Raw genomic sequence first — 57,671 nt, 5'->3', positions numbered from 1 at the left:
ACTTTCTTTTTGGAGAATTGTAGAAAACAGAATCCAGTTTTATGTAGATGACCAAAACATTCTCGAAGAAGTAGAGGTCACCTTAAATAAAGATAATACCATGACTTTTTCAAGCTACAACCCTAAACCGAGTAAAATTGATGGAGATGCTCTTGCCGAAAAAATAGTAAACACAATCCACTACGAAATTCTTGAAAAAAAATACTGATTGTAAGCACGATACTTTTTGATACAAAAATGATGTACATGTAAAGGATTTCATTTACTCATTCTGTGGCTTCTTGTCCGGCATTATAAATTTTTGTCTGAAAGTCAGAAGCTCAAAAAACAGTCTGAAATCTGAAATCAGCGACCATAAAGGATATTTAAAAGTAGCTGGTTTGTTTTTTTCAATAACGGCATGGCTGAACCATGCAAATCCATATCCGAAAATTGGCACATACCATAAGAATCTTTCTTTTCCTGAGCTGATAACGTATCCTATAACAAAAAATACGAGCAGAGTGCCTATGAAATGAAAAATCCGTGTTCCTGTTTTGCTGTGTTCAGTCAGATAAAACTGATAAAACTCACTGTATGTTTTTATTCTTTCAGACATGGTGGGCTAGTTTATTGATGGCATCGATATTATAGCAATAATGCTGCCGATTTTAAAGAATAAGGCATAAACAGTGCCAGTACAGGTCATTCTGATCTTTTCAACTCAAAGATTAACTTTCATGAATTACCATCGGCAGGTGGAAAAGGAATTGATTTTATGCCCTTATTTTCAGTTTTTGGGATGAAAAATAAAAAGGCAAAACCGCAAATAAGTCTCTTTACAGATGACCTTTTTGCGGTTTTGCCTCTTTGGAATTTTGTTTATTATTTTTGACTGTTTCTTAATTCTTTTCCAAGTTTACTATTCTTATAGCCGTAGAAAAAGTAAATCACCATTCCTATCAGGAACCACATTCCGAACCAGAACCAGTTTTCATGGCTCATCCCGGTAAGAAGGTATAAACAAGAGCTTAACCCGATTAGTGGAATAAGAGAAAGGTTTTTAACAAAAGTCACGACACATAAGATTAAGTTGATCACAATGAAGAAGCAGATAGAAGCTCTGAATTCTCCTTCCTTAGGATCAGACCAGTCTGTCAAAGTACGGAAAAACTCCGGCTGCCAGTAATAGAATCCAATTAATCCTCCAATAAAAATAACAGGGAAGATCATCTTTCCATTCACATAAGGAAGGTGGAATCTGCCTTTTATTTTTTCTTTAGCCGGAAGAAGAAGTACCCCTGCACAAACCAGTACAAAAGCGAAAATCGTTCCGATACTTGTAAAGTCAAGAATGAATGTTTTATCAGTAAACAGGATAGGGATTCCTACTACAATTCCGGTAACCACTGTTGCATAAGACGGAGTCTTATATTTAGGGTGTACCTTCTGAAACCTTGCAGGCATCAGCCCGTCACGGCTCATTGCATACCAGATTCTTGGCTGCCCCATCTGGAATACCAATAATACGGTTGTAATGGCAACTATCGCTACGAAAGAAACGACCAGTTCCATCCAGGCAACATTGGCATTGGTTTTTTCAAATATAAAGGAAAGCGGGTCTCCAACACCGTCAAACTTTTTATAGTCCACCATACCTGTTAATACCAGTGTCAGTGCAATATAGATAACCGTACATAAAACAAGAGAGATAATCATCCCTTTTGGTAATGTTTTCTGTGGGTCTTTTGTTTCCTCAGAAAGTACACTTAAGGCATCAAAGCCTATATACGCGAAAAATACTCCTGATACCGCACTCATTACTCCTGCAAAACCATTAGGCATGAAGGATGGTGATCCTGTTGCAGGGCTTATTGGCGTCCAGTTTTCAGTGTTTACATATGCGCATCCCACAAGAATTACCAGTACAATTACAGCTAGTTTTAAAATTACCAGGGAGTTGTTGAAGTTTTTACTTTCTTTTACCCCTACATAACAAAGCCATGTAATAAGACCGTTGATCACCAGGGCCGGTATATCTACAATAAACTTAAGGCTTCCGATGAGCGGGGCAGTTTTCCATGCATTCAACAGCTCTTTATTTTCTGAGCCATACTGAAAGGCTTTTCTGGCTTCTGTATAGCTGCAGGTCAGGTAATCAGGAATATGCATCCCCAGACGGCCTAAAAAGCTGGTGAAATAATCTGACCAGGAGAAGGCTACATAAATATTTCCGAAAGAATATTCCATGATCAGGGCCCAGCCGATGATCCAGGCAATCAGCTCCCCGAAACTTGCATAGGCATAAGTATACGCAGAGCCTGCAGTAGGAATTCTGCTGGCAAACTCAGCATAACATAAAGCGGTGAACCCACAGGCAAAGCCGCAAATCAAATATAGAAGGATAACACCGGGGCCGCCTCTGAAAACGGCTTCTCCCAAACTGCTGAAACTCCCAGCTCCTATAATTGCCGCAATACCAAAAAACACGATGTCCCACACGCCTAAGACTCTTAAAAGTCCCGTTGAAGTATCTGTATCTGAATAGATTTTTCTTCTAAAAAGTTGATTCATTCAATAACTATATTTGATTTGAAAAAAAGCAAATGTAATGATTTTTTATTTTGATGTTAACAGTCGTTAACTACATTTGGATAAAATTCCTTAAACAAAGGCTTTTAGTCTTGATAGACAGGTATTTCAACATAGCTGTCATTATACCATTTTATCTCCAGAGGTTCCCCGGAATCCTTAATGGTTTCGTCACTTACATCTTTACCTGTTCCATAGTTGATCTGCCAGTTTTTATTTCTATTAACGCCTGCCAATAATACCAGTTTACTGCCCTTTTCTACCTTTTTGCTGATGAATGTCGAGTTTTTGATCGGGATTTGTTCCTTTTTCCCAGGCTGAAGAAGTTGACGTACAGAATTATCTTTTGCATAGCTTGCTCTTGCCATATGAGTAGATAATAAAAACGTTTTTCCATCCGGCTGGATCTGATATAACAAGGTGTTGGTGTCAAAATCTTTTTTATTAACAAAAACATTGAAGAGTCCCGATAAATTTCCACTGATAATAAGGTCTTTGTCAAGAACTTCGCTTTCGAAATAAACGGAATTCGTAACATACACACTATCCTGTTTGCTTACTTTATGATAAAGATATTTCGGGTTTCTGTCTTTAAAGTCGATGGTTTGTTTAGTGAATTCTTCTGCTTTCGGTTTTTCAAAAACAGAAGCGCCGTTTTTACGATCCCTAAGGTAAAACTTAAGAGTAGAAGAATGCATTCTTTCAAGACTTGGAACATGCTTCCATGTATTGGTGCTCATCACCTGGAAGTTTACTTTGTCTTTCAGAAGCTCCGGTTTTTTCCCATTTTTCAGAATGTAATCGAACCACGAAAAAGCAAGCTCATCAATACTTATTCTGGCAACAGGATCTATCAGTAGATTCCCATAGCCATAAACATAATTGTATCCGAAACTTTGAGCTCCTGCATGATCATAAGGACCGATCACTAAATAATGATCAGGGTTTTTATTGTATTTGTGGTGCTCTTTATAATAATATAATGCTCCAATCTGGTCAACATCATAATAACCTGTGGTTGTTAAAACAGGAATGTTGATTTTAGCAAAATCATTTTTATAAGGAATCATTCTTTGCCAGTATTTGTCATAACCGGGGTGATCCAGCCATCTTTGGAAGATTTTATTTGGCTTGCCGCTTATAGAATCCAGGGCTCTGAATGATTTTCCGCTTTTGTACCATGCTGTATTGATAGAGTCCCATTTTGTATAATTGTTAAAGTCTTTATCATCAGCCAGCTTATTATTGGTGACATAGCGGATCCACTGCATCATATAGCTCATGAATACATTGTTTTGAGCAGGATAGTCTATTCCTATTCCCACAGCTACCTGCGGTACAATAGTTTTCAGCGCAGGATGCAGCTTTTTTACAGCGGCCCACTGGCTGAAACCTAAATAACTTCCGCCGATCATTCCCACTTTTCCATTACTCCAGGGTTGTTTGCTTACCCAGTCTATTACTTCATACAGGTCCTCGGAGTCATGCTCAAATGGATTATTTATTCCGTCGCTGTCTCTTTTTCCACGGGTATTAACAATAGCTCCTACATAATTATAGATCGCTGCCCTTTTACCTAAGCCTTCATCCACCAGTTCTCCGGCATAAATATTATTGGTAAGAATAACGGGAAGGGGAGAGGTGTTTTCTTTTTTTCGGACAATGGTAACGGTAAGTGTGTTTCCGTTTTTTAAACTGAGTTTCTTTGTTTCAATGATGAATTTTTCCTGTTCTTTTACCTTCAGCAACTTTAATGTCTGAGGGATAATGCCGGAATAGGTTTTATAGTTTACATAATTTTTGCACAAAGCAAGAGCCGAGGCGTAATTTATACTATCTTTATCAGTCTGCTTGGCAAGGGATTTTTTCAGCGTATTTTTATAGTCATTTACATCACCATTAATAATGGAGCCTATTTTGGCAGTCAGTGGAACCGGGAGACTTTCATATTTTGTATTGAATGCAGACTGCAGAGCATTAGAGAAAACCATTTTTTGATCCTTTTCCAGCAATTTGGCCATACTGTAAATTTCATAAGCAAGGAATTTGTTCCCCGCCATATTATGGTCAGCATATTCTTTACGGTATTCAGACAAAGTGGTAATAGAGTTTTTGTAATCTTTTGCAGCGATCTGTAAGCGGAAAAGATTATCCAGAAAGGTAACCGTATATTTTGGCTTATTCTTAGGTGACTGATGTTGCGCAATTACCTGTAAAGCGAGTTCAGGCATCTGTTTTTCTAAAATGGCTGAGTCAGTTGCTGCTGTTTTCGGGAAGTAAAACTTCTGTGCCTGCATCAGATTTACAAAAATTAATGCTAAAAGTATCTTAAATTTCATTCGGTAGTACGTTTATGGTATGTTTTTAGCTTCTGTTGAAAAAGTATCAGATCAAAATATGTTTTTGATAATTGATGACTGAAATTGTTTATTTTTTAGCAGGCTAAAGTAAGAAATTTTATCATAAAATAGTGAATTGATTTCTGACTTGTTAAATCTATATTTTAGACATTAAATCTGTTAAAACTTGTTTAAACAATAAGTTTTTAATATTTTCGTTAACTTATTTAGACTAATTTTCTTATATCAAGAAGAATGAAATCAAAAAAAATACTTTTAGCGGCTGCTGTGATGTATTTCGGAATCTCCGAAGCTCAGCAGTCCCAATATTTTACACAGAAAGAAAATTACAGATTCAATCTAGCTGAAAATCTTTACCAGACCAAGATATACAACGCCTCCCAATACGAATACGCAAGACAATATTTCTACAATCAGAATTTGTCGCGTTCGAAAAAGGAGGCGGCGCAGTTTTTTGATAATGTGATTGGTGTTATCCTTCAGAAGAATCATGCTGAAGAAGGGTTAACGGCCTTCATGAAAGAATATCCGAATTCTGCTTATTTTGCTCAGGCCAACTTGCCTTTGGCAGATTATTATCTTGCTAAAAAAGATTTTGACAAAGCATTGGAAACTTTGAAAAAAGTAAATCAGTATCAGCTTTCAAAAGAAGAGAATACCCAGTATATCCTGAAGCTTGGTTATGCCAAGTTCATGACCGGAGATTCTAAAGGAGCTACTGATGCTTTGGAAGAAGCTTATAAATCGGCTGACCATTCTCAGAAAGGGGATATTGCCTATATGCTGGGTCACCTTTATTACAGCAACAGACAGAATGATAAAGCTTTTCAGTATTTTGATTCTATAAAAAATCAGGATAAATTCTCAAAACTGGTTCGTCCTTATTATGTACAGATGTATTATAATGATAAGAACTATGACAAGGCTATTTCTGAAGGAAATGCTTTACTGAGCGAGAATATTTCAGATTCTTACAAAGCAGAGGTTCATAAGATCATCGGAGAAAGTTATTTCATGAAAAATGATTATACTTCTGCCTATCCCCATTTGAAAGATTATCTTAGTGTCCAGCAGAACCCGTCTGAAAATGATTTGTATGAAATGGGATTCGTTGCTGCTCAGTTGAAAAAATATGATGAGGCGGTTTCTTATTACAACCAGCTTCTGAACAGTAACTCTGCATTATCACAGAATGCCTATTACCAATTGGGAAATGCTTATCTGGCAGTAGATAAAAAACAGGAGGCACTTTCAGCATTCCGTTCCTCTTATCAGATGGATTATGATGCTAAAGTGAAAAAACTGGCACATGAGCAGTATGCAAAGTTAAGCTATGATATCGGTAACCCGTTTGAGAGCCCTTCTGCGGTTATTCAAAGTTACATCAATGAAAATCAGAATGCAGCCAATGGTTCAGAAATGAGATCACTATTGGTAAAATCATATCTGTATTCCGGTAACTATAAAGAAACACTGAATGCTATTGACAGGCTGCAGAGTTCTACTCCTGATATCAATAAGGTAGATCAGGAAGTTTCTTACTTATTGGGTACAGAAGAATTTAACAAAGGAAATTATGATGAAGCTGAGAAATATTTCTTAAGAAGTCTTGGTTTCAATATCAATAAAGAATTTAACAGCAGAGCTTTATATTGGCTAGCACAGGTTTATTATCAGAAAGGGAACTATCCGTCTGCGATTGTACGTTATGAAAAACTTCTTAACGAGAATTTTCCTGAAAAGCAGCAGCTACCTTACGACTTAGGGTATGCTTACTTTAAATCTAAAAAATTCGATCAGGCAGCAACTTACTTCAAACAGTATCTGGCAAACCCGAAACCGGAATTTAAAAATGATGCGGAACTTCGTCTGGCAGATATTCATTATGCGAATAATGACCTGAATGAGGCAATAGCCATCTATGATAAAAATGCAGATGCAACAGACTATACGCTTTATCAGAAAGCAATGGCTTTAGGCTTCAAAGGAGATACACAGGCGAAGATCACTAATCTTAAAGGACTTCTTTCCAAATATCCGGACTCTGAATATTATGATGATGCACAATATGAAATAGGGACAGCCTATGCAGCTCAGGATGATTTTGCAAATTCAAATGATTATTTCGGAAAAGTGATCAAAACATCTTCAGATAAAGATCTGATTGCAAATGCATCTATCTACAGAGCGCAGAATTACATTGACCAGAACCAGAATGATAAAGCACTTTCTGAACTGAAATCTCTGGGAGATCAGTATAAAAATACTGCATATGCTCAAAAAATCGTACAGGCTGCTAAACCGCTCTTCACGAAAAACGGAGATGTTGCAGGATATGAAAATTTTGCCAGAAATATCGGGGTGAATGTTGACGCTTCAGAAATCGATGAGATCAACCTGTCTACCGGTAAGCAGTATTTTGCAAAGAAAGACTATAAAAATGCAATTTCTTACTATGAGAAATATCTGACGCAGAATCCTACCGGAGAAGGTCTTTATCAGGCTAAATATGAACTGGGAGAAAGTTATTATCAAACCAATAATTCAACTAAAGCATTGCTTGTTTTACAAGAAGTAGCAGGCGTTCAGAATGACTATCAGGATGATGCCCAAACCCGTTTGGCGCAGATTTTTGTTGCACAGGGAAATACTGCTGAAGCCAAGAAATATCTTGAAGGGATCAGAAACTCTTCAGATATTGGTATTAAAAACTACGCCAATGTTGAGCTGATGAAGCTGTATGCAGATGAAAAGAACTTCTCGGAAGCTGAAAAGCTGGCCAATGCGGTAATTGCCAATTCTAAAAACTCAGCAGCAGTTATTGAAACAGCAAAAGTGATCAAGGCAAGAAGTCTTATGAATTCAGGGAAAGATAAAGATGCGCAGGCTGCCTATACTTCTCTTGAAAAGTCTTCCAATACTTCGGTAGCTGCAGAAGCATTCTATGCAAAAGCTTACTATCAGAACAAAGGAAAGGCATTCAAGTCTTCCAATGAGACAATCTTTAAGCTGGCAAATAATTATTCATCAGAAGAATATTGGGGAGCAAAAGCCCTGGTGCTGATGGCTAAAAACTACATTGGTCTGAAAGATAATTATCAGGCAAGTTATACCTGTGATCAGATCATTGCCAACTATAAGGACTTCCCGGAAATTGTTGCAGAAGCTAAAGAAGTTAAAAAGCAGATCAAGAAATAAAAGATGAGAGCGTTTAAAATTTCTGCATATTCTTTCTTAGTCTCGGCTTCCCTTTGGAGCTGCATACCATCATACAATGCTTACCCTAAGGAATATCGCCATGCAAAGGCAGATTTTCCAAAGCAAAAGGCTTTTGTGATGAATAAAGAGCTTAAGCAAGAGTTTGATATTTTAAAACATTCTGGAATTTATGAAATTGTAGAAGACAGTACTCATGCAGCTAAAATAACCCTGCATCCGATGATGACGCGTACTCCTTCATGCGGAAATGCAATGATTGGAAGCATAATCACTGTCGGATTGCTGCCTTCAGGATTTCCATACGATATTGGTTATAGTTATGATGTAGCTGAGAACAATACAACGAAGAATTATAAATACAACTTACAAGTTTATCAAAGCCTTTGGCTGTTTAATATATTCAGACTGGGCAGAACTTTCCCAAAACAGTCGGGGAAAGCTTTATTAGGAAGTTATATGGCTTCTAATAATAAGTAAAATCCGTTATATTTTTTCAAATAAAGAAAATATGAACAAGAAAATTCAATTATTATCTATAATATTTTTAGGGGTTTCGCAGTTTGCGTTTTCCCAGATCAAGGAGGAGAAATTGGTTCTTAACAAAAAGAGAGAACCGGAGGTGAAGAAGATCGAGAAAAAGAAGACTTCTGTAGAAACCATTAAAAATTATCCGCCGGAGGAGAAATCCCAGAATCCCGTGAAATATAACATCACAGATGTCCCTGCTGTTTCAGACTTCAAAACTTCAACGATTCAGGGGGAAGATGTAGCTCCGAAATTTGATGCTACAGCCCAGAATAATTACGTTCAGTTTGGAATGGGTAATTACGGGAAGATTCTGTTTGACGGGAATGTGTCCAAGACTCTACAGAATAAACTTGAAGTAGGAGGGGATGTTCATGTACTTTCTACCAGCGGTCTTAAAAAAGACTATGACTGGAATTCCAAACAAACTTCAGCTGCTTTTGCAGCTTTCCTTAATTCTTACGGAGAGAAAGGAAAATTCAACATTAATGCAGAGTATGGATTGAATAACTATAATTATTACGGGATCTATGCCCTGGAACCTTCTGCTGATGTGGATCTGAAACAGAAAGTGAACCAGTTTAAAGTAAACGGATATTATGATTTCTATTCTAATGAGATCCTAAATGATGTAAGAGTGAAATCATCATTCCTGAAAGATCATTTTGATGCTCAGGAAAATCAGGTTTCCATTTTGGCTAATTTCTCCAAACATGCTGTTGAGCTTGGGAAGTCCGGGATTAACCTGAATGCTGATCTTGGTGTAGGATTGGAGGCTGTAAAAACAGATTTTGCGATCAGAGATAAAAACTCTGCTAATTTCTTCAATACAAGTCTTACTCCGAAGGTTACCTTCAGAAAAGGAGAATCTTATTTGATGTTAGGATCTTCATTTTCTTTCCTGAATGCCAAGAATTCAAACGACCTGATGGCCGAACGTCTGAAAAATAATAAAACATACTGGTTTCCACAGGCTGAATTTCAGTTTGCTGCTGCTAAAGAATTTAAATTCTATGGTGGGGTAGATGGAGGTCTTAAACTGAATACATATGGAGACCTTCTGCAGGTGAACCCATTCGTGCTTTCTGACCAGTATTTAAAGCCAACAGAGACTCAATATCATTTTTATGTAGGATTGAGAGGAGATATTGATGAGATGGTAAAATATGACTTCTCTGCAGGTTTCGGAAAAATGAGAGATATTATGTTCTTTAAAGCGAACGGGCTTTTTGATGATGTGTATACACTGAACCGTTCTGCCTACAATTTTGCCAATACATTCTCTGCAGTATATGATGACGGAAATGTAAGTGATATCAAAGGAAGTGTTCAGTATTTCCCATTGGAAAACTTAACTATCGACGGAGAATTGAGGTTTACAAAGTACAGTTTGAAGAATTTTGACAATATTTATAACGTTCCGCTGTTCAATGCAACCATTGGGGCAAAATATACAATGCTGGACAAAAAGTTACTGTTAGGCTTCAAAGGGATCTTTGCAAGTGACAGAACTACAAACTCTTATGCAATAGATGGCGTAGCCAATCCGGGGATGATTTTCCAGTCTACAGAGAACACCAATGATAAAGTTGGGGGGTATGCTGATTTAAATCTTTCCGCAGAGTATAAAATTCACAAAAATTTCAGTATTTTCGCACTCGGAAATAATCTTCTGAGCTCAAATTACCAGACGTACAAAGGATATAAAGTCTTAGGTGCACAGATTCTGGGAGGAGTGAAGATTACTTTCTAGGCTCAGGGGCTTAGGATTTAGGAATAGTTTTCACTACAACCTATTATCCAACCCCTAATTCCTGAAACAGGCTGCATAGTTTAATGGATAGAACTTTGGATTTCGGCTCCAACAGTGAGGGTTCGAATCCTTCTGCGGTCACAATGTTAAATAAACAACCTGCTGTTTTACAGTGGGTTGTTTTGTTTTTAAAAGCTAGTTTTGGTATTTGGTCAAGGTTTTGGTCAAGGCAAATGTGATAAATAGAATAATATGCTGTGAAACATATGACAATTAAAACTAATCTCTAAAATAATTTTCTTGTCTTTGTTTGATCACTCTCATAATTCAATAGCAATGAGGGTTATTACAGGAATCAGTAGAACGGCTACGAAAATATAGTATTCTTTTTCGGAGAAAAAATATTTTTTGGAGAATTATTTTCCAGAATCAAAATTCGTGATGCCGGTATGCCCTTAAAAAAGTCAAATTTCTTTTTGAAAAGAAGGGGGTGGTTTTATACACATACCTTAGCCGGAGTATTTTTATAAAAAATTTTTAGGTTACACTAAATCAATTCGAACGGTCTCTGAACTTATCCAAATTTTCTCACTTTAAAATTAAATCTGGTGTATTCATATTGATTTGACAGAGATATTGTCTAAAATAGTACACCGTACACCCTGAAAAATTAAAATCCTAACATTGGTTAAATTTATTAAGTATAAGTTTATATACATAAATAAAAACATTGCGTATATTTAGTTTTTGGGTAGCATTTTAAAACAATAATAATTAATGGATTTTAAGTATTTTTTTTTAGCAACTTCAAGTATTCGTGTTGAAGAAATTTTATCTGTAAATAATTCAACTAATGATGCAATGTTTTGGTCAGAAATACATGATGACAATCACCTTTCTTCATTCTATTTCTCTTCTTTGGCATTTAATAACTTAAATGACCCTGAAGAAATCATTAAAAGAGCTCATCAAATCCTATCAATTTTTGAAGGTATATTTAAACTTTGTGAGAAAAGGTCAAGAAAATATTTCACTCTCAATACTTTATATGATTATCAAACTAAAAAACCAATTGTATCTCCAATTTATGAGCCAGAGTTATATTTTATTGAGTTTGATCTCTCTACTCTCAAAAATTCGATAGCAACGAAAACTCACAATCCTGTTTATGACTTATTCTCCCAAATAATAAATGATAAATTTTTAACCAACTTATTTTTCTTGCTTTCCAGAAATACTGATTATAAATTACTATATATGATTTACGATGATATAAAGTATTTTCTTAAAGAAGAGGGTTCATTAGAGCTACTAAAAGAATTTGAAAATGAAATTAAAATATTTACTCATACAGCAAATAACTATGAAGTTTTAGGGTATTTTGCAAGACATGGCAGAACAAATTATGAAGCTCCAAAAAAAATAATGAGCTTAGAAGAGAGTACAGAATTAATATATAAAATTATATATAAGGTTTTATATGAAAAATTCAACATAATATTGTATAGATTATAAAAGCAAGCCTAAAAACAACTAATTTTAATTGGTCATTTTTAACTATAATTTCGAAAGCCTATATTCATTAATACTTATATATAATATTATCGTGTTAAAACAATACAAAATTTTTTTTAATATTTCCCCTCCTCCAAAAGAATTAGCGACGGAAGAATGTATTTGGTGTAAAGAAAAATCAAATAAGAATATAGCTCATATAATTTCGAAAGGTCTTTTAAGGACTGACCATTTCTCCAATAAACTATATCAATCAGTCTGTGAAAAATGCAACACTTTCTTTGGACAAAATATTGAAGATTGGATATTTAAATATTCACCAATAAGCTTTTGGATAAATAGGGACATCAAAAATACTATGAAAATAAATGATGATAAAACTATTAAATATAAAAAAATTTTTGTTTGGTTTCACAAGTTAAATGAGTGGTTTATTGCTTTAAATGAAAAATCCAATCCATTTCCCTCTCAATTAATTTGCAATAACAAGTTTGAGATTACATTTTTCTATCATTCAGGTATTGAGGATTTAAATGAAGAATTAAATTATACGTTATTAGAAAAACTTATTAATAATGTAAAACGTAATAATTATTCCTACTACATATCAGACCTATTACCAACAAACTTAAACTCACGAATTTTTGAATATAATAATAGTACTATCATAATTTCAAAAACTAAAGATTCAGCTGATTTCTTTTTAAATATTATTAAAAATTTAAAAAACATAAATACTATTAAGTTTAGAAACTTCTATTCTGACCAGAAAGAATACAAGTATTTAATCATAAACTACAAATGGTCAATTAAGAAACATTATAAACTATGTTCAAAAATTGCTTTTGAATTTTTATCATTAATTCAAGGTAGTAATTTTGTCAATAATTCAGAGTTTAATGGTTTTAAAAAATTTATGTTCGAAAAGGTAAAAAACGAATTTTCAGAAGTTTTATACATTAATGGAAAAGGAATAAATGAGAAAAGACTATCACTAAACGGATGGGTTGATGTTTCTAATGAAGCAAAAATTTCAAAAAAAACCATTATTCCAACTTTTAATTTAAATGGATTAGAAAATTTTAGCTTTTCAATAATCATTTATAAATATCATTCATATATATGCGCTTCTATTAAATTATTTGAATTTGAACCTTGTAATATTATACTTTCAAAAAGTACACAAGATTTTGAGACTATACATCTTATAACATATTCCGCAAAAGAAGATAAATTACTTTTTTATGAGACAACAACAGATTTAGAAAGTTTTGACCAAGATATAGTATTTGTTTCTGATGAAAAAAGTCTTTATCATTTAGGAAAATGACTTCAGTTTGGTGATGTTTAGATTTATTAAAATTCTATTACTTAAAAGCCCATTAATTAGGACGTTTTCCGAACTTACCCCTATTTTTCCGCTTTAAAATAAATTCTGGTATATTCAATCACTTTTATAGAGATAAGGCTTAAAATGGCACAACGTATAGTGTAAAAAATAAAATGCAAATCTTGCTCAATAGACAATTTGCCAAGCAAAACAAAAACCTCAAAAATAGCCTGTCAGTAGCGGTTTTAAACTATTTACAAGGTCTTAATATTGTGTAGATATGAATGTTTTCTATAGATTATGAGATATAGTGAATATATACCATTATCTCGCTCGTTGAGTAAAAATAAATTTTAATTTACTAATGTTTAAATATTTAATTATTAACATAATGCTTATATTAGACGTTAATTGATATTTTAAATAAAGATACTTAATGAAATCAAACAAAGTAATAGAAAAGATAATTGCTGGAATAAATAAAAATGTAAAAAATAAAAAATGGAATTGTTTGTACAATGGATGTAGCGAAAATGCTATAAATTCTCATATTTTGCAAAAAAACGGAATTCTTAATCAAATTGCACCTAATGGATTTATATATGAGATAAAGCCAAAGGATGTTTTTAAATGGGAAAATTTAGGGTTTAACGAACTAACATATTTCAAACATATAGGTACAAGCCAAGCCCATTCTTTTCCTACATTTTGTAATTACCATGATACAGAAATATTTAAAGTAATCGAAACTCATCCTATCGATTTTACAAATTATAAAAACAACTTATTATTTGCTTTTAGAACACTTGCTTCTTTTATGAGAAGAGAGGAAATAATTTTAGAGAAACATAAAAGGCTTTACAATTCAAATACAATACAAGCTATTCCATATAATCAAGGAAGTCAAAGAATTACAAAAGAGTTCATTGATTTGCATGAAATGCTAATTCATATTCGCAATAAAGAACATGAATTATTTATAAATGATATTGAAAATTCTGAAGAAAATTTCACTTTTATTGAGTTCAATTATCCATTAAAAGAAGTATATTCAAGTACAATTTTAAGTAGCCCTAATTTAAATTCAATTTATGTAAATGTATTCCCTTATAATTCTCATACAAAAATTTTGATATTTTATCTCACAAAGTCAGAAGATAAATGGACGACTGAGTTCGTTGATGGTTGGAAAAACTTGAATGAAACTGAACTTGAATTCAAACTAACAACTTACCTACTTACGAAATGTGAAAATTGGGGCATTTCTGAAACATTATATGAAAGTATAGATAGTGAAACTGAAAATAAGATTATTGAAAGCACTCAAAGTGTCTTAAAAAAACAAAAAATAATGTTGGATAATTCATTTTCACTTGATTTCAATATTTTTTAAATAAAACATCAGGCAACATTGTATTGGCAAAATGAGTGTAAATACAAAGTTGAAACATTTATTTGCCGTTGCTTTTCATATTGTTTTTTATTAATTTGGATAATCTGAAAAAGAGTAGGCTCTGTTAGTTTGAAATGAACTTTCAGTTAATCCATCCCACACTTCGCTAGTAATTTTTCGAGAGAAAACATACTGATAAAATACCTTATTAATGATAAAGTTTAGTCTTTTAGAAAATGCTATTGATTCTATCGAATATGGATTAGAATACTTTGAAAAAGCAGAGAAAGAGAAAGTTACCAAATATTATAAATATGCTATTCTTAGTTTATTTCAAGGAACGGAATTACTATTAAAAGAGTTGATTTCCCATGAAAATATTATTTATATTTTTGATAAAAATTCTTTATTCAGAAATTGTAACGATCCATTTTCTCCCAAATTAGATGAATTATATAATTGTAAATCAATAGATATAAAGGAGATTTGCATAACTATTAAGAAATTTTATCCAAATTATTTTGATAACAACTCCATAAAAATAATTGAAAAGATTGCAAAAGAAAGAAATAAGATTCAACATTTTGCGATTGATATTAATACAAATGAAATTAAAGAAAATTTGACTCTTTTATATGGAAAAGTTATAAAACCAAGTTTTGAATATCTTAACGACAATAATAAAAGTATCAAAAATATCAAAAATATTTTTGATGATAAAATTGAGGAGATATTTGGCTATCACAAGAACGCTGATTTAGAAGAAAAAATTTTAAGAACAAAAAACATTAATTACGGACGAGGATGTTGTTATAATTGTTCAAATTATTCATTGTTTGTTATTAATGAAGCCCAAAATTTATATAAAGAATTTTATTGTACTTCGTGTCCTATTAATTTAAAAGAAATTGATGAAACAAAAATTAGAGAATGTCCAGAATGTTATTGCAATTCCTTATTATATTATGATGAAACATTTCAAGGTATTTGCCTAAATACACATTGCGCAAATAATAGAGATGGTGGGGTTCTAATAGAAATGTATCCGTGTGAAGTTTGCAATGATTATGTAATTGAAGGAAAATGTTTATGTACAGAATAGCTTAACATTGTATTGATAAAGTACAAAGCGAAGCAACTTCGATTGAACATTAATTTTTTGTTCAAGTCAATAATAAAAAATGAATACGTTCTCCTAACATATCCAGATTTTAGCCCCTCAAATTTATTTTTAATACTGATATACCAAAAACAAAAGAAACGGGCTAAAATCCTGATACGCCTATGTAAAAATCAATTAATTCTTACCTCCTGTCCAAGTCCCATTCATATTTGCTGAAGTATTAATCCAAGTCCCATTTGCATTATTCCCACTCATTTGCCCTGTGAATGTTGCTCCTGAACTTGCACTACCAGCAATTGCAGAGAAATTTCCGGATTCTGAAACATTCCCGTTAACATCAAAGTCCTCATTAAATACGGCTGATGTCGTTATTCCTGTAACTTTTCCTGTTGAACTTACATTAATCTTAAATGTTCCGTGGTCTTTTGTTCCGGAATAACTTCCAGACCATTTACCCTCAAAAGGAAATGTTTGGTTATTATCATCATCGTTGCTTGAACAGGACAAAATGATGACACTGAAAATGATTGTTAATGTTGTAAAAATTAGTTTTCTCATGATGTTAAAGTTTTTGTTTGTTAATGATTAAATTTTGATTTTTAGTGATAAAAGTATTATGAATCTATGAGTGTTTCTTACAGATAACCGTAAATAGTAAGAGTCGGTTAATATTGGCCTTTTTCTTGTTCTTTGTTTTTGCTCAAACGCTTTTTGTTAAATGTAAATACATTGACGAGCAAAAGCACATCAATAATTATTATTACTAACCTTACAAACCAATCTTTTAAAATCAATGCACCTAGATCCAGATTCAAAGATTCTTTGTAAAAGAATGGGATATAGAATAGAATAAAAATGAATGTTCCTGATAAACTAACTACAACTAATAAAATTGGTATAACGGCAAATACATAACCCACTTTATATCTTTGGAAAATCTGGAATAACCCTAAACAGGCTACAACCAAACCAAATGTCAGTTCTACGTCATTATCATGGTTATAACCATATATAATTAAAGAAATACCGCCTACAACAAAGCCTAAGAATATTAGGAAGATGAAGAGAGGTTCTAAAATTTCTTTTGGTCTAATTTTCATAATAGTATTTTTATTATTGGACTTAATAGTAAATAAGTAAGGCTAACGTAGCTATATACGTGCCCTAGATTTTTCGCTTATCTTTTAAATTTGATAGGGAAGTACCAGAATTTTAAAAGACGAGGAAAATTATAGATACGTTCAGGGCTATTTACAAACAAAATTAAACACAGCCTCAGACATTGTTTCTGGAATGACCTCGTCAATCTCACCACTTAATTTACCAGATGAAGCTACTTGGCCTTTTGAATTGTAGTTAACATACGACAACAAAGCGTATTTCTTGGAATTACAATAAATTTTCCATCTCTCTATAGAGTAATCAGACTGCTTTGTTATCCAGTTTCCTTTCTTATCCTTGTAACTCTTTGGAGCATTAACCGTTTTAACCCAACAAACATAATTCTTTGAATAGCTATCGTTTGATTCTATGTCTTTAACGTAATATTTAATTTTTGTCACGGATTCACCAAGGTACGTCCAGCCGTTAGCAATGTTTGCAAATACATGGTTGGGGACTTCTTCAATAGTTTCTGAATTTTGACAATGATAGAACGTGAATGTAAAAATGAGAGTGATAGTTAATAGGGTTTTCATAAGATAATTTATCACCCAGTTCCAAAGTATTTTGTGATTATATAAATAGAAAGGCGTGGAACTGTAGCCTATTGTTACTGAGGTACTGGTATACCTGATACACAAATAAACCACGTCCACGCCAAGCGTGAACATTAGGTCTATTTATCTCGTGTATCTTTAAATTACCAGTTTTCAGTAACAAGAATAAATAGCTAACGCAATCTATATTTTCAAATAATTATTTTTTTGCTTATGTATAAATATTTTTAGTTTCCACAAATCTATAAAATGTAATTGTACTAATCAAATTTAGTTTTCAGTTAGGTTGCTAATTGTTTACCATTTCCGTATTCTTATAGGGCTTAATTAGCTTTTTTATTATCATAATGATGAAGTGAAAATAGATAAATTATTTTAAATTTATCTATTATTAAAATTTCACAGAATGCCACCAAAACTACACAATGATGAAATTGAGCGTCAAGCGAACAATTTATTAAATGACACCTTGTCTGAATTGTTTAGAAATAAAAATTATAAACTAGTTGATAATGAATCTGGTAAAAGAGAGATTGGGACAGATTTTTACTATCAAGTCGTTGATAGAGAAACTTTGATTGATGAAATATCTTTTCTTAATCAAAACAAAGGAAAAAATGCTATTGTAAAACCTAATAAAGACACAGATTTTATTTCTTATCCTCTAAAAAGTCTAAGACATCCGTTTTCATGGTATCATAAAGTATCTGAACCATTTGTATTTACACTTTGTGATATTGTATCAAATAAGATTTATTATTATTTTATTCAAAATGATGATACTATTCCCAATAGAATAAATGAGCAGAAAAATAAAAATGTAAAAAACTTTCAAGTCTATATTCCGAAAGATAATGTTCTTAATGAGGAAAACTTTGATAAGTTTCTTGAAGAAATAAGAACAGCAAGAGTTAAACAAGTAGAAAAATTGCATGGAAATTTATTTGAGTCTCATAAATCAGACTATTCTGTTTTTAGAAAAGAAACTGAAGGGTTACATATCATAGATAAACTCTATTACATTATAGAAAAATTTGAATGTATAAAAGTTATCCCGAAAAATATTTTGAGTGAGATATTGTATTATACTTTTGGTGAAAGCACTTATGTTGGTGACATGAGCATATCTACCGATAATGAGGATTTGTATAATCTTACTAAAAGTATTTATGTTGATAGAAGAAAAAAATCTTATAGCCTTTCAAGCAATCTTATACTTGTTGAAAATCAAAAAGAAAAATTAAAATCGATAATTAGTTTCTTTATTTCTAATGCAATTAAGCACATATTTTTTCGAGGTCGGAGATTAGAAGAAGGAAATAGATTTTGTCTTCATAACCTGTTTCTTTCCGGTACATGCAATTGTGAAAGATGTACTTTTGAAAGGCTGGATATTAAAAAAACAGAATTTCTCTTAAAACAGAACAAGCCTAATTATTCAGGATATGAAAAACTAAGAAAAAGTTATGCATCATTCTTGTTTGGAGATGTGGAAAAGTCAATAGATATACTTTTGGATATTTACAATAATGAAGATAAGAATAAAAACCCTATAACCTATCTAACAGCAAAATTGAATCTATTGGAGTTAAAACAATTGTGTGAAAATAGTTTTTATTTCGATGATGAAATAAAAAAGAAGTTTGTTCATATCGAAGATAAGTCCGAAGAAAAATTTATTCTTGACAATGCTCAACACTTCTTAGACATATACAAAACAGTAAGAGACTTTCGATTTGTGTACAGAAATATTGTTTACATAGATAATTTGCTGTTCGAACTACAAAAAACAAGATTAAATGATAAACAAGGCGGTTGGACTTCTGATAACCAACTTTTTGATTTAGAAAGCAATTTTGTTAGAGTTCATAATTTTTTTGAATTCAATTTTATTATACTGAACCAGTATCAAGAATATGAACAATTATGTAGAAAAATATTAGAAGGTTTTTTGATTATTTACACATTAAAAAATCCTGATTATGAAAAGTACAAGTTTGATTTTAAGACTATCGAAATGTGGCTTTTTTATGTCAAAAATAAAGATGCTATTTTTTTATTGAATAAGTATAATATCAAAATAATTACAATACATAACACAGATTTAGTCTTGCAACAATTTAATGTTTATATTGATAACTTAACAAAATCAAGCACAAGTATAGAAAAAAATAAAGATAATTATAGAATTGTTCAGCGGCTAAGCAATACTATTCAAAACTTTTGTTTAATAATTTCCAAAATTGAAATTGATAATATTAGTCTAAATATCTTATTCTCAAAAGTTTTGAACTTTATCCGAATTAATAAAACTGAAAGACTTTCACTTGTAGCTGATCTGATGAAAATTGTAACAGAAAAAGAATATTCAATTTCTAAAGAGAATCTGTTAGATTTTATAAAGTTAGGTATTGATAGTAGTTTGAGAATAACCAATTCTTCGTTACTTGCAAAATATTACTTTGAAAAAGCAACCCCAGAAGAAATAATTGATATAATTAAGCAGATTAATGGCATTTCAAACATTGAGGATATTGATTTTTCTAAAAAGGATAATTATTATAAATATTGGTATGGGTTAAGTTTCTTAGACGATGAGTTACAGGCTGTAATCAAACAAAAGGTTATCAAAGAATTAGAAGATAATTTTAATACTGAATTATTTAATACGGCTGTTATCTTTAATACTATTACACCTCAATTAGATGATAAATTTTTAGAAAAATTCATTGAAGAAATTCCTGATTTATCACAAAATGAGGGAAGAGACGCATTTGGTTCACCTGAGAATTTTAGACTTGACCAAGTGATTAATATTTTCTATAAGTTAGAATTCCCATTTGAAAAATTGGAAAAGTACATTGATTATAATGTTTCTTCCAAAAAGGACTATTATAATTGGCTTTTGCACTTGGATACATTTGATTATTCAAAATTCAATCCTTATTGGTTAATCGGAAACAATCTGAAATATTATGTCAAAGCATTTAAAAAGTCAAAGCCACTTCTTGATTATCTAAAAAAATACCTAGAAAAGAACTATGATAGTGAGATTGCAAAATTTTACTTTGAAAATTTCACTTGATGAAATATTTTTACACTAAAATAATTTAACTATGAAAACAAAAAAAGATTTTGAAATTGAAATTGAGAAAGCCTATGAAAAATGCAGAATGAATATAATCAATGCTTCAAAAAATATTAAAAAAGAAGATGATTTGATCATTTTTTATAACAACTCAATGCAAGAGCTTTATTCATTTATGCCTTACTACAGTTTCTATATCTATTTAAGTGAACTTTCTTACGAGGACTCTTTAGAAGTGAACGGCTATGGTTTGCTGAAATCTAAAGAATTACATGATTTATATACTGAACTGTTTCTTACAAGAAGACGGGTTTTTGATAATTTATAGTAACAAAAAAGGATGCTTGATCATTTGTAATAATCTCAAGCATCCTTAATTAAGAGCTTTTCAACAATTGTAATAAAAAACCTATAACATTAGGGTATATTTCTATATTGTTTGTTTAGTAGTGTTCTCTAATTAGAGTTGTTTTTAATGTTGTTATGTTGGTGAGTTGTATTTCTACATTATTCTTTAATTTTGTTAGATGCTTTTGAGTTGTCACAAGTGAATCGTGAATACTGAACAATGGTATATCTGGATATTCTTCACTAAACTCCTTTGCTACACAATCGAGTAAACAATACGATTCTACATTAGTCAATAAACCATCAAAGCTTACTCCTATGTCTTTAATATGACTCATCACTTTAAATACACTTGGAAATTCTTGTTTAAAATTTTTTGCTTCCGGAATAGTTGTTTTGGGTTTACTAAAGAATATCTCCATAACAACATTCTTTGCTAAATCTCGTTTACTTTTAAATATAATTGTTCTGGTCGGTTGAGCAAACCATTTATTCTTTGATGAAAAATTAGAAACAACCCTATATGGTTCATCCTCTTCATTATATTTAATCTGCAATATGCTACTGAAGTATTCATAAAAATCTCCATTGATTACTAGATTGATAAAATTATCAATCTCTTCTTTATCAAGAGTAAGATTAAATAAACGTTGAATGTGCTTATTGTTCAATAGTTTTGTTGCCCCTATCTGCTTAAGCAAATCTTTGTCTTGATTCATGATTGCTTTAAGGATTACACAAAAGAAATACGGTTGGGAGGACTTAATGTCAATACTTCCTAATCTTTCACCATTATAAGTAATACAAGGTCTTAAAATCTTGTTTAATCTTGTCATTGATGAATGAAGTCTATTATCTGTATCTGGTTTAACTGAATACTGCCAATCCTTATATTTAAACTCATTAATCAAATGTCTTGCAGATGTATATTTTCTCACTTCACCTTGTTTCAGAAGTGGGTTTATGATCTCCAGTGCTTTTACCTCATCGATTTCCAATTCATCATCAAAGAACTTAATAAGATGGGGTCTTTTTTGCATGCAATATTCCCTCTTATTAAAACTTTTTTCATTTTCTTTATAATCTGTACGCTTAATAGCTTTTAGCAAGGTTTTATCTGTGATTGTGTAATTTATTACTTCACTGTTGTAGTACTCAGCAGCAATGTGATAATGATTGCATGCTCCAATATCAACTCCATAGTTACTGACCTTAATTATAAAACCTTGTTCAATCAAAAAATTAATATATTCACTGTATCTCCAATTGTAGGACAGTAATTTCTTTGAATATAGTGCAATACTACAGTCTCTCTCACAATTACCTTCTCTATAAAAGCTTGGAATACTGTTTAATAAACTCAGATAAAATACAGCCACATCTAACTTGAGTTTGATATGGCTGATTTTATTGTTTTGTTCAACGGATTTTTTTAAATCCCGCAATAGCTGTTCTTGAATAATGACTGTCTGATTCATAGAGATGCCTTATTAATAAATTCTTCAATTTCTGTTTCTTTGTAAAGTACCTTTCTGTCAATTTTGTGGGAAGGTAATTTTCCACTTTTTGTCCAGTTGTCTAAGGTTCCTATCGAAATCTTCAATTTTTTTGCGGCTTCTTTTCTAGTTAAATACTCTTCTTGTTTTGATGGCTTGCTAAATATATTTCTGGCTTGCTCAACCCCTTTTTTAATTGCTATTTCTATTATAGATTCTAGCTTTTCAGGAGTTATTTGGATTATTTCGATTTGCTGTATATTTGTCATTTTTCCTTTGTTTTAAAATTACAATACAAAGGTAGGGAGCTTATTAAACGTCCTGAAAATGGGGGGGTACAAAAAATGCAAACACTGATTGTGTCTGCATTTTTAATTTTTTAAGGGGAATAAAAAGGGAATGAAAAAGGATTATAAATTTAAAAACTCATAGTCTGATTTAATCTCTTCATTGCTTCCATTGAATTTGCTTTCTTTTCTCTGATCTCCTACACCAAAATCATATCTGTTTTCTAAATATTGGATGAGTATAGAAAGCTTTTTGTGCGGTTTTAAAAATCCTTCTAATTCAAGGAACCTACAGAAGTTGACTAATTCATTTTTCTTTCGAATCCATTTAAGGTTAATTTCATTCTTAATTAAGTATTTATGCTCGATTAGTAGGTCTTCAAATTCTAAGAAGCGATTTATTTTCTCGTGAGGTAAAAATTGTATTAGCTGGGAAATTGTTTTGTCTTTAATAATGAATGGGAATTTTTTTTCAAGATTCTTTTCAAGATTATCAAGCAGCTCAAAATGATTGGTATAAAAGCTTTGCTCAATTTTATATTCTAAAAGATTTTCTCCTAAGATTTCTTTGTACGTATAGTTATGGTAATCTGTTGGATAGTCAATATCTGAATTTAGTTCTATTGTAGTATTTTTAATCTCATTATAAATTCTATTGAGCTCGTTAGTAAGCCTTCTTTTAACATCTTTTATTTTGGTGTGTATTTGGCCAACTCTATATTTTAAATCGAGATAACTACTGTCATTACTCAACTGTGTGAGGTATCTTAAAATTTGAGTTTTAGATACGTTTAAATTATATGATTCAAATGAATCTGCATCGTAATCGAGCTTTTTAAATATAAGATTCATTAAATCTTTTTCTCTATCTAATAGATTGTCCTGATATTGAATGTATTCCTTTTCTTCCTTCAGGAAATGTTTGTAACTTTCAAAGATTGATTCTATCAACGGTTTGATTTGCTGATGTTGCTGAGCAATTTTTCGTTTGCTCCGTGATGAAAATTGTTGTAATGGTTCAATTTCTGAGAACCTAGAATACAAGGGCTTGATAACATAATTTATCAGAATAGTTTGGAATTGTCTTTCTTCTGAATTTAAAAATATCTTCTCTATGAGAGTGATAATTTCCTCTTTAGTTTGAATTGCTTCGTCATCAATCGTTACTGGGAAAGTTATTTTTGCGATGAGATTTTTCAGTGTATTTACAAGCTTTTCCATTATGATACATTTTGAGTGATGCTAATGATTTTTGCTAACTCCTCTTTTTTCTCTTCACTGACTAACTTTGATAATTCGTTAAGCTGTTTTTGAAGGTCTTCTATTTGCTTAGTTTGTAAATCTACTTTCTGAAGTCTTTCATTTCTATTGACTATATTTTGTCGTCTTATTTTTTCATGTTGTCGAGTTGGTTTGAAATAGCCATAAAATGTTGATTCATTGGTATGTCCTGTATATGACCAAATTTCGAGTAAATCCCATCCTTCGATATATCTATTTGTACAAAAACTCCTTCTTGAGTCATGAAATACAATTTTTTCAGTAAAAGGGAAGTGTTTAAACAACATCTTTTTGTCATTAAAAACTTCTAATTGAATGGTTTTGTCTTTAAAATAGGGGATTTCTTTAAATAAGTTTTTCAGATATTTGTTTGTCTTTTGGTTGCTGATTGCAATATTCTTGATGTTGTATTGATATTTTAATAATATGTTCTCTGTATAACCAAAAAACTTAAAATCAAGATTTACGGGTCTTGCATCTTCTGAAACTTTTTGACTTAATATTTTGATAGTTTTATTTTCAGTATTTATATGAGATGGCTCTAATCTGGTTACATCACCATATCGTAGGGAGGTATGACAAGAAAGTACAAAAATATCTCTTACTCTTTCTAAGCTTGGTTTATTGCTAAAATCATATTCATACAATATTTTTATTTCTTCCTCAGTTAATGTGACAGCTACTGTTGGTGGAACCTGTACTTTAAAATCGGATAGGAGATAAGAACGATTATGTGTGTAACCTCTTTCAAAGGCTCTTTTTAGTATCTTACTGATATTTTGTACTCTGGATTTTACGGTAGAGGGCTTTAATCCGATGCCTATTAACCATCCTTGAAATTCTAGACACATTCTTTCATCAAAAGAGTCCAAATCTAAAAAATATTTTTTCTCTTTAATGAAATCTTTCAGATTGTTATATGAGAGAGTGAGTCTGGAAATTGATTCTTTTCTTAATGGTTTTCGACCTGAATTAAGGGCATTTTCCCTTTTTTGATTTAATAAACCTAATGTTTCTTGGTAAACATCATCAAATGTTTTCTTTTTTCTGTTTACTATTGTTACACTGTCATTGCTCTTGGCTTTAGCAATGATTGTTTTTAACTCTTCTTTAGAAGGTAAACGATTAAATTGCTCGTTAAAGCTTTGATGTTCTTTTGTAATAGTGGTTCGGAATCTGTTTAACTTATCATTTTCTTCTTTCTTTTGTTTTCCTGAAATGACTTTCTTGCTGATATTATCCCATTGTTCTTGTTGTATTTTAATTTCAGTTGAAAACCCAATTTGATATTCCTTGAATAAATATGTACCTAAAATCGAGCATAAACCAGTAGAATCTGCTTTCTTTAACCTAAAGGTTACACTACCAATATCACTATTATATCTCTCTTGAGTTTTCATAATAAGTTATTTTTAATTACTCAAAAGTAGAAATAAATTTTGAATTGGTCAAGGTAAAGGTCAAGGTTTATTTTGTTTTTTATTGTTTCTTAATGTTTTTTAGTATTACATAAATGCTTTATATGTAGTGTTTTTGCAGGTTTTAAAGAATGTTGAAAAATAATAAAATATAAAGGTTCGAATCCTTCTGCGGTCACAAAAGCCCCTTTTTTAAGGGGCTTTTTTTATGAATACCCCCGAAAATAGCTCTGGCTAAAGATTATGTGGAGGATTTTCAAAGACTTTCTCAAACGCATTTATATTTATAAAATCATAATTGATGAGTGTGTATTACAAATTCTGCAATCCTTAAGGATTATATTTCATAAGTTTCATTGTTGTTGGCAGCTTGAATATTTTTAAAGGAGTTTTTAATCATATTCTTGTTTTTGGAATATTTGACTTATACTATTAAACCACACGAAAGGATTCGTGTGGCAGCAGGGCTTCGCAACGAACGTGAAGAAACAAAACTCGATATAACCTTTATTATATACTAATGTTCGCCACTGTTGGAATTTAAATTTGTGGATATCTTTCCACAATACCATAAATGTATTTCCACAATAATAGAAGAATCCCACGATAGATATTAAAATACCTTTGCTGGTGTGTTAATAATATCAATTAGTATAATAAATAGGAATAAATGATTAAAATTTATGCAAAATTATGTTTGGCAGTGTTAGCTTTAAGTCCAGCTATTATCTTTGCTCAGGCAGGAAATGTTGGTGTTAATACAGCAAATCCAGGTTCTACAATGGATATTAACGGATCACTGGCCGCAAATTATAAAGCAGTGACAACTTCTTATAATTTAACATCGTCAGATTTCCATATTTCATATGGTGGTACCGCTGATACAGTATTCAGCTTACCTGTTTCCATTAGTGGAGATGGGAACTTCAAAGGGAGAATTTACAGAATTAAAAACAACTCAAACTTTAAAATCACTGTAAATGCTGCTGCTCCGGAAACAATTAACGGCAACATCAGTATTTCGGTACCAGCCAATCAAAGTGTTGAGCTTGTCAGTACAGGACTTTCCGGAGCAAATTCTACCTGGGAAATTCTTTCAATGGGAACAATTGTTAATAACAATATGACGGCAAGTAACGGCCTCACTGTATCCGGTACAGATGTAAAACTGGGTGGAACCCTTTCACAAGCTTCTGATATCGCAACAGCAGGCAATAATCTAAGTATCAGTGGTACAGGAAAAGTGCTTGTAGGAACCAATGCCGTACCGGCGGGAGCAGCAAGTGCAAAAATTGTGATTGATAACGGAACTACCAATGGTGCTCTTCAGATTAAGGACGGAACCCAGCAATTGGGATATGTACTGACAAGTGACGCAAATGGTTTGGCAACATGGTCATCCACCGTTACTACAGCATTTGCCAATAACTGGACACCATACGCCGGAACATTGGTAAATCCTTATACTGGAGGGATAGGAGCTGCCGGATTGAATACAGGAGTTCAGGTGACTATCCCCGCAAAGGGCTGGTACTTTTTCCGATGTGGAATTGCCATCAATTCTGACTGCAATGATTACTTTTTCTATATCAATGGAATTGGTGACGTGTGGAGAAGCTATTGTGGATCAAACACTGCGGCATTCATATTTCCGAGAGATCAAAATAGGGTGTTATATTTCGCTGTACCGGGCACCTATAATGTCTTAGCTGGTAAAACAAATGGAATTGTACCGGTATCCTTCAACGCAGGAAATCCTTCTTTTTATCTGGATTTTGTAAAGTTTCAAAATTAATTTTTTATCGCTATAATAAGTTCAGTGATTCTAAAAACACATAATAGAGTAGTAGTGCAAGGAGTAAAACCTTGCACTGTTTTATTAGTATAAATATTATCTGCAGCACGCCAGTATGCAGCTTCAGCTGTTCTTAGTTTTGAATTCTGTAGAATACCCCGCGCGATTGTATTGTGTGGTTTTTATTTTCAAAGACTTTCTCAAAAGCTTTTATCTGTATAAAATCATAATTGATGAGTGGGTATTACAAACTACACAATCTTTAAGGATTTTATTTCATAAGTTTTATTGTTGTTGGCTGGTTGAATATTTTTAAAGGAGTTGTAATCATATTCTTGTTTTTAGAATATTTGATTTATAATATTATACCACAAGAAAGGATTCGTGCGGCAGCGGGGTGTAATTATTTTCCCTGAATCTTTTAAAAGTTTTTAATTCCAAGTATGCTGATAATTGAATTGCTGCATTTTCTACGTAAAGAAATTTTTAATTACGGATTTTTCAACTTTCTCAATAAAAAAAGGTTTTTTTCAAATATTCATTTTGAATCAAAGTGTTCTTTTAATTTATTTTTTCACACAAACTTTTCGGTTATTGATGCCTATCTCATCCATTTTACTTTTTCGTAAGAGATACAAATAATGCGCTAAGAGAAAATGATGGAATATTTATTGCACAATTGAAGGTGTGTTTGTCGAATTATTTATTTAACTAAAAACCATCATTATGCGAGCAATTTGGAACGGCGCTATAGGGTTCGGACTAGTCAATATTCCCATCAAATTATATTCAGCAACGGATTCAAGCACGCTTGATCTGGATATGTTGGACAGCAAGGATTTAAGTAACATTAGATTCAAACGTGTTAATGAAAAGACAGGAAAAGAAGTAGTTTGGGAAAATATTGTAAAAGGGTATAAAATCGAAGATAAATACATCGTCCTGAATGATGAAGATTTTGAAGCCGCAAGTCCTGAGAAATCTAAAGTTCTAAGTATTTCTCAATTTGTAAAAGAAGCAGAAATTGATCCTGCACTTTTTGAAACACCTTATTTTCTGGAACCTCAGAAGAATGGAGAAGGCGCTTATAAATTATTACTAAAGGCTTTAACCAAAACTAAAATGGCCGGCATTGGTTCATTTGTATTGAGAGAACGGGAGATTCTCTGTCTCATTCGTCCTTATGAAGATAAAATATTAATGGTCAATAGAATGCGTTATCCTGAAGAGATGAGGGACTTTGGAGATTTGAAAATTCCTTCTGGCAGTGCTCCAAAACTCGCTGAATTGAAAATGGCGGAACAGCTGATCAAATCTTTGGCAACAACTTTTGAACCTGCAAAATATAAAGATACTTATCATGCAGACCTTTTGAAAATTATCAAACAAAAAGCAAAAGGTAAAAAGATAAAAATAGCTGCAGTTAAAGAACCTGAAGGTAAAGCAATTGACCTTATGGCAATGCTTAAGGCAAGTCTGGAAAAAGGAAAGAAGAAAGCAGGATAATATTTAAAAATTTAAAGATGGCTTTAGAAGATTATAATAAAAAACGAAATTTCAAAGAAACTTCTGAACCGGAAGGTAAAGAAAAAGCGAGCGCAAAGAAGTTGAAGTTTGTCATTCAAAGACATGCTGCTTCGAGGCTTCATTATGACTTTCGTCTTGAGATGGAAGGCGTTTTAAAAAGCTGGGCAGTTCCAAAAGGTCCGTCGCTGAATCCTTCTGATAAACGATTGGCAATGATGGTAGAAGATCATCCATATTCCTACAGAACATTTGAAGGCTCTATTCCAAAAGGAAATTATGGCGCAGGTGAAGTCGAGATCTGGGATGAGGGAACTTATGAGCCTATCGAAAAAGTGAACGGTAAGACGGACGATCTGATAATGAGAGCGGAACTTCATAAACAATCCCTGAAATTCATTCTTCACGGTAAAAAACTAAAGGGAGAATTCGCATTGGTGAAAATAAAAAATTCTAAAGACGAAAATGCTTGGCTGCTTATCAAACATAAAGATAAATTTGCTGTTGATGAAAACTATGATGCCGAAGACCATACTTTAAAAACATCCAAAGTAACTGCTTATCTCGAAGAGAAAGAGAGTAAAAAAAAAATAACTCATCCGAAAGTCTAAAGCATTATAAAAACTACGCACCCGCACTTTCCAGTGAAAAAAAGTGGTCAGAATTTATCAAACCTATGCTTTGCAAAGTCTCTGATAAAGCATTTAATAGCAAAGATTGGGCATTTGAAATTAAATGGGACGGCTATCGTGCCATTGCAGATCTAACCAAAGACGAACTCCGGTTATATTCTCGAAATGGTATCGATTTTTCTCAGAAATTCAAAAAAATAACGAATTCACTTAATTTGCAGGAACATCCAATGATTCTTGATGGTGAGATTGTCGCTTATGACGATAAAGGAAGGCCTAATTTCCAATGGCTCCAAAGAATTGGTGATAATCCTAATCTTGTATTGACCTTTCAGGTTTTTGATCTGTTGTGGCTGAACGGTCATTCGACAGAAAATTTATCGTACCTGCAAAGAAAGGAATTGTTAAAAGATGCTCTGATGGAAAATGAGATTATCAAATACAGTGATCACATTTTAGAAAATGGCAGAGATTTTTTTCAAGCGGCGAAAGATATGGGATTGGAGGGAATTGTAGCAAAAAAAACGGATAGCCTTTACAAAGAGAATCTCCGAAGTTCCGAATGGCTGAAAATCAAAATCCATAAGAGCGATGAAGCCGTCATCTGCGGTTTTACAGAACCAAAAGGCTCAAGGAAAAAATTGGGGGCATTGATACTGGGGAAATATCTGAATGGAGAAATGGTTTTCTGTGGTCATACCGGAGGTGGTTTTAATGACAAATCACTTTCTGATATCTACGATGAAATGCAGCCTTTAATTGAGAAAAATTCAGTGTTCAAAATAACTCCCAAAACGAATACTAAAGCCACTTGGATAAAACCCAAACTGGTTGCTGAAATCAAATTTTCAGAACTAACGAAAGACAGTATTTACAGGCATCCGATTTTTTTGAGACTTCGGGATGACATCAATCCTAAGGATGTAAAATTTAATTCTGAAAATCCATCAAAAAATGAGAATATGAAAAAGACTGAACCTAAAAAGAGAACCGGAAAAGAAGATGTGATAAAAAAAATTGGAAAGCAGGAACTGAAATTGACCAATCAAAACAAAATCTATTTTCCGGAAGACGACATTACGAAAAGTGATGTGATTGACTTCTACCAAAGTATTTCAAAATATATTCTGCCTCATCTTAAAGACAGACCACAATCTATGAACCGTTATCCTAACGGTATAAAAGGCTTAAGTTTCTTTCAAAAAGATGCTGCGGAAGAGACACCGGAATGGATAGAAACACAAAAAGTTTTTTCTGAAAGCTCTGATAAGTATATCAATTATATCATTTGCAATGATAAAGAAACTTTGGCTTATCTCAATAATCTCGGCTGCATTGAACTTAATATCTGGACAAGTAAAATCAAAAAAGCAGACAATCCGGATTATCTCGTTCTTGATCTTGATCCGTCAGAAAAAAATTCTTTTGAGGATGTCATTGAAACTGCTCATGCGGTGAAAGAAGTTCTGGATCTTGCGGGAGTTGACGGTTATCCTAAAACGTCAGGCAGTTCAGGGATTCATGTTTATATCCCGATGAATGCAAAATACTCGTATGATCAAGTTAAAGATTTTGGACATCTGCTGATGCAGATCGTTCAGAAAAAATTACCGGATTTAACCACTTTGGAAAGGAGCCTGCAGAAAAGAGATAAGAATAAAATTTATCTTGATTATCTTCAAAATAGGAGAGGACAGACTCTGGCAAGTGTTTACAGTCTCCGTCCGAAAGATGGGGCGCCAGTCAGTATGCCGTTACAATGGGAAGAAGTTAAAAATGGACTGAAACCCACAGATTTTAACATTCATAATGCTTTAGAAAGATTGAAAGATAAAGGCGATATTTTTAAACCTGTTTTGGGTAAAGGAATCGATATGTTGAAAGCTATTAGAACATTAGAAGGTTTATTTAAGTAAATCGCCACCTATTGTCTCTTGAAATTATTTCAAATTTTACGAAACTAAATTATGAACCGGTTTAAACTTTTTAAAGAAAGAGTTTAGCAATTTTATTTAAATCTTCAATAGAAGTGTTCGGAAAATTAACCGCTGCGGCCACACAAAGGAAAAAGCATTCCTAAAAATACTTTTTCCTTTTTTTATTTTATAATCTGTTGTTAATCAGTATTGTCTGAGCGAGGGCTGAGTTTAAGTTAATAATTTTACCTTATGGTCTTTCAGCTAAGGCTTTACTAATCAGAACTATTTAAAAATCATTTTGGATATAGTCCAATGAAAATTTTGTAGCATATATAAAACTTCCTCTATCTTCATTGAACGTTTTAATCTTTATTTTTGTAACCAGTAAATAAGGCATTATATTTATATGCTATAATTTAAAAATCTTGAAAAATAAAAACCATATTATTAAACAATATGAACTTTCGGCTCAGGCAAAGGCGGGCGTTATTATTGTAAATATGGAAGATAAAGACGCTGGTGAACACGACATCTCTAAACCTCACCGGGACAATCATTGCCAATTAATGTTAGCCATTGATGGTCAATTCAAATTAAATATTGATTTTGAAAATGTTGAATTTACCAAACCTGCAATACTTTTTGTATTTCCGGAAGAGGTTCATCATATTATAGAAGTAAAAGATCCAAAGGGATGGATGATGAGTTTTGATCCGTCATTAATTAATACAGAAGTTCTACAGCTTTTAGAAAATAAAATTGATAATCCGCTTTTGCTTGAACAAGGATCGGATTTCTATCAGAAGCTTATCATATTAATGGATTTAATTGAAAAAGTACAATCACAAGAAACCAATCACTATATTCAAAAAAGTATTCATGCCTTGCTAAATAGTTTTTTAAGTCTTATTGCCGGTCAACTTGTTTCCGATTTTCCGATTAATAAAGAGAAAGAAAATCGCAGTATTATCATTAAGGAAACTTTCATAAAGCTTACAAAAGAACATTTCAAAACCTGGAAGCATCCTGCGCAGTATGCTTCGGCACTTTCTATTTCAACTGCCCATTTAAATGATACTGTAAAATTGCTAACAGGAAGCCCTGTATCGGCTCATATTCAGGAAGCTTCTATTCAGGAAGCAAAAAGGTTACTATACTTTACAGATAATACGGTTAAAGAAATTGCTTACGAGGTGGGTTACGACGAACCTGTTTATTTTGGAAAGCTCTTTAAGAAAATAACTCATCTTACCCCTATTGAATTTCGGAAAAAATTCCGTGATTAGAACTGTCTTTTCCTTTATTAAAACTATCATTAAAGGTAATTCTGCAGGTAATTTTGTATAGTAATTAATACAACAATTGACATGCAAAACGAAATTAATATCCCAATCATACTCAATGCAGTAAGAAAAGTAGGTGAGGTCTTTTTAAAAGACTATAAGCAAAATTCCATACCACAGAATATGGACGAACTTTTAAAACAATTAGAGGACATAGATATAGTTTGTCTTACTTCTTTAAAAGAAGATCTGTCTCTGGAGTTTCCCACTATACCCTGGCATGTTGGAGATGAATTTGATACCGACTCACAAAGAAATCCCGCCGCACAAAAAGAATACTGGCTTTGTGATGCCATGGATGGTGCTATACAGTATCTTCAGCATATGGCAGGATGGACAATTAATCTAGCTCTTATCCGTGATGGAAAACCTTTATTTTCTGTCATTTATGACCCATTAGCCAATGAAATGTTTTGGGCAAAAGACGGAGAGGGTGCTTTTATGAATGACAAACCACTCAAGCTTAGCCATAAAACTGATTTGGCAGTAATGCTAGCTGTTTTTGAATATGGCCATCAGGACAAATCAATGAATGATTTGAATAAAAAAATAGGTTCTACAGTTACTAAACTGCTTGATCATTTCGGAATTGTCAGAAACTACGGCCCACACGGTTTACAATTAGCTTACGTAGGTGCAGGAAGAATTGATTTGTTCATTCAGGAAGATATCGATACTTATAATTGGATTGCGGGATTGCTTATTGCCAAAGAATCTGGTGCAGAAATACTGACTTCAGCAGGAGAACCATGGAAATGGGGAAATGAAAGCTTGCTTGTTGCCCCAAAGAATATTACTGAGAAATATCTGCAAATTAAATCATCAAATTAAAATGAATATAGCAATCATAGGAGCAGGAGCCGGAATTGGGTTTGAATCTGTAATGCAGGCGCTCAAAAAAGGACATACCGTTACAGCATTATCAACAAATACAGACCAGCTTCCGGATCATCCTCAACTGATTAAAATAAATGGAAGTGCAACATCAGTCATTGACTTAAAAAAAGCTATTAAATGTTCTGATGCTGTCCTGATAACCGTTGGAACCAAAAATAAAAAAGCAACAACTCTTTTTTCCGATATAGCCAATACACTTATCAAAGTGGGCAATGAATTAAATTTCTCTTCACCAGTTTTGATCATCACTGGATTTGGAGCAGGGGAAAGTAAAGGCTATTTAAGTTTTTTTATGCGGACGGTCATTTCATTATTCCTGAAAGAGCAATATGTGAATAAAACAGTAATGGAAGAATTAATCACAAAAAGTAATTTGAAATGGGAGATCATAAGACCAGGAATGCTTACAGAAGGAGAACAAACCTCGTTCTATAAAGTATTACCTGATCTTAAAAAAGGAATGAAGGTCGGAAAAATTTCAAGAGCCAATGTTGCCCACTTCCTTATTACTGAAGCCGAAAATCCTAAAATGCTTTATCAATATGTAGCATTAACAAATTAATTACATATTTTTTATCCTTATGATAAAGGAAAAATTAATGTTAGCTTATTTTGATTATGACAGGAAGGTTCTCAACCTTGTATTTTCCCAGATTGTTTATTTGCATATCCAGTGAGCAGGTTTATATGCTTAAAAAGGCAGATTATGATTCTGCGCAACAAATTAAAATGTTTATAAAGCCTTGTCGGAAAATTAATTATAATATTATACCACACGAAAGGATTCGCACGGTAGCGGGGAGAATAAACCAAGTGTAGATTTGAAAAAGTAAGCCTTATTTCTTTGAGGAAAATAAAAAGTTTGTGAAGTAATTATTATCTTTGCTGCAGAACAGTGGCGGAAGATAGACGCTAAAGAGATTAGAATAAGCTACCCGGGTTAGGGTGGGTAAGTATAAAGTCTTAAGGGTGCACACTTAGCAGTAACCTTATGGTGTGTGAAGCAGTAACGTGCAGGATCCCTGATAAAACTTATTCGTACAGGTATCAAATCCTGTCTGTTCTATTTCAAATTTGACACCAGCAAAACATACTGAATACGACCGCCTCACCCATGAAGTGGGGCTACATTTTATAGCTTTTACACCCTTGTTTATGGAATACTTTGAGAGTGTTATTTTTGGTGAAGAAATCCAGGATTTCCGGCATTACTGTTTTCACTTCCACAATCATAACTAGCTTTCTCATCTATACCGGAAACTATCTCATAGGATAGAGAGATTGTACAAGCAAGTAGACTCAAAACAATACCTAGATATTTCTAATGGTTTTGCTAACCCCTTATTTACATAAAAAGAACCGATAGTCGGGAAAATGGAACTTTAGAGAGAATACTTTATTTTTAGTAAAAAAATAATAAAATGTAAGTTATATGTTGTAATTAGTTTTATTTGTCTATATTTAGTGGATAAACTAAATAACCATGAAAAAACTATTGCTGATAGCAGGTAGTGTATTACTGCTATCGTGTACAACCAGTGAAGAACTAGAAACTTCACTAAATCCAGAATCAAATTCAAAAGAAATTACTTCACAGAATGCTAAACCAACTGGAGCCTATCTTTTTGGAGTTGATAATGTTACATTGAAATGTAATGGGTCATCAAGTCAGTATAATCCAATTAGTGTAAATCCAAATTATCCTTATGTAAGCTCTTATGAAGTGCTTTATGGTGATCTTACTCCAATGTATGGGAGAAATCAAATCAGACTGTCAGAGTTTGTTGCCAAAAATATTTGGGGATATGGAGGTATCTTTACTAGTACCACTGAAGTTTATATTGGAAACAATGCAATGAATGATTTTAATAACTCAAATGTAATGTATAGCTATAAACAAGATTTTACAGTAAGTCAGGACGCAGATAATGCGGCTATATATGGAAGTCTGTTTGGAACTAATGGTGCTTCTATGACAAATGATGCAGCCAATACAGTTTATCATCGTTTTAAATTTGAAATAGACAATTTAATAGCTCAAAACAAAGAAATTGTAGCTGTTCATCTCTACACTGATGGTCTGCTGTGTATACCAAGTGTGAGGTTTATTAAAATGACTGTGAAAGTAAAATCATTATAAGATTCTTATAAAAGTAAAGCCCCTTAATTGGGGCTTTTTTATGTTAAATATATCTCCGGCTTTGATACCAAAGCCCATATTCTTTTGATCCGTAGAAAAGGTTTTAAAAATTAGCGCAGAAGAAGCCAGATTGAAACTCCAATGGCAGTGTAAGCAGTAACTGTAAGAATGTCAGCTATGGGCTGTGAAAAGCGCTTTTCTGCAATTCTATCGGGATTGATCTGGTTCTTATGGAATTTCAGAATCTTTTTAGGATTACGAACCGGATGGGCCACCAGACTGTCGCTTTCCCACTTGTCAACTATTATTTTATAGCTCTTGCCATCTACATCTATTCTGAAATTTTTATTAGGGGCAAGTTTCTCCTGAATATTAACTGGCGCAGGCGGTGCTTGTTGTACATTCAGGCTTGTAGCAGCTGTTGCATTTTTCATTTGTACACTAGAATTGTTTGCAAGAGCAGTACTTTTTTTAGGGTCCTGTTTACTGTCAGCCGCTGGGTCCGGTTGCTTTTTTACCTGATAAGTATAGCAGCTGGTAAGAGAAAATAATATAATGATGAGATAAAGATTCTTTTGCATTAGCCAAATTTAAGAATTAAACGGAATATTTGGTGTTTTCTTTTGAGAGATCCGTAATTTTTTGTTTTGATAATATTGTTTGGGTTTCTACTGAGCACGGTCTCTTTACTTTGAACCGATAAAAGAAAAACAAACTTTTATAGGAAGTAAGAAAAATTCAAAATCTTATCAAGATTTTTTAGATTTATCTTTTGGAACAGCAATAAGTATATTGTTATTTTTTCTATACTGATCAAAATCAAAATCCATATTAGTTATATTTAATTCAAGGCCAGCTGCTAGCGCTATTTTCACAACAGTTGACAATAAAGGAACATTTTCTTTGTTTATTAATCTGTATACCTGTTTCCTATCAACATTTGCGGCAGCAGCAAGATCGGCTAAGTCGATTTCGTTATCACTTATATATTTTTTTATATAATCTGCTACAGCAGCACAATAACTATCCTGAATATCTTTCATTAAATAAATGTGACATATTTGTCAAAAATATCATTGACAAATATGTCACAAGTCAGATATTTTTCCTACATTTGTTATAATAAGCTACAATAAATGTAGCTTTGCGATACTTCAAAGAATATTAGAAGCTATTGCTTAGAATCTCGTATCAGAAAACTGGTAATTTTTAGCACACGAGAAAATAAGCAGGAAGCTCACGACCTAGGCGTGGGTTCTCTCTTATCTGTGTGCACGGTATACCAGTACCTCTGATTCAGATATTGTAGAGTCCCATGCCGTTTTTATTTTCATGCTGTTCTGCTTTTCTACAATGCTCTTTTTCTAAGCCCGCTTTACCGTATAAAGTATCATGACGCGTTACAATGGGGTGTACAATCCGTTACGGCCTTCGGGCTTTCTGAAAAACACAAATTTTATCATAAGTTTTATTTTTTGTCTTGTATGGGTGGGAAGTCCGGCATTACAGGGCTTCCTCCCATTTTACAACCGGTAAAACGTGTAACAGAAAACAAATAGTATTAAACAAAAGTTCAGCTGCTGATATCATGAAATGTTCATGATACAGGAAGAGCTGTGTTCAATCCCTGGAATTAATGAATGATGAAAATAAATAATTACTTAATTACAAAAAACAACCGCATGAAAAATAGAAGAACAGACTTTGAAGCCCATTTTTTGGAAGATCCTAAAAAACATTCCGGAGTAGAGCTTATGGAGAATTTTTTTAAGTTCAATGAGCTGGCTGCCTCTAAAGAAAAGCTGAACAACATTACAAACTGTGCAGTAAAAGGAAATACGTGGCTAAAAGGAGATCCCTCTGCTATTTTTCACTTTCGCCAGTCGATGCAGTCGTTTATTCGTGCTGGCTATCTTATTACGCTGAAGAAAAAGAAAAGGCACGCCAGTACTCCCTTAGAAAATGTTTCTCCCTGGCTTCCCGGCCTGCTTTCTGAGAAAGAATACCGAAATCCTTTACGGGTCTTCAAAAAAGCATTTGAAGAATACAGCATCAAAGAGTTTGACTATTTTATATCCGGCATGGTCTACTTTTCACTGGGAGCCTACGGCAATATACCGGAAAGTAATATCGTCAGTCCGTACATTCATCTGACGAAAATGCTGGATGCTGCGCACCTCATTCTTGAAAGGAGAGGGAAGAGATAGATAGCTATTCTGCTGCCGAATGAAGACTTGAAAAGGGTACATGGCCTTCCAGAGGCCTGTAGGCTTGGTGGAAGAGCCTCGAGGTACTTGGTGAACGGCCTTTAGGTACTCCCGAAGGGGCTTTACCCTCTTGCATAAAGGGCTGGAGGTACTTGTTGAACGGTCTTTAGGTACTTCGGAAGGGGCTTTACCCCCTTACCCAAGGGGGGTATAGGTACTTGTATAACCAGGTATAGGCACTTCAGGAATGGGTAAGGGAAAGAGGGCTTACTATACCAAAAGCTAGAGTAATTTTACTATGTTTTTATTTAACCAAAAACCGAAGATTCCACGAAGTTAAAAGGCACAAAAGATTTTTAACACTTCAGTTATTTTAAGTTTAAAGTTTTGTGGATATGAAGTACACATAAGTTTTTGAAAATCTTTGATTTTCATCTAAAGTGGATTTTCTTATGCAGAAAGATATAAAACTTTTAAAGTGTACTCAAGTGTTTTAGAATTATACGATATTGAGATTCCTACGGAACGACAATGTTTGCGGATCGGCTAAACGTCCTGTTTGTCATTCCGAAGGAATCCAGCCTCATCTAGTGGGTTTTCATTTACCTACAAAATTAACTGATAATAATTAAATACTAAACACGTATTGACTTTGAAATTTTACTACCTTTAAGTGGTTGAAGAATGATGATACAGCAGGCAGACTAATACTGTCGGTAAAATTGCAATGTCAAAACAAAAGAAAGATTCAAAGATTCTCAATTTTTTCAAAAAACTAGGGCCCGGTTTGATTACGGGAGCCAGTGATGACGACCCGTCGGGTATTGCAACATACTCTCAGGCGGGAGCGCAATTTGGTCTTTCCACACTTTGGACAGCTTTGCTTACATTTCCTCTTATGGCAGCCATACAGGGGATGTGCGCAAGGATTGGGCTGGTGACTTCACAGGGACTTACGGTAACGCTTAAGCAGTATTATTCCAAACCGATCCTTTATGGGATGCTTATTTTTAGTTTTCCTGCAATAACTTTAAACATTGGTGCTGATATCCAGGGGATGGGAGCTGTTGCACATATGATCTGTCCTGTGGTGCCTGTATCTGTTTTTTGTGTTATTATAACGGCCTTGCTGCTTTTTATTATCATAAAGTATTCTTATCAGAAAATTGCTATGATCTTAAAATGGCTGTGTCTCAGCCTGCTGCTTTACATCATTGTGCCATTTATGGTGGGGCAGGACTGGCTGATGGTAGTAAAGAAAACTTTTATACCTACTATCAAGTTTGATAAGGAATTTCTTTCTATTATAGTGGCTATTCTGGGAACCACCATTTCGCCCTATCTTTTTTTCTGGCAGACTACCATGGAAGCCGAAGATCAGGCCCACAAAGGTGTTGTGCTGGTAGACAAGAGGGTTCTGAGTGAAATGAAAACTGACGTCAATCTTGGTATGCTGCTTTCTAATCTGGTTATGTTTTTTATGATTCTGACCACGGGTACCGTACTTTTTAATGGCGGAATCCATCAGATCAATACAGTAGATGAAGCTGCTAAGGCACTGGAACCACTTGCCGGAAAACTCACTTATTTCATTTTTGCAACAGGCGTGCTGGGAACAGGGCTGCTGGCTATTCCCGTACTGGCCGGATCACAGTCTTATATGCTTGCAGAGACATTTGGATGGAAAGCGGGTCTTGATAAGAAATTTGCCCAGGCAAAGCCATTCTATGCTTCTATCATCGTTTCCCTGCTTGTTGGTTTGTCTCTTGATTTTTTTGATGTCAGCCCTATCAAAGCCCTTTTGTATACAGCAATTGTCTATGGACTCACAGCGCCTGTTATGATTGCTGTTATTATGCATATCGGCAACAATAAAAAAATAATGAAGGATCATACCAATTCAAAGTTCTCAAATATCTTAGGCGCAATTACCCTGATCCTGATGACTGCCGCTGCCATAGGATTAGTTTATTTCCTTTTTTAAGATCTTACCAAATAGCTTACAAATATGAATTCCGATTTGGATTTTTCACTTCTCTGTCGGGCTTCTGGCAAGGCTTGAAGGTTCTGTATTCTAATGATGACAATCCATATCTTAAAATAAACCTCATTATTATTGAATGTTTTCGTATTTTTATTTATATATTTATAATGTAAACATTCTAATATATGGCCACGAAAGAGGTTTTAAAGGAACTTATCGAATATTTATTTGAATTCGAAAATCAATATGAGGGTGATAATGACTATAGTATCACTGATTTTTTAGGGTTTTTAAATGCAAACAAGCCTCATCAGCTTCATGGGACCAGGCAACTGGCAGGAGGTGAAGAAGATTGGGTTCGGGAGAATCAGGATCAGAATACGGAAATTGCGAGAATGCTGGTTTTCAATTATCGCTATGCATCCATGTATTTTAAGAAGGCCTTAAAGGAAAGTAATATCAATACATTAGATGAATTTTCTTTTTTAATCGTCCTGATGACCTATCCATTTCTTACCAAAACCGAACTTATCAGTAAGCTGATTATGGAAAAAACCTCAGGCGTTGAAGTGATTAAGCGTCTGCTGAAGCAAGATCTGATTCGGGAATTTGATAATCCAAACGATAAAAGAAGTATCATGGTCGCCATTACAGATAAAGGCAGAGAAGAATTGTCCGGGTTATTACCTAAGATGGGCATGGTAGGGAATGTAGTAGTGGGGAATTTAAGACCAGCTGAGGCAAGTTCACTGTCATTCCTTTTAAATAAACTGGATTATCACCACAATGATCTATTTATGAACTACAGAAATATGAGTCTGGAAGAGCTTTCCAAAAAATCGGAAGCTGTAAAAAAAAGTATATAAATGCCTTTTAAAAATGTTTTACCAGTTTAAAATTTTAGAATAAAAATGAATAGTAAAAAGAAAGTGCTTATATCCGGTGCAAGCATTGCGGGCCCAACTTTGGGATTTTGGCTGGCTAAATACGGTTTTGAAGTAACGATAGTGGAGCGGGCAAAATCGTTGAGATTAGGCGGGCAAAATCTTGATGTAAGAGGAGCCGGGCGTGCTGTTGTAAGAATGATGGGGATAGAGCAGGAAATACTTGCTGCCAATACAGGTGAGATTGGTTTACAGTTTGTTAACCGGAATAACGGGGTTGAAGCAGAATTTCCGATAGAAGGCAGTAACAGTTTTACGAGTGAAGCCGAAATACTACGGGGAGATCTGGTAAATATCTTATATAAACATACTAAAGATGATGTACAATATATCTTTGGCAAATACATTACAGCCATAGATCAAGGGATTGATAATGTAGAGGTTACATTTAGTGATAACGAAAGCAGAGTGTTCGATTTGTTGATCGCCGCTGATGGAGTGAGGTCTACAACCAGGCAATTGATTTTTGGAGATGAACCGGAATTGAAATTTACAGGGCTATATAATGCCTGGTATACAATACCGAGGATAGAAAGGGATACTCAATGGGCGCGCTGGTATACAGCACCGGGATCCCGGGTTATGGTGCTTCGTCCTGACAATCATGGGACCATAAGGGCTTCTTTCAGCTTTTTATCGGATGATAAAAGCTATCTGACCCAATCTGACAGCGGGCAAAAGAAAGTGTTAAAAGCTAAACTTTCGGGTGCCGGATGGGAAGAGAAGCGCTTAATGGAAGCAATTGATAATAACAGCGATGTGTATTTTGATGGTATCAGCCAGGTTCATGCATCACGATGGTTTGACGGCAGAGCAGGTATGATTGGAGATGCAGCTTATTGTCCGACTCCTTTAACCGGTATGGGAACTACGCTGGCTATAGTAGGCGCTTATTTACTGGCTGGTGAACTGTCCCGCCATGATCATCATGAAGATGCATTCTCAGCGTATGAAAAACGGATGCGTCCATTCGTAGAAAAAGTTCAGAAATTACCTCCGGGAGTTCCATGGCTTGCTCATCCTAAATCAAAACTGGGGGTTAGTGTGGTGAATACTGCGGCTTCCATTGTAGCAAGCCGTCCTTTCAAGATGATTGGCAGACTGTTTAGCAGTAAAGAAAAAGAGGTTACTAAAGATGAAATCGAACTTCCTGTATTTTAAAGCTAAAAGGCTTTAATAAATTTTAGATGCGACAATTGGCAGTATATGTATATCAACCACTATGTTTAGACAGTTTTTTTTACTGTAAATACATAAAAAAACCTTCAAAGCTTGAAGGTTTTTTTGCTTTCTTGAAATCAATTATTCAATTTCCAGAGGTTCATATTGAATATTTTGCTGCTTTAATACTATTGGAGATCCATCCTCATTATAAGCTTTACCACTGTAAAAAGCACCGGGATTTTCTTTATAGGTCTTCTGTACATTTCTAAATTTTTCCCTGGTAGTCTTTAATATGTTTTTCTCATTTCTCAGATATATCGGTTTGGGAGTTTTTGTTATTCCCACCGCTTCAAAAGAATACTTTTTATCAACATCCTCAATTTCTAAAATTAAACCAGGAAGGCCTCCAAAAATATATGGTCCATTATTAATGGGAATTTCACTGGTATACCAGGCAATGTAATCTCTTCCTCTGTAATGTACTCTTGCTCTGCTGCATTTATGTCCCAATACTATTTTTTCACCTTTTTCCAGATTCCAATTCAATTTGGGTTGCTCTTCGTCATATTGATATACATTTTTGAATCTATCCTGAACCGTCATTAAATTATGATTTTTGAATATTACATTATTCCACAAAACTCTTATTTTAAGATATTGACCTGCTTCCTCAGAACCAATACTATTTTGGCTGCTGTATTTTTTGTCCAAAGAATCTATTCTCACCTGATTATAATCCAGAAATTTAGAAATATTGCCATCGCCTAATTCAAGGATACACATTACTTCCCTTTTACTATTGGGAGAGCGGGCATTATCCAAAAAATTTACTTTATAATATATATTGTATGAACTAACCCCATAATCTGTGATGTCAAAAGGAGAAGTTTTAATGGAGAAGTTTGGAGAAATAATACTCTGTCCGTTAGTTAGTATGATAAAGAATGAAAATATAAATAGATAGAATTTCATATTTGATGTAAATAAAGAATCAGTAACATTGAGGTTACTGATTCGAAATTAAAATAATTTTATGTGTACTGACCAGTAAATGTAGATGCACCGGCACATTGCTGATTAGTAAATTGAGTAGCGGCATCATTTAATTCTCCCATACTTGAATAATCACTTGCGTCTAAGTAAAAAACTTTTCCACACCAGGTTGAAACTCCCACCCAGTTATAAAAAGCAGCTTTTGCTTTGGCAGAAAGCTTATTATTAACCGCTTTTTTCTCAGTAGTTTCTGCTTTTTTGTTTACTTTTTTATAAGAAATGCCTTTAGCACTCATAAGTCCTGCCACACCAATTGCAGCAATTAAAAAAAATTTTTTCATGATTAAAAGATTTTAATTTTAATAAATAATAAATGTTTTAGATTGCAATCTGGAAACAATTTTACAAAATATTTTTTTATCTGCAACAAAAAGACTCATCTTTTTTATTATGTTAAAAAGTATTTATCAGTAGATAAATATTGTATTAAAGATGAAAATATAAAACTAATTTGAATTAGGTTAAACAAAGTTTGAAAATAATTGACGGTCGATTTATCCAAAGAAGGATAGACTTGAATTTACTGAAAATACATTTCCGTATCGGAGATGCAGCATATTGTCCGACTCCTTTAACCGGTATGGGAACTACGCTGGCTATGGTAGGCGCTTATTTACTGGCTGGTGAACTGTCCCGCCATGATCATCATGAAGATGCATTCTCAGCGTATGAAAAACGGATGCGTCCATTCGTAGAAAAAGTTCAGAAATTACCTCCGGGAGTTCCATGGCTTGCTCATCCTAAATCAAAACTGGGGGTTAGTGTGGTGAATACTGCGGCTTCCATTGTAGCAAGCCGTCCTTTCAAGATGATTGGCAGACTGTTTAGCCGTAAAGAAAAAGAGGTTACTAAAGATGAAATCGAACTTCCTGCATTTTAAAGCTAAAAGGCTTTAATAAATTTTAGATGCGACAATTGGCAGTATATGTATATCAACCACTATGTTTAGACGGTTTTTTTTTACTGTAAATCCATAAAAAGAAGTGGATTGCCCCCAAAAAGGTAGACCCTTTTTAGGGGCATTTTTTATGTATAGAAAAGTAAAATTTAGCGTTGGCTTCAAATTAGAATGTATTGAACTCTACAAAAATTCTCATCGTTCTATGAGATCTATAGCAACAGAGAAAGGATTCAAATTTCTGCTAACTCTTTCCAAAATATTATTTTAAGATTTCTGTATCATAAAGAAGATTGTCATCTTCATCAAAACTTATTATCAGTACTTTATATTGTTTTGCAGTGTCATTATTGAAAAATTTAATTCTTGGGGGAACATAATCACTGTCAAATAAATTAGTGTTCCAATACAGTGTTTCGCGGGTGTCATTTTCAATTTTTGCCGGAGAAGTATCATCTATCATTTCAATAGGGAATTCTGAAGGTTTATCATAGCCTTTTAGTATCGCTGAGTTATTACTTTGGGTTTCTTTTCCGCTGGTCTTAGATTTCATATCACCTCTCATGGTATAGATGGCTACTGCATTGCCTATTAATCCTGATTCTTTAATAATTTTTACCATCGCAATATTGTTTACAGGAATACTTGTAATCATAGAAGGGTCAGTAGGTACTTCATCCAGGTATAATTTAGCCTGACTGCCCCGAATGTAAGGAACATTCACTCCTGAATTGTTTCTCTGAAAGGTTAATCCGGCAGCTCTTCCCTGCAGCCAGTCTAATATATTGCTTGATCCGGAGGCATGCTGGTCCTCATTTACAAAATCAAATATAGTAGTATTCATAGAATTAAACATTCCGGTAGACAGTTGTTTGTTTAACTCTTCTTTGGGATCTTGTTTTTTTCCGACCAATTTTACTTCTTCAATCTGAACATCAGCATTTTCCATTTTTTTTATGTTTTTCTGAGTGTTGAGCGCTCTGGAAATGGCTGTAGAAGGCTTTTTATTTTCAGCAGTTTTCACCAATTTGTATTTTGTAGCAGGGAAATTACCTTTAAACTGGGTGGGATTTACCAGAGGTTCTGCTGATACAAATAGATTGTTCGTATTTGATTCTTTACCTTTTTCTGCATTTACAAATAATGAAACACTCAAAGGGTCATCAAAGTTAAGATTGTCTAAGTAAACATATCCATTTTGATCGGTTTTAAAGAGATTAATGATCGGTTCTTGCTTGCCTAATCTCAATGCCAGAGTTACATTAGTATCCCTAAGCATCGCATTATCTTTAATTGGTTTTACTTTATAAGAAAGAAAATTCAGAGAATTGGTTTTAATGGGAGGGAAAGCGCCACTCAGTACAGAATTCCAGTCAAATCTTTTCCAGTTTTCAGAAATAAGCAGAGCGTCTAAAGCTTCACTATTGGCATTTTTAGAAAAATATTGTGCGGGTGTATCTATTCTTGTAGTGAGATCTCCTGTTAACCAGAGACTGCTCAGTATATTTTCTTCTTCAGAATTGTTTGTACCATAGTCCTCACTTACGACAACTGTATAATTTTTAAAATATGACTCTGGAGAAAGATCAATGCTGTTGAATGATCTTGGAGTTGGTTTTAAACTCTGAGCTACAATTTCTGCTTTCTCAATCTTTAAATTATTAGGTCTTATAAAGCAAAGTCTTTGTGCAACAAGATTGTCCTGCTCATCAAAAATGGCTAACTGCAAAATACCATTGGCCCCGTTGCTTACTTTTGGGGGAATAAGGCTTGAAGCCTCATTAGTCAACTGATTAATGTTTGCCCGATACGCAAGATGATTATTGATGGTTCCTACAATTTTATAATTTTGGAGCTGTTGTTTTAAGTTGATTCCTTTTAAGCTGTATTTAATCCCTTCTTTAGAGCTGTAAACTTCCAGATTGATGCCGCTGTCTGCTGCTTCCGGTAAATCTATTGTTTGTTTTCGTCCTGCATTATCCTGAATAATAGCCTGGTATTTTTTTCCTGAAGCAGGAGTTATTTTAAAAGAGGCAACATTTTTATCAAATGAGGTAAACGTTGTGATAGACACATTTGGATTCTTTGTATCTACTATTTTTCCGCTAAAGTTGTCCGGTAAAGAAGTATTACTTGATAGTCTTACAGCAAATTTTGTCGGCACACCATTAATAAAAGTTCCACCTTCAGGAAAAGCTTTGGCAGACCAGTCCGAACTTTTAGATATTTCTAATGTTTCGGCAGAACCTGGATTGTAAATAGGAATAGTTTTAACAATCTGAAAATCTTCATTAAAATTAGTCATGTAGGGAGTATAGGCCCTTACAAAATAAACTTGCTCGGGAAGATCTTCCTTCAGTTTGAAATCCCCGCTGCCTTCACCATTGGCCAGAACTATCATTTTCCAGTCTATTAACTTTTTATCGGAATTGTACAATTCAACAAATAGAGTAGTAGAAAGGGCAGAACGATTATAACCATCAAATACAAAGCTTTTGAACCAGATCTGGTCACCTGCTGCATATTGAGATTTGTCGGTCAATAAGTACACTTTTTCCTGTTCGTAATTATTCTCAAGATTGGTAATTGCTTTTTCCAGTTTAGTTTGGGACAATACGGGTTGTATACTTGAAACAAGCAATAAAAAGAATATATTTTTCATAAAGATCCGTCGCATTTTTAATGCAGCGCTAAATTACTCATTTAAAGATTTCAAAAATCCATATCTACCTTCTATTATGAATAAATTAAGGATATTTTAACTATTTATGGATGCTTCTGCCCTGTCTGTAGCAGGTTTTGCATTATAAATACGGGTAATTTAATGATAAATGCAATTAGTATTCTTGTAAATAAAAAGAAAAGAGTTTAAAAAAATCTCCAAAGTTATGAGACTTTGGAGACTAAGATATAAAGCCTGATAACAGCTGGTCATAAGCCCGAAGGTATCGAACTGTTTTATGGGGAATCAGAGGCTATCCCTGATATATTAATTGTAAATGATTATTTTTTAGGCTTTAAAGAAAGATTGTCTACATAAACTGCCTGATGTACGCTATTCAGTAACACTTTCAGCCCCAGATAGGTGTCTTTTTTCAAAGAAAGGTTAAATACTTTTTTATCCCCTGTTATCTTTGAAGGCTTGGCTATTGAAACATATGATTTGGGGTCTGCTGCATTGTTTATTGAGAAAAGTTCCAGTGTTGTATCTCCTCCGTTGTCAGAAATATCAAAGGTAAGGGTATAGCTTCCTGCTTTAATTTTTGGGGTCACCAGATACATATTCTCTCCAGGATTGTTCATGGAGTAAAATATAATTCTTTTATCATTGGCATAAAGCATTGCTTTTCCTGACTGTACACTCCAGCATTTGTTAATATCTTTCCAGGTATCAAAATTTTCAACAATTGTGGATACAGCTGTACACTGTGCATTTGCTGTTAGAAATCCTCCAAAAGCGAGTATTCCTGCAAAAATGAATTTTCTCATATATTAGTTATGTATTATCAGGTAAAAATAATCAAAAAAGGTCGTTTTAGAAAGGTGTTAAGGTCAGTATTTTATTTTTCATTACAAAATAGAGATGTCCTACATTCTAATGCTTTGATGATGGCTTACGAAAGATGGATGATCTTTATGATAGAATAGTGGATGCTTTTTGGATGTTATGAATAATCCGGCTCCGGAAGTTTATTTAAATGTTCTAAAAAACGATTCTAAAAACGGTATCTCTCTGATCGTATATTGTTTTTCCGCAAAGCCGGGAGACAATCTGGGGCCTTATTTCAGGAAAACGACAAAATTTATAGTAAAAAAAGCAGTAAATCAGAGATGGTACCAGAAGCATAAATTCTGTAGGTCAAGATGTGTTGTTGGCTTTATTTTTCAGATCACATCATAATCATTTAATCCTGCCACAAAGTAATGTTCAATTGTCTTCTGTGCTCTTTTACACATTAATATAAGATCATTAACCGAGGTGCCTTCAAAGGTAAAGTCATCATGAGTTTTAACGATGTATTCTGTTACTATTTCAATGTCTATTAAATCGAACGCAGCCAAATCAGTTTTCAGCCTTCGTTCTTCTTTAAAAAATGAAATGTTTCGGGAAAAGGAATTTTTAAACTGAAAAAGATGTATTGTTTTCACGGCACAATTATTTAAAAGGTTTGTGGAATTAAGGTAATAATCATGTATTAAGGTTATCTTTCATTTTTCCATTGATCCATTTTTTAAGCATGAAGTGTTCTGATGGAAGATGGTACATACCTCCTGAAAGTATATTTAGAATATTGCCCCAAAGACTCTTTTTTTTATTGAATTCATGACTGTAGTCTGTTATTGTTTTCAAATATTCCTGCTCATATTCTCTTGCTTCCTTTAAGGTGTACTCTTTTGGAATATTTTTAATAATATCCATGGTAATACTATTGAAAGTTTTAGGAGTATACTTTTCAATAAAGTCTGATTCCAGTCTGCATATATTGGTAAGCGGAACGAGTAAAGAGAAAATTTCATCATAGAAACTGCATATATTTGTTTCCCATGATAATTTTTCTTCTTGTGGTAAGATCTGAGAAGCCCGCAGGATTAGTTTTTCATTGTTTTCTTTTAGGTCTTCCATATACGTTTTGTTTTGCTGCCAGAATACATATGAATTGATTTTATTTTTTTTAACAATATTTTCCAGTATATATTCAAATTGGACTTTGATATATTGTATGCTGTCATTCCCATCCTGCAAAACGGTTTGCCAAAGATTATGCTTGCTTAAACTGCAATGACTGCTGAATACTAATCTTGAGTTATTATTAAGACTATTTAATTCTCTGAGCATTCGAAGAATTTCTGTTGCGTCTCTTTCTAAAGTGATATTGGTATTTCTGATGTAGAAAAGAGAAACAAACTGAGAGTAATACGCTTTTCTTGAAATGTTTTTTTTGTTTCGGAGTCCAAATCTGTTCTTTGGATGCTTATTCAGCTTTTTCATTAGAATTTTTATTATCTTTCTTTTTTATTGATCTCTTTTTCAAGGACTGTCAGCTATTTTATTCATAACCGCTTTTTATGATGGTCAGAATCATTTTAAAGCGTTTATTTCCTTTTACTGAATTGGGTTTGTGCGCTGGAATAATAATGGATTCCCCTTCTTCAAGAAAATAGGATCCGCCATCTATAATAATTTCTGCTTTCCCATCAATAATCTGCGCTACAGCATCAAAAGGAGATGTTTTTTCTGGTAACCCCTCTCCATCATCAAACGAAAGAGCGCTGATAGTACCGGTTAATTTTTCAATTATCGTCCTGCTGACAACAGAATTTGAAATATATTCTACAATTTGGGTGGTAGTATATACTTTTGATTTGTCAAGTTCTTTATGATTCATCACCGTTTGTTTAAAAGTGAAAAAGCGGGGGTATGATATATAAAAGGGATAGAATCGCCTGATTTCTATCCCTTTTTTTCAGCTGAAACCCTTTAAAAGTAATTTCTTCGTGATTTTAACTGTATCTTTAAACACTTTACGAAAGATTAATCTCTTTTATGATATTGAGAACCTCTTCACGGTTTTTTCTCAGCCTGTTTCCGATTCTTTCGAGCATTTCCTTTTCTTTACCTACCTCTAACTTTAAATCGTAGTCTGTCAATGTTGAAAATTTTTCTTTCAGCTGCTTAGACTGCACATTCCAGTCTCCCGGAATTTTAGAAGATTTGTTGTCTTTGTTGTGGTTTGTGTCCATGATGTGGATTTTGGTATAACTTAATTGTTACTATACAAAGGTGGACCTTTTACAACAGGATGTATTATAGATTGTTATTTTAATATTGCACATATCACACCTTTTCCGTTTTTCCGATATTACTTGTTGTCACCGGTAGAAACTAATTGATACGGAGAGAAAAATATTTTCTATATCCTTCTAATAAGTTATTGATATTTTGTATCTTAGCGGTTTACTACGCTAAATGAAGGTTTCATAGTGACAGTTTGGTGTATTTACTTCCTTCCTTACCCTATTTGATATTTCCGGTTTGATATTTCTGAACTGCTTCAAAATATTAATAGAAGCTCTTTTCTAAAAGGGAATATAAACCAGTTAATTTTCTCTGAAAGAGGATTCAACTGTACAAAATTTATTACGGTTTTTATGAATACAAAAAAATATTTAGGGATGTGGACCCTTTTTGTTCCCATTCTGGCATGGCTCTTCTATTTTGGAAATGCTGTTTTTTCTTCAGGTTTTTATTCTGTGATTCTTGCTTTATTCCTGATGGGAAGTGTCCTTGCGGCAGTTTATCATTCCGAAGTTATTGCCCATCGTTTGGGTGAACCTTTTGGCACTTTACTTCTTGCGTTTGCCATTACAGTAATAGAGGTAGGATTGATTATTTCCATAATGATGGGCGCCAAAGGTTTGGAAACCATTACGCTTGCCCGAGATACGGTTTTTGCAGCAGTGATGATTATCCTTAACGGGATCATTGGTAGCTGTATTGTGATAGGTTCTTTAAGATACAGGGAACAAAGTTTTACCTTGCAGGGGGTAAGCACAGCGTTGATCACTCTTACCTCCGTCATTATTTTTGTGCTTATCCTGCCTAATTATACTGTAAGCCACCGCGGAGGCGAATATACCTCATTTCAACTGCTCTTTATAGCTTTGATCTCATTGGGGCTTTATTTAGGCTTTACAATGATTCAGACGCTCAGGCACCGGAGCTTTTTCATTTCTCCGCAAAACAAACTGGCCGGAAACCTGTCTGAACAAACTGATCATGGGAAATCTTCCGGTAAGAATCTATACATCAGTTGTGTATTGCTGATTCTTTGCCTTGGAGTAGTTGTTTTATTGGCAAAACTCCTATCAAAAGATGTTGAACATATCGTGGTATCAGCAGGAGCTCCAAGATCTTTGGTGGGTATAATTATTGCCGGTATTGTTCTTCTTCCGGAGGGAGTGGCTGCATTCAGAGCCGCTAAAAGTGATCAGATCCAGACCTCATTGAATCTTGCATTTGGTTCTGCTCTCGCAAGTATTGGACTGAGTATTCCTGCCATTGCAATTATATCTGTAATAACCGACATAAGAATGTCATTAGGCATAGATATCAAGTCAACAATACTTCTTGGGTTGTCCCTTTTTATTATTACCGTTTCACTGGCGACCGGCCGAACGAATATTATGCAGGGATTTGTACTGATCGCTATATTTTTAATTTACCTGTTTATTACGATTGTTCCATAATTATTATTTCTGCAAAATTCAAGTTAAATGATCCGCATTTAGCAATGATTTAACAGGTACTTTGGAGAAACACAGTCTTGCCATAAGATAGCTGACTGTGGATTCCGCACCCTGATTAAGATTTACATTTTTTTCCTCCAGGCCGTCATAGCAGCCTCCCGTTGCAGGATTATAGATAATTTGATTTAAATGGTTCTTTCCCAAAAACCAAATAAAAGCATTTTTCATCAGTTGTAAATATTTTTCATCCTTAAAAACCCTGTAGAATGCAGATAGTGCAAGGATGGTATAAGCAACGTCAATAGGCTGTTCCCCTCCAATGGTTTCAGGTATTTTAACGGTGTCTTTTTGCAGCCATCCTTTGTTGGAGATCACTCTGATGTCTCCTTTGATAAATATTTTAGAAAGCAGAAACTGAAAAGATTCACTGGCAATTTGTTGATAAACTTCTTCTTTAGTGGAGATCCATGCACATAACAAAGCTTCAGGTAATAAACTGTTGCCATAGGTCAGATAGCTTTCAAACCAATGCCAGTCATTGTGTTTTTCATGCTGGTACATTTTTACGAGCCGGTTAGCCAGTTTTTTTAATAGTGGAATATTTTTTTCGGAATTTTGATAATATAATCCCTTTATAATAAAAGCCATGGCTCTGGTAGAATAAATGTTTTCCAGAGAGAAAATACTTTTTTTTAAGATTAGTTCTGCTTCTTCAGAATACTGATGAGGTAAAATTTCTTTTATTGAAAGTAAATAACCCAGTGCCCAGATGGCTCTTCCATTGGAATCTTCCAGATTGGTCTCGTAGTTTTGCTGTGTAAATTTTCTGTGCTGGTCTACATAATTGAGAAAATTACCATGGGGCTGTTGACAAAACTTAATTACATTCAGATAAGTTGAAATTAAGGCAAGGTCTGATTCATCTCTGTATAATTCATAATGCCTGCATACTGCAATCAGCGCACGGGCATTATCATCTAAAGTATAACCCGAGTCTATATCCGGTTTATTGATTTTAGAAAACTGGATCATTCCAAAATCTGTTGTCATATTTTTGAGGTGGCTGAGATTGATGGCAGGGAATGTATAGTTTAGTTTTATTGTATCTTTACCATGTTGCTGAAATAGCAGGGCATGTAAAATAGAAGAGTTTTCCCAAGCTGTCGGAGCCATTTTTTCCAGACTTTTTAAACGTAGCTTTTCCTGTATATTTTCATTTTTCAGCAAGAGGTTCACAGCAGCAGCAAGCTGATCCGGAGCCTCAAAATCAATAATAATACCCGTATCTTCTTTTAACACTTCCAAAGCATGTGGAATAGGAGTTGAAACAATGGGACATCCACAGCTGATGGCATAAGAAAAGGTGCCGCTTACAGCCTGATTTCTATCCTTTGAAGTAAAAAGATAGATATTCGTGAGCTGAAGATAATCTAATAACTCATCCAAAGGCAGGTACTGATTAATGAAGAAGGTATGCTTTTCTAAATTAAGTCTTTGAATGGTTTCCTTCAAAAAAATCCGATACTTTTCACCCTCACTTTTGATGATGGTAGGATGGGTTTTTCCAATAATCAGAAACATCACATCCGGATTCTGAGAAATGATTTCGGGCAGTGCTTCCAGAGTTGTTTCAATATTTTTTCCGGAACCCAATAAACCGAATGTGGAAAGAATTTTTTGTCTTTAAATCCGTACTTCGTTCTGAGGGAAGTTTTATCAATAAATGGCAGTAAATGGGTACCATGTGGTATCACTGTAATTTTATCATTGGGAATGTCATAGTCATTTGAAAGGATATCTGCTGAAATACCTGTCATTACAATAATAGATTTGGATAAATTGCTGATTTTTTGCACTTTTTCTTTTAATTCCTGATCCGGTTTAGGCAGAACAGTATGAAAAGTAATGATGATCTCTTTTTCTAAATGCTGAAGGAAAAGGGATAATCCATTTTTTGTTTCATTAAAAAAACCGAACTCATGCTGGAGCATTACAAGTTGAATATTGTCATTTTTATTGATCCGGTCAGCAAGCTCCAAATAAGAAACGGCATCTGAAGTATTTAACCTATATTCCACCTTTTCTGTATACTGATAACTTTCATCCCCGGTTTCCATTGGACAAATAATTATTTTAAATGATTCTTTAAACTTTAATTGTAGAGATCTTATAAGGTCTTCACAGTAAGTTGCAATACCGCACACCTTAGGAGGAAAAGTACTGATGAATACAATTTCAGGTTTATAATAAATTGTGTTTTTTTTATTTTGAGACCGTCTTTTTATCTTTTCCTCCACGTCTGGATGTATATTCTTATTCATGTTAATTTCTATTTTAAAGTGTGAGATTTCTTATTGAATGATCAGTTATGATGTGTAGTGCAGCAATTCCTTTAATAGCTCTTTGATGCTTAAAGATGCTACAGCAATTCTTTTGTCTGCAGCACCGTAATAAATATAGAGAGTATCATCCTCTACAATGGCTCCGGTTGGAAAACAGACATTGTTGACTTCTCCTTTCACCTCCCATTTTTCTTCAGGTTTGAAAAGGGGATAAGGAAGTCTTGATATTTCTCTTTCAGGATGGTCAAGTTCAAGTAAAGCTGCACATGCGCTGTACACATAACCTTCAACGGTATCATGAACGCCATGATAGATCATCAGCCATCCGTGTTCAGTTTCTATAGGGGGGCATCCGCCACCGATGTAGCTTAATTCATGGTCATATTTTGGCGATAAAACAATATGATCTCTGAACTGTAGAAAATAGACTTTCCAAAAATCAGGGGTTAGATCTTCAATGCTGTCTATATCCACAATCTGAATATCGGGTCTTATACGATGAAGAAAATATAACTTTCCGTTTATTCTTCTTGGAAAGAAAATTACATTTTTATCCCAAAGAAATATATCCTTATTTTTTTCGTGACCTGGTGGAAACTCATTAAATCGTTTGTATTTCTCAGCTATTGCTCCCTCCGTTTCTGATAAAAGTTTAAACTTTGTATAGGAAATTGTCGGAACAATTATGCCTTTTTTTTTCCATGATGTAAGGTCTTTGGAAGTCGCCAATGTTCCCAATGCATTTATGCCGTCATAGCTGGTATAAGTAAGGTAAAACAGATCGTCAATTTTTACAATTCTAGGATCCTCCGTTCCGTGTTTATCATAGTCAAACTCAGGGATTATTATTGGGTGCTCAGACCTCATTTCTACAGTCTTGTAATCTGAGAGCATACAATATCCGATGCTGGAGAAATTATTCCCCGCCACGGCTCTGTAAAACAAATGGATCTTTCCATTATTATAGATAACAGCAGGGTTTAAAACACCTTCACTTTCAAAGTCTAATGCCGTTTTCCGGAGTATAATTCCTTCTTTTTTTATGGTTACCATTCAATTAGAGGCTTCCCGGCCTTCATTTTCTTTATCTATTCTTTTATTTATTTTATCCTCCCGTTTTTCTTTTACAGATTTTGAGGGTGGTGTTTTGTCCGACTTCTTTTTTCCATCTTTTTTCTTTGACATTGTAAAATATTTTTGTTCACTGTAAATCTAGATCCTTAAAAAGGGAAAGCTTTGTAATAGTCTTTTAATTTGTTATATAAATCATAGATATTTATAAATTAATGAAGTAACTTTGAATAAATGACTGTTAATGAAATAATTGGCAGTATATAAAATGTAAGGACGATGAAGTTGTATATAAAATATATGGTAAGCTTGCGCTGCAAAATGGTGGTCTCTCAGGAATTGGAAAGATTGGGCATTAAAAATGCAGTTGTAGATCTGGGTACGGTTGAATTATTGGATGATATCTGTCCTGAACAAAGGCGTATATTAAAAGAGAACCTCCTTAAAACCGGCCTTGAAATATTGGATGATAAAAAAAGTATTCTGATAGAGAAAATAAAAAATGTAGTCATAGAGATGATCCATTATTCTGATGCCCTTCCAAAGGAAAATTTTTCAGATTATGTAAGTGAGAAACTTGGTTATGATTATACTTATCTGGCCAATACGTTTTCTGAGGTTAAAGGGATGACTCTGCAGCATTTTATCATTATTAATAAAGTGGAGAAAGTAAAAGAACTATTACTATATGACGAGCTTAATCTTACAGAGATCTCTTATAAGCTAAACTATAGCAGTGTGGCTCATTTATCCAATCAATTTAAAAAAATAACAGGGCTTTCACCATCATTTTACAAACAGCTGAAACAAAAACGCTTTGGAAACTTAGAAGACTTGTAAAAAGGTGTGATATGTGTAAGATTAATATAAATAGATATAGCATATTGTATCCGGAAACAGCCACCTTTGTATTGAAGTAACCGTGTAAGATGAAGACCTGAAAATAAAATACAAAGGATACAGAATTACCAGACATAAACCATGGAAAGGTGATTAAATCCCTTAAAACCACTCAATTTTCATAAGGAGCTTATTAAAATCAGAAAAATAGGATACCCTATTGATAAGAAGATTTTAATTAACTAAGGGATAGAAACCAATGGTTTTCTGTCCTTTTTATCCATATTGTATCTGCGTGGATTGATTAGAGCAGATTTTTGGCAGAAAAAAGTATCGCTCCTGAAAGATGAATCTTTCTTTTAAGGATCATTTTTCGAACAATACAAAAGTATCTTGTAAAACAAAAGGCCTCACTGAGCACAGAATATCCGAAGTCATGAAAACAATACACCTTTTTCAGTTTAAAAATTCCTTTTCCCGCAATATTCCTTTTTTTAAAGAAGAATGCAGGTTAGACAATTTGAATGATTTAATGACCTATGACCTTATGAATACTGAAAAAGTAACCGAGTTTATTATTGATATTCATGATGATTTTATTTTTGAAGATACATCCAGACAAGATCTTTTAAAGATGTGCAAAAATGCTAAGGAAACGATTGAACATTATTTTGTAACGGATCTGAATGACTATGATGTTATTTGAAAACAAATTTTAAGAATGAAAAAAAGATTTTATAAAGTTGAATTCAGATAAAAAGTAAATGCCATGAAATTCCAGCAAAATTTACTTGAGTATATAAGTACTTCCCTTATTACAGTAAACGAAACGGTCTCTATAGCAGAAGGGGTAACTTCAGGATTAGTGCAGCTAGCTTTTTCTCAAATGCCTAATGCTGGTTTATTTTACAAAGGAGGGCTCACAACTTATACCCTACGTGAAAGAGTAAAATTCCTGAATGTTGATCGGATTGAAGCCTATGAAAATGATTGTGTCACACAGAATATATCAAATATAATGGCTGTAAATGTTGCTAAATCATTTGATACCGACTGGGGGATTGCATCTACAGGATATGCTATACCTGTTAGAAATTCAGGATTTAAAATTTTTTCTTTCTTTTCATTTAGCTACAAAGGAGAAGTTATACTTTCCAAACGTATTGATCTTCATCAGAAAACCCAGGCTTTGGATGCACAGCTGTATTATACGGAATTTATTTTAGGATGTTTTAAAAGTACCTTAAATCAGATATTAATCTAATAATAAATTTTGGCTGGTAATATATAGGATTAAACAATCTTAGTTGTGAACAATAATAAAAAAGTCTAGTAATTCTACTTTTCGTCTAAGTGTTTTTTAATTAAAACCTCTGTATTGGCTTATAAATTGATATTGTAAAGTCTATTGAAATTTTGATGACTAATGACTAGACCGATTGTAATTCTAATTTTCCTTTTAAGTAGTTTTTCCTCTATACATGCTCAGGAGAAAAAAGATTCACTTTATTATAAAATAGAAGAATTTTCGGATCAACGGAAAGTTACTAAGTTCATTCACCGTCTTATATTCCGTAGAGAGGCAGATTCGGCTACAGTTAAATCCAGAACTGAAAAATTACTGCAACAGACTTACAACAAAAAATACATCAGAAATATCAGGGTAGAGGCCATTGACCCCTTTGGATATGGTTCTAAAGATAGTAAAGAGAGATTGAAATGGTATGATTGGTTTACTGATCATCTTCATTCTACTACAAGAGTTTCTACGGTAAATAATTATTTACTTTTTAAGGAAGGGGAGGAATATAATGCTCAGAAACTTTACGAATCTGAACGTTTGCTTAGAACAATGCCATTTGTCAACAGAGTTAACATCAGTGTTGTTGACAGCCCTTCCGGTAAAGATTCTATTGATGTAGTAGTAAAAGTTCTTGACTCCTGGAGTCTAAAACCGAGGCTCAGTTATTCCGGAAGTAAAATTGGTCTTGGAGTTACCGAGGAAAATGTATTGGGGTTAGGCCATACATTAGATTTCCTTTATAGAAATGATTCTAAAGAAAAGCAGGATTATCTTTTAGGAAGCTATACCACATATAATCTTTTTGGATCGTATATCACGGCTCAGATTCTTGGGGAAAGAGATTTTTTTAAAAATGAAAGAATTAATTTCAATATGAGAAGAGACTTTTTCTCACCCTTGACGAAATGGGCAGGTGGTTTTACTTTCGAATATTTTAAACGC

General features: G+C 33.5%; 52 protein-coding genes and 1 tRNA gene (2 of these 53 only partly in view). 29 read left to right on the top strand and 24 right to left on the bottom strand.

What is annotated here, in order from left to right; translation table 11 throughout:
• Positions 1-208: the 3' end of a lipocalin family protein gene (locus LF887_RS13970; RefSeq protein ID WP_236854858.1), read on the top strand. 251 nt of this gene lie to the left of the window's left edge; only the last 208 of its 459 coding nucleotides appear in the window; its start codon lies beyond the left edge, outside the window; its stop codon occupies positions 206-208.
• A 54-nt stretch (positions 209-262) separates the two neighbouring features.
• On the opposite strand, the gene LF887_RS13965 is transcribed toward LF887_RS13970, so the two are convergent.
• The 3 genes from LF887_RS13965 to LF887_RS13955 all read right to left on the bottom strand — a co-directional run bounded on the left by LF887_RS13965 (position 263) and on the right by LF887_RS13955 (position 4,910).
• Positions 263-598: a DUF962 domain-containing protein gene (locus LF887_RS13965; RefSeq protein ID WP_236854857.1), complete on the bottom strand. Its 336-nt coding sequence runs from the start codon at positions 596-598 to the stop codon at positions 263-265.
• Between the two features lie 266 nt (positions 599-864).
• On the bottom strand, positions 865-2,553 hold the full coding sequence (locus tag LF887_RS13960) for an APC family permease (RefSeq protein ID WP_236854856.1): 1,689 nt from the start codon (positions 2,551-2,553) through the stop codon (positions 865-867).
• 104 nt (positions 2,554-2,657) lie between these two features.
• Positions 2,658-4,910, bottom strand: coding sequence for a CocE/NonD family hydrolase (locus tag LF887_RS13955; RefSeq protein WP_236854855.1), 2,253 nt, complete (start codon positions 4,908-4,910; stop codon positions 2,658-2,660).
• A gap of 255 nt (positions 4,911-5,165) precedes the next feature.
• Between LF887_RS13955 and LF887_RS13950 the strand changes: the two genes are divergently transcribed.
• The 8 genes from LF887_RS13950 (at position 5,166) to LF887_RS13915 (ending at position 15,768) form a co-directional block, all read left to right on the top strand.
• Entirely contained in the window at positions 5,166-8,129 is a 2,964-nt protein-coding gene (locus LF887_RS13950; protein WP_236854854.1) for a tetratricopeptide repeat protein, read from the top strand.
• Positions 8,130-8,132: 3 nt separating this feature from the next.
• The gene (locus tag LF887_RS13945; protein WP_236854853.1) at positions 8,133-8,627 is read left to right on the top strand and encodes a hypothetical protein; all 495 of its coding nucleotides are present in this window, start codon (positions 8,133-8,135) and stop codon (positions 8,625-8,627) included.
• 31 nt (positions 8,628-8,658) lie between these two features.
• Entirely contained in the window at positions 8,659-10,428 is a 1,770-nt protein-coding gene (locus LF887_RS13940; RefSeq protein WP_236854852.1) for a TonB-dependent receptor, read from the top strand.
• A 69-nt stretch (positions 10,429-10,497) separates the two neighbouring features.
• A tRNA-Arg gene (locus LF887_RS13935) sits at positions 10,498-10,569 on the top strand.
• A 636-nt stretch (positions 10,570-11,205) separates the two neighbouring features.
• Positions 11,206-11,943: a hypothetical protein gene (locus tag LF887_RS13930; RefSeq protein WP_236854851.1), complete on the top strand. Its 738-nt coding sequence runs from the start codon at positions 11,206-11,208 to the stop codon at positions 11,941-11,943.
• A 91-nt stretch (positions 11,944-12,034) separates the two neighbouring features.
• Complete coding sequence (locus LF887_RS13925) at positions 12,035-13,273, top strand: HNH endonuclease (protein WP_236854850.1); 1,239 nt, start codon at positions 12,035-12,037, stop codon at positions 13,271-13,273.
• 436 nt (positions 13,274-13,709) lie between these two features.
• Positions 13,710-14,666, top strand: coding sequence for a hypothetical protein (locus LF887_RS13920; protein ID WP_236854849.1), 957 nt, complete (start codon positions 13,710-13,712; stop codon positions 14,664-14,666).
• A gap of 211 nt (positions 14,667-14,877) precedes the next feature.
• Positions 14,878-15,768 carry a hypothetical protein gene (locus tag LF887_RS13915; protein WP_236854847.1) on the top strand — a complete coding sequence of 297 codons (891 nt, stop codon included), beginning with the start codon at positions 14,878-14,880 and terminating at the stop codon, positions 15,766-15,768.
• Positions 15,769-15,963: 195 nt separating this feature from the next.
• Here the strand turns inward: LF887_RS13915 and LF887_RS13910 are convergent, their stop codons facing one another.
• The 3 genes from LF887_RS13910 to LF887_RS13900 all read right to left on the bottom strand — a co-directional run bounded on the left by LF887_RS13910 (position 15,964) and on the right by LF887_RS13900 (position 17,486).
• Entirely contained in the window at positions 15,964-16,347 is a 384-nt protein-coding gene (locus LF887_RS13910) for a hypothetical protein (RefSeq protein WP_236854845.1), read from the bottom strand.
• Positions 16,348-16,454: 107 nt separating this feature from the next.
• Entirely contained in the window at positions 16,455-16,889 is a 435-nt protein-coding gene (locus LF887_RS13905) for a hypothetical protein (protein WP_236854843.1), read from the bottom strand.
• Between the two features lie 147 nt (positions 16,890-17,036).
• Positions 17,037-17,486, bottom strand: a complete 450-nt coding sequence (locus LF887_RS13900; protein ID WP_236854842.1) for a surface-adhesin E family protein — start codon at positions 17,484-17,486, stop codon at positions 17,037-17,039.
• A 427-nt stretch (positions 17,487-17,913) separates the two neighbouring features.
• On the opposite strand from LF887_RS13900, the gene LF887_RS13895 reads away from it, so the two are divergent.
• Positions 17,914-20,592: a hypothetical protein gene (locus LF887_RS13895; protein WP_236854840.1), complete on the top strand. Its 2,679-nt coding sequence runs from the start codon at positions 17,914-17,916 to the stop codon at positions 20,590-20,592.
• 31 nt (positions 20,593-20,623) lie between these two features.
• A complete protein-coding gene (locus tag LF887_RS13890) occupies positions 20,624-20,923 on the top strand; it encodes a hypothetical protein (protein ID WP_236854838.1) in 300 nt (99 codons plus the stop codon).
• A 115-nt stretch (positions 20,924-21,038) separates the two neighbouring features.
• Here the strand turns inward: LF887_RS13890 and LF887_RS13885 are convergent, their stop codons facing one another.
• The 4 genes from LF887_RS13885 to LF887_RS13870 all read right to left on the bottom strand — a co-directional run bounded on the left by LF887_RS13885 (position 21,039) and on the right by LF887_RS13870 (position 25,407).
• A complete protein-coding gene (locus LF887_RS13885) occupies positions 21,039-22,421 on the bottom strand; it encodes a hypothetical protein (protein WP_236854837.1) in 1,383 nt (460 codons plus the stop codon).
• On the bottom strand, positions 22,418-22,708 hold the full coding sequence (locus LF887_RS13880; RefSeq protein WP_236854835.1) for a helix-turn-helix domain-containing protein: 291 nt from the start codon (positions 22,706-22,708) through the stop codon (positions 22,418-22,420). The genes LF887_RS13885 and LF887_RS13880 overlap by 4 nt, the downstream gene beginning before the upstream one ends.
• 141 nt (positions 22,709-22,849) lie before the next feature.
• The gene (locus tag LF887_RS13875; RefSeq protein ID WP_236854834.1) at positions 22,850-23,947 is read right to left on the bottom strand and encodes a hypothetical protein; all 1,098 of its coding nucleotides are present in this window, start codon (positions 23,945-23,947) and stop codon (positions 22,850-22,852) included.
• Positions 23,947-25,407 carry a tyrosine-type recombinase/integrase gene (locus LF887_RS13870; RefSeq protein ID WP_236854832.1) on the bottom strand — a complete coding sequence of 487 codons (1,461 nt, stop codon included), beginning with the start codon at positions 25,405-25,407 and terminating at the stop codon, positions 23,947-23,949. The genes LF887_RS13875 and LF887_RS13870 overlap by 1 nt, the downstream gene beginning before the upstream one ends.
• A gap of 688 nt (positions 25,408-26,095) precedes the next feature.
• On the opposite strand from LF887_RS13870, the gene LF887_RS13865 reads away from it, so the two are divergent.
• From LF887_RS13865 to LF887_RS13830, 8 genes are all read left to right on the top strand, one after another.
• On the top strand, positions 26,096-27,220 hold the full coding sequence (locus LF887_RS13865; RefSeq protein WP_236854830.1) for a hypothetical protein: 1,125 nt from the start codon (positions 26,096-26,098) through the stop codon (positions 27,218-27,220).
• 726 nt (positions 27,221-27,946) lie between these two features.
• Positions 27,947-28,726, top strand: a complete 780-nt coding sequence (locus tag LF887_RS13860) for a Ku protein (RefSeq protein WP_236854828.1) — start codon at positions 27,947-27,949, stop codon at positions 28,724-28,726.
• 17 nt (positions 28,727-28,743) lie between these two features.
• Positions 28,744-29,355: a DNA polymerase ligase N-terminal domain-containing protein gene (locus LF887_RS13855; RefSeq protein ID WP_236854827.1), complete on the top strand. Its 612-nt coding sequence runs from the start codon at positions 28,744-28,746 to the stop codon at positions 29,353-29,355.
• A 65-nt stretch (positions 29,356-29,420) separates the two neighbouring features.
• On the top strand, positions 29,421-31,292 hold the full coding sequence (ligD, locus tag LF887_RS13850) for a DNA ligase D (RefSeq protein WP_236854825.1): 1,872 nt from the start codon (positions 29,421-29,423) through the stop codon (positions 31,290-31,292).
• A 428-nt stretch (positions 31,293-31,720) separates the two neighbouring features.
• Positions 31,721-32,581: an AraC family transcriptional regulator gene (locus LF887_RS13845; RefSeq protein WP_236854823.1), complete on the top strand. Its 861-nt coding sequence runs from the start codon at positions 31,721-31,723 to the stop codon at positions 32,579-32,581.
• An 81-nt stretch (positions 32,582-32,662) separates the two neighbouring features.
• On the top strand, positions 32,663-33,469 hold the full coding sequence (locus tag LF887_RS13840; RefSeq protein WP_236854821.1) for an inositol monophosphatase family protein: 807 nt from the start codon (positions 32,663-32,665) through the stop codon (positions 33,467-33,469).
• Position 33,470: 1 nt separating this feature from the next.
• Positions 33,471-34,097 (top strand): NAD(P)-dependent oxidoreductase, encoded by a 627-nt coding sequence (locus tag LF887_RS13835; RefSeq protein WP_236854820.1) that lies wholly within the window; start codon positions 33,471-33,473, stop codon positions 34,095-34,097.
• 921 nt (positions 34,098-35,018) lie between these two features.
• Positions 35,019-35,675, top strand: a complete 657-nt coding sequence (locus LF887_RS13830; RefSeq protein ID WP_236854818.1) for a hypothetical protein — start codon at positions 35,019-35,021, stop codon at positions 35,673-35,675.
• A 110-nt stretch (positions 35,676-35,785) separates the two neighbouring features.
• On the opposite strand, the gene LF887_RS13825 is transcribed toward LF887_RS13830, so the two are convergent.
• Together LF887_RS13825 and LF887_RS13820 are read right to left on the bottom strand one after the other, a co-directional pair.
• Complete coding sequence (locus LF887_RS13825; RefSeq protein ID WP_236854816.1) at positions 35,786-36,256, bottom strand: hypothetical protein; 471 nt, start codon at positions 36,254-36,256, stop codon at positions 35,786-35,788.
• 168 nt (positions 36,257-36,424) lie between these two features.
• On the bottom strand, positions 36,425-36,718 hold the full coding sequence (locus tag LF887_RS13820) for a helix-turn-helix domain-containing protein (RefSeq protein WP_236854815.1): 294 nt from the start codon (positions 36,716-36,718) through the stop codon (positions 36,425-36,427).
• 639 nt (positions 36,719-37,357) lie between these two features.
• Here LF887_RS13820 and LF887_RS13815 point away from each other — a divergent pair.
• The 4 genes from LF887_RS13815 to LF887_RS13800 all read left to right on the top strand — a co-directional run bounded on the left by LF887_RS13815 (position 37,358) and on the right by LF887_RS13800 (position 41,971).
• Positions 37,358-37,882 carry a hypothetical protein gene (locus LF887_RS13815; protein ID WP_236854813.1) on the top strand — a complete coding sequence of 175 codons (525 nt, stop codon included), beginning with the start codon at positions 37,358-37,360 and terminating at the stop codon, positions 37,880-37,882.
• Between the two features lie 727 nt (positions 37,883-38,609).
• A complete protein-coding gene (locus LF887_RS13810) occupies positions 38,610-39,866 on the top strand; it encodes an NRAMP family divalent metal transporter (RefSeq protein WP_236854811.1) in 1,257 nt (418 codons plus the stop codon).
• A 185-nt stretch (positions 39,867-40,051) separates the two neighbouring features.
• The gene (locus LF887_RS13805) at positions 40,052-40,732 is read left to right on the top strand and encodes a MarR family winged helix-turn-helix transcriptional regulator (RefSeq protein ID WP_236854809.1); all 681 of its coding nucleotides are present in this window, start codon (positions 40,052-40,054) and stop codon (positions 40,730-40,732) included.
• 45 nt (positions 40,733-40,777) lie between these two features.
• Entirely contained in the window at positions 40,778-41,971 is a 1,194-nt protein-coding gene (locus LF887_RS13800; RefSeq protein ID WP_236854807.1) for an FAD-dependent monooxygenase, read from the top strand.
• A gap of 141 nt (positions 41,972-42,112) precedes the next feature.
• On the opposite strand, the gene LF887_RS13795 is transcribed toward LF887_RS13800, so the two are convergent.
• The gene (locus LF887_RS13795) at positions 42,113-42,946 is read right to left on the bottom strand and encodes a GLPGLI family protein (protein WP_236854805.1); all 834 of its coding nucleotides are present in this window, start codon (positions 42,944-42,946) and stop codon (positions 42,113-42,115) included.
• A 59-nt stretch (positions 42,947-43,005) separates the two neighbouring features.
• The gene (locus tag LF887_RS13790) at positions 43,006-43,308 is read right to left on the bottom strand and encodes a hypothetical protein (RefSeq protein ID WP_236854803.1); all 303 of its coding nucleotides are present in this window, start codon (positions 43,306-43,308) and stop codon (positions 43,006-43,008) included.
• Between the two features lie 233 nt (positions 43,309-43,541).
• Here LF887_RS13790 and LF887_RS13785 point away from each other — a divergent pair, with 233 nt between their 5' ends.
• A complete protein-coding gene (locus LF887_RS13785) occupies positions 43,542-43,907 on the top strand; it encodes a hypothetical protein (RefSeq protein ID WP_236854802.1) in 366 nt (121 codons plus the stop codon).
• A gap of 280 nt (positions 43,908-44,187) precedes the next feature.
• On the opposite strand, the gene LF887_RS13780 is transcribed toward LF887_RS13785, so the two are convergent.
• The 6 genes from LF887_RS13780 to LF887_RS13755 form a co-directional block, all read right to left on the bottom strand.
• The gene (locus LF887_RS13780) at positions 44,188-46,587 is read right to left on the bottom strand and encodes a hypothetical protein (RefSeq protein ID WP_236854800.1); all 2,400 of its coding nucleotides are present in this window, start codon (positions 46,585-46,587) and stop codon (positions 44,188-44,190) included.
• Positions 46,588-46,928: 341 nt separating this feature from the next.
• A complete protein-coding gene (locus tag LF887_RS13775) occupies positions 46,929-47,414 on the bottom strand; it encodes a hypothetical protein (protein WP_236854798.1) in 486 nt (161 codons plus the stop codon).
• A gap of 396 nt (positions 47,415-47,810) precedes the next feature.
• Positions 47,811-48,074: a heme oxygenase gene (locus tag LF887_RS13770; RefSeq protein WP_236854796.1), complete on the bottom strand. Its 264-nt coding sequence runs from the start codon at positions 48,072-48,074 to the stop codon at positions 47,811-47,813.
• 40 nt (positions 48,075-48,114) lie between these two features.
• Positions 48,115-48,915, bottom strand: a complete 801-nt coding sequence (locus tag LF887_RS13765; RefSeq protein WP_236854794.1) for a hypothetical protein — start codon at positions 48,913-48,915, stop codon at positions 48,115-48,117.
• Between the two features lie 58 nt (positions 48,916-48,973).
• Complete coding sequence (locus LF887_RS13760; protein WP_236854792.1) at positions 48,974-49,312, bottom strand: cupin domain-containing protein; 339 nt, start codon at positions 49,310-49,312, stop codon at positions 48,974-48,976.
• 136 nt (positions 49,313-49,448) lie between these two features.
• Positions 49,449-49,667: a hypothetical protein gene (locus LF887_RS13755; protein WP_236854791.1), complete on the bottom strand. Its 219-nt coding sequence runs from the start codon at positions 49,665-49,667 to the stop codon at positions 49,449-49,451.
• Between the two features lie 408 nt (positions 49,668-50,075).
• Between LF887_RS13755 and LF887_RS13750 the strand changes: the two genes are divergently transcribed.
• On the top strand, positions 50,076-51,173 hold the full coding sequence (locus LF887_RS13750; protein ID WP_236854789.1) for a calcium:proton antiporter: 1,098 nt from the start codon (positions 50,076-50,078) through the stop codon (positions 51,171-51,173).
• Between the two features lie 18 nt (positions 51,174-51,191).
• On the opposite strand, the gene LF887_RS13745 is transcribed toward LF887_RS13750, so the two are convergent.
• From LF887_RS13745 to LF887_RS24240, 4 genes are read right to left on the bottom strand one after another with little or no spacing between them, the layout of a single operon-like run.
• Entirely contained in the window at positions 51,192-52,826 is a 1,635-nt protein-coding gene (locus LF887_RS13745; protein ID WP_236854787.1) for a glycosyltransferase, read from the bottom strand.
• Positions 52,754-53,494, bottom strand: a complete 741-nt coding sequence (locus LF887_RS13740) for a glycosyltransferase (RefSeq protein WP_236854785.1) — start codon at positions 53,492-53,494, stop codon at positions 52,754-52,756. The genes LF887_RS13745 and LF887_RS13740 overlap by 73 nt, the downstream gene beginning before the upstream one ends.
• A gap of 45 nt (positions 53,495-53,539) precedes the next feature.
• The gene (locus tag LF887_RS13735; protein WP_236854784.1) at positions 53,540-54,568 is read right to left on the bottom strand and encodes a pesticidal protein Cry7Aa; all 1,029 of its coding nucleotides are present in this window, start codon (positions 54,566-54,568) and stop codon (positions 53,540-53,542) included.
• Positions 54,569-54,700, bottom strand: coding sequence for a hypothetical protein (locus tag LF887_RS24240; RefSeq protein ID WP_262912471.1), 132 nt, complete (start codon positions 54,698-54,700; stop codon positions 54,569-54,571).
• A 165-nt stretch (positions 54,701-54,865) separates the two neighbouring features.
• Here LF887_RS24240 and LF887_RS13730 point away from each other — a divergent pair, with 165 nt between their 5' ends.
• The 4 genes from LF887_RS13730 to LF887_RS13715 form a co-directional block, all read left to right on the top strand.
• A complete protein-coding gene (locus LF887_RS13730; RefSeq protein ID WP_236854782.1) occupies positions 54,866-55,426 on the top strand; it encodes a helix-turn-helix domain-containing protein in 561 nt (186 codons plus the stop codon).
• A gap of 436 nt (positions 55,427-55,862) precedes the next feature.
• Positions 55,863-56,132, top strand: a complete 270-nt coding sequence (locus tag LF887_RS13725; RefSeq protein ID WP_236854780.1) for a heme oxygenase — start codon at positions 55,863-55,865, stop codon at positions 56,130-56,132.
• A gap of 63 nt (positions 56,133-56,195) precedes the next feature.
• On the top strand, positions 56,196-56,690 hold the full coding sequence (locus tag LF887_RS13720; protein ID WP_236854778.1) for a CinA family protein: 495 nt from the start codon (positions 56,196-56,198) through the stop codon (positions 56,688-56,690).
• A 162-nt stretch (positions 56,691-56,852) separates the two neighbouring features.
• Positions 56,853-57,671 carry the start of a hypothetical protein gene (locus LF887_RS13715; RefSeq protein WP_236854776.1) on the top strand. 981 nt of this gene lie beyond the right edge of the window, so 819 of the gene's 1,800 nt are visible here — the first part of the coding sequence; the start codon lies at positions 56,853-56,855; the stop codon falls past the right edge of the window.

Source organism: Chryseobacterium sp. MEBOG06, from assembly GCF_021869765.1.
Lineage (GTDB): Bacteria > Bacteroidota > Bacteroidia > Flavobacteriales > Weeksellaceae > Chryseobacterium.
This window is presented reverse-complemented; position numbering and strand designations above follow the sequence as displayed.

Excerpts from the sequence above, each read along its gene's own strand:
- LF887_RS13815 (WP_236854813.1), top strand. The coding sequence starts at position 37,358 with ATGAAAAATAGAAGAACAGACTTTGAAGCCCATTTTTTGGAAGATCCT.
- LF887_RS24240 (WP_262912471.1), bottom strand. The coding sequence starts at position 54,700 with ATGTCAAAGAAAAAAGATGGAAAAAAGAAGTCGGACAAAACACCACCC.
- LF887_RS13820 (WP_236854815.1), bottom strand. The coding sequence starts at position 36,718 with ATGAAAGATATTCAGGATAGTTATTGTGCTGCTGTAGCAGATTATATA.
- LF887_RS13900 (WP_236854842.1), bottom strand. The coding sequence starts at position 17,486 with ATGAAAACCCTATTAACTATCACTCTCATTTTTACATTCACGTTCTAT.
- LF887_RS13825 (WP_236854816.1), bottom strand. The coding sequence starts at position 36,256 with ATGCAAAAGAATCTTTATCTCATCATTATATTATTTTCTCTTACCAGC.
- LF887_RS13915 (WP_236854847.1), top strand. The coding sequence starts at position 14,878 with ATGATAAAGTTTAGTCTTTTAGAAAATGCTATTGATTCTATCGAATAT.
- LF887_RS13910 (WP_236854845.1), bottom strand. The coding sequence starts at position 16,347 with ATGAGAAAACTAATTTTTACAACATTAACAATCATTTTCAGTGTCATC.
- LF887_RS13735 (WP_236854784.1), bottom strand. The coding sequence starts at position 54,568 with ATGGTAACCATAAAAAAAGAAGGAATTATACTCCGGAAAACGGCATTA.
- LF887_RS13920 (WP_236854849.1), top strand. The coding sequence starts at position 13,710 with ATGAAATCAAACAAAGTAATAGAAAAGATAATTGCTGGAATAAATAAA.
- LF887_RS13780 (WP_236854800.1), bottom strand. The coding sequence starts at position 46,587 with ATGAAAAATATATTCTTTTTATTGCTTGTTTCAAGTATACAACCCGTA.
- LF887_RS13730 (WP_236854782.1), top strand. The coding sequence starts at position 54,866 with ATGAAGTTGTATATAAAATATATGGTAAGCTTGCGCTGCAAAATGGTG.
- LF887_RS13720 (WP_236854778.1), top strand. The coding sequence starts at position 56,196 with ATGAAATTCCAGCAAAATTTACTTGAGTATATAAGTACTTCCCTTATT.
- LF887_RS13950 (WP_236854854.1), top strand. The coding sequence starts at position 5,166 with ATGAAATCAAAAAAAATACTTTTAGCGGCTGCTGTGATGTATTTCGGA.
- LF887_RS13905 (WP_236854843.1), bottom strand. The coding sequence starts at position 16,889 with ATGAAAATTAGACCAAAAGAAATTTTAGAACCTCTCTTCATCTTCCTA.
- ligD (WP_236854825.1), top strand. The coding sequence starts at position 29,421 with ATGCTTTGCAAAGTCTCTGATAAAGCATTTAATAGCAAAGATTGGGCA.
- LF887_RS13755 (WP_236854791.1), bottom strand. The coding sequence starts at position 49,667 with ATGGACACAAACCACAACAAAGACAACAAATCTTCTAAAATTCCGGGA.
- LF887_RS13800 (WP_236854807.1), top strand. The coding sequence starts at position 40,778 with ATGAATAGTAAAAAGAAAGTGCTTATATCCGGTGCAAGCATTGCGGGC.
- LF887_RS13940 (WP_236854852.1), top strand. The coding sequence starts at position 8,659 with ATGAACAAGAAAATTCAATTATTATCTATAATATTTTTAGGGGTTTCG.
- LF887_RS13955 (WP_236854855.1), bottom strand. The coding sequence starts at position 4,910 with ATGAAATTTAAGATACTTTTAGCATTAATTTTTGTAAATCTGATGCAG.
- LF887_RS13760 (WP_236854792.1), bottom strand. The coding sequence starts at position 49,312 with ATGAATCATAAAGAACTTGACAAATCAAAAGTATATACTACCACCCAA.
- LF887_RS13775 (WP_236854798.1), bottom strand. The coding sequence starts at position 47,414 with ATGAGAAAATTCATTTTTGCAGGAATACTCGCTTTTGGAGGATTTCTA.
- LF887_RS13960 (WP_236854856.1), bottom strand. The coding sequence starts at position 2,553 with ATGAATCAACTTTTTAGAAGAAAAATCTATTCAGATACAGATACTTCA.
- LF887_RS13790 (WP_236854803.1), bottom strand. The coding sequence starts at position 43,308 with ATGAAAAAATTTTTTTTAATTGCTGCAATTGGTGTGGCAGGACTTATG.
- LF887_RS13880 (WP_236854835.1), bottom strand. The coding sequence starts at position 22,708 with ATGACAAATATACAGCAAATCGAAATAATCCAAATAACTCCTGAAAAG.
- LF887_RS13805 (WP_236854809.1), top strand. The coding sequence starts at position 40,052 with ATGGCCACGAAAGAGGTTTTAAAGGAACTTATCGAATATTTATTTGAA.
- LF887_RS13885 (WP_236854837.1), bottom strand. The coding sequence starts at position 22,421 with ATGAATCAGACAGTCATTATTCAAGAACAGCTATTGCGGGATTTAAAA.
- LF887_RS13835 (WP_236854820.1), top strand. The coding sequence starts at position 33,471 with ATGAATATAGCAATCATAGGAGCAGGAGCCGGAATTGGGTTTGAATCT.
- LF887_RS13855 (WP_236854827.1), top strand. The coding sequence starts at position 28,744 with ATGGCTTTAGAAGATTATAATAAAAAACGAAATTTCAAAGAAACTTCT.
- LF887_RS13840 (WP_236854821.1), top strand. The coding sequence starts at position 32,663 with ATGCAAAACGAAATTAATATCCCAATCATACTCAATGCAGTAAGAAAA.
- LF887_RS13870 (WP_236854832.1), bottom strand. The coding sequence starts at position 25,407 with ATGAAAACTCAAGAGAGATATAATAGTGATATTGGTAGTGTAACCTTT.
- LF887_RS13895 (WP_236854840.1), top strand. The coding sequence starts at position 17,914 with ATGCCACCAAAACTACACAATGATGAAATTGAGCGTCAAGCGAACAAT.
- LF887_RS13890 (WP_236854838.1), top strand. The coding sequence starts at position 20,624 with ATGAAAACAAAAAAAGATTTTGAAATTGAAATTGAGAAAGCCTATGAA.
- LF887_RS13810 (WP_236854811.1), top strand. The coding sequence starts at position 38,610 with ATGTCAAAACAAAAGAAAGATTCAAAGATTCTCAATTTTTTCAAAAAA.
- LF887_RS13765 (WP_236854794.1), bottom strand. The coding sequence starts at position 48,915 with ATGAAAAAGCTGAATAAGCATCCAAAGAACAGATTTGGACTCCGAAAC.
- LF887_RS13930 (WP_236854851.1), top strand. The coding sequence starts at position 11,206 with ATGGATTTTAAGTATTTTTTTTTAGCAACTTCAAGTATTCGTGTTGAA.
- LF887_RS13965 (WP_236854857.1), bottom strand. The coding sequence starts at position 598 with ATGTCTGAAAGAATAAAAACATACAGTGAGTTTTATCAGTTTTATCTG.
- LF887_RS13740 (WP_236854785.1), bottom strand. The coding sequence starts at position 53,494 with ATGAATAAGAATATACATCCAGACGTGGAGGAAAAGATAAAAAGACGG.
- LF887_RS13875 (WP_236854834.1), bottom strand. The coding sequence starts at position 23,947 with ATGGAAAAGCTTGTAAATACACTGAAAAATCTCATCGCAAAAATAACT.
- LF887_RS13725 (WP_236854780.1), top strand. The coding sequence starts at position 55,863 with ATGAAAACAATACACCTTTTTCAGTTTAAAAATTCCTTTTCCCGCAAT.
- LF887_RS13865 (WP_236854830.1), top strand. The coding sequence starts at position 26,096 with ATGATTAAAATTTATGCAAAATTATGTTTGGCAGTGTTAGCTTTAAGT.
- LF887_RS13795 (WP_236854805.1), bottom strand. The coding sequence starts at position 42,946 with ATGAAATTCTATCTATTTATATTTTCATTCTTTATCATACTAACTAAC.
- LF887_RS13860 (WP_236854828.1), top strand. The coding sequence starts at position 27,947 with ATGCGAGCAATTTGGAACGGCGCTATAGGGTTCGGACTAGTCAATATT.
- LF887_RS13945 (WP_236854853.1), top strand. The coding sequence starts at position 8,133 with ATGAGAGCGTTTAAAATTTCTGCATATTCTTTCTTAGTCTCGGCTTCC.
- LF887_RS13750 (WP_236854789.1), top strand. The coding sequence starts at position 50,076 with ATGAATACAAAAAAATATTTAGGGATGTGGACCCTTTTTGTTCCCATT.
- LF887_RS13830 (WP_236854818.1), top strand. The coding sequence starts at position 35,019 with ATGAAAAAACTATTGCTGATAGCAGGTAGTGTATTACTGCTATCGTGT.